This window comes from Mycobacterium timonense, assembly GCF_025821985.1.
GTDB classification, from domain to species: Bacteria; Actinomycetota; Actinomycetes; order Mycobacteriales; family Mycobacteriaceae; genus Mycobacterium; species Mycobacterium avium.
On the sequence record NZ_JACKSY010000113.1, the window covers coordinates 57,672 to 114,129 of the forward strand.

Annotated in this window: 57 protein-coding genes, 1 tRNA gene, 1 pseudogene and 1 other annotated feature (2 of these 60 only partly in view); of the genes and pseudogenes, 41 read left to right on the top strand and 18 right to left on the bottom strand. The window is 68.8% G+C overall.

Annotated elements, in window-relative coordinates; translation table 11 throughout:
• On the top strand, positions 1–762 hold the 3' portion of the coding sequence (locus H7I87_RS26795) for an aldo/keto reductase (RefSeq protein ID WP_011723931.1). It extends 87 nt beyond the left edge of the window; 762 of the gene's 849 nt are visible here — the last part of the coding sequence; the start codon falls outside the window, past its left edge; its stop codon occupies positions 760–762.
• A 60-nt stretch (positions 763–822) separates the two neighbouring features.
• Here H7I87_RS26795 and H7I87_RS26800 read toward each other — a convergent pair whose 3' ends face one another.
• From H7I87_RS26800 to H7I87_RS26830, 7 genes are all read right to left on the bottom strand, one after another.
• Positions 823–1,425 (bottom strand): DUF1707 SHOCT-like domain-containing protein, encoded by a 603-nt coding sequence (locus tag H7I87_RS26800; RefSeq protein WP_003877494.1) that lies wholly within the window; start codon positions 1,423–1,425, stop codon positions 823–825.
• Positions 1,426–1,558: 133 nt separating this feature from the next.
• On the bottom strand, positions 1,559–2,350 hold the full coding sequence (locus H7I87_RS26805; protein ID WP_011723933.1) for an enoyl-CoA hydratase family protein: 792 nt from the start codon (positions 2,348–2,350) through the stop codon (positions 1,559–1,561).
• A 4-nt stretch (positions 2,351–2,354) separates the two neighbouring features.
• Positions 2,355–3,521 (bottom strand): acyl-CoA dehydrogenase family protein, encoded by a 1,167-nt coding sequence (locus H7I87_RS26810; RefSeq protein WP_011723934.1) that lies wholly within the window; start codon positions 3,519–3,521, stop codon positions 2,355–2,357.
• Positions 3,518–5,509, bottom strand: coding sequence for an acetyl/propionyl/methylcrotonyl-CoA carboxylase subunit alpha (locus tag H7I87_RS26815; protein WP_011723935.1), 1,992 nt, complete (start codon positions 5,507–5,509; stop codon positions 3,518–3,520). The genes H7I87_RS26810 and H7I87_RS26815 overlap by 4 nt, the downstream gene beginning before the upstream one ends.
• A gap of 5 nt (positions 5,510–5,514) precedes the next feature.
• Complete coding sequence (locus H7I87_RS26820; protein WP_085988239.1) at positions 5,515–7,104, bottom strand: acyl-CoA carboxylase subunit beta; 1,590 nt, start codon at positions 7,102–7,104, stop codon at positions 5,515–5,517.
• Positions 7,105–7,106: 2 nt separating this feature from the next.
• The gene (locus H7I87_RS26825; protein WP_011723936.1) at positions 7,107–8,255 is read right to left on the bottom strand and encodes an acyl-CoA dehydrogenase family protein; all 1,149 of its coding nucleotides are present in this window, start codon (positions 8,253–8,255) and stop codon (positions 7,107–7,109) included.
• Positions 8,252–9,973, bottom strand: a complete 1,722-nt coding sequence (locus tag H7I87_RS26830) for an acyclic terpene utilization AtuA family protein (RefSeq protein ID WP_033726616.1) — start codon at positions 9,971–9,973, stop codon at positions 8,252–8,254. Before H7I87_RS26830 ends, H7I87_RS26825 begins: the two co-directional genes overlap by 4 nt.
• A 230-nt stretch (positions 9,974–10,203) precedes the next feature.
• On the opposite strand from H7I87_RS26830, the gene rpmF reads away from it, so the two are divergent.
• The 5 genes from rpmF to H7I87_RS26855 all read left to right on the top strand — a co-directional run bounded on the left by rpmF (position 10,204) and on the right by H7I87_RS26855 (position 14,813).
• Positions 10,204–10,377 carry a 50S ribosomal protein L32 gene (gene rpmF / locus H7I87_RS26835; RefSeq protein ID WP_003872812.1) on the top strand — a complete coding sequence of 58 codons (174 nt, stop codon included), beginning with the start codon at positions 10,204–10,206 and terminating at the stop codon, positions 10,375–10,377.
• 58 nt (positions 10,378–10,435) lie between these two features.
• On the top strand, positions 10,436–11,122 hold the full coding sequence (gene mprA, locus H7I87_RS26840; protein WP_003872811.1) for a two-component system response regulator MprA: 687 nt from the start codon (positions 10,436–10,438) through the stop codon (positions 11,120–11,122).
• A 16-nt stretch (positions 11,123–11,138) separates the two neighbouring features.
• A complete protein-coding gene (locus H7I87_RS26845) occupies positions 11,139–12,707 on the top strand; it encodes a HAMP domain-containing sensor histidine kinase (protein ID WP_023869628.1) in 1,569 nt (522 codons plus the stop codon).
• 82 nt (positions 12,708–12,789) lie between these two features.
• Positions 12,790–14,256 carry a S1C family serine protease gene (locus H7I87_RS26850; protein ID WP_033726617.1) on the top strand — a complete coding sequence of 489 codons (1,467 nt, stop codon included), beginning with the start codon at positions 12,790–12,792 and terminating at the stop codon, positions 14,254–14,256.
• 59 nt (positions 14,257–14,315) lie between these two features.
• Positions 14,316–14,813 (top strand): MogA/MoaB family molybdenum cofactor biosynthesis protein, encoded by a 498-nt coding sequence (locus H7I87_RS26855; RefSeq protein ID WP_008254072.1) that lies wholly within the window; start codon positions 14,316–14,318, stop codon positions 14,811–14,813.
• A 24-nt stretch (positions 14,814–14,837) separates the two neighbouring features.
• Here the strand turns inward: H7I87_RS26855 and mscL are convergent, their stop codons facing one another.
• From mscL to H7I87_RS26875, 4 genes are all read right to left on the bottom strand, one after another.
• Entirely contained in the window at positions 14,838–15,293 is a 456-nt protein-coding gene (gene mscL / locus H7I87_RS26860) for a large-conductance mechanosensitive channel protein MscL (protein WP_003872807.1), read from the bottom strand.
• Positions 15,294–15,360: 67 nt separating this feature from the next.
• Positions 15,361–16,041: an SAF domain-containing protein gene (locus H7I87_RS26865; RefSeq protein WP_033726618.1), complete on the bottom strand. Its 681-nt coding sequence runs from the start codon at positions 16,039–16,041 to the stop codon at positions 15,361–15,363.
• A gap of 64 nt (positions 16,042–16,105) precedes the next feature.
• Positions 16,106–16,432, bottom strand: a complete 327-nt coding sequence (locus H7I87_RS26870; RefSeq protein WP_003872805.1) for an FmdB family zinc ribbon protein — start codon at positions 16,430–16,432, stop codon at positions 16,106–16,108.
• Between the two features lie 107 nt (positions 16,433–16,539).
• Positions 16,540–17,130, bottom strand: coding sequence for a 5-formyltetrahydrofolate cyclo-ligase (locus H7I87_RS26875; protein ID WP_033726619.1), 591 nt, complete (start codon positions 17,128–17,130; stop codon positions 16,540–16,542).
• Between the two features lie 76 nt (positions 17,131–17,206).
• Here H7I87_RS26875 and H7I87_RS26880 point away from each other — a divergent pair, with 76 nt between their 5' ends.
• The 19 genes and pseudogenes from H7I87_RS26880 (at position 17,207) to H7I87_RS26965 (ending at position 29,633) form a co-directional block, all read left to right on the top strand.
• A complete protein-coding gene (locus H7I87_RS26880; RefSeq protein WP_003877502.1) occupies positions 17,207–18,115 on the top strand; it encodes a UTP--glucose-1-phosphate uridylyltransferase in 909 nt (302 codons plus the stop codon).
• 127 nt (positions 18,116–18,242) lie between these two features.
• Positions 18,243–19,529 carry a molybdotransferase-like divisome protein Glp gene (gene glp, locus H7I87_RS26885; protein ID WP_003872802.1) on the top strand — a complete coding sequence of 429 codons (1,287 nt, stop codon included), beginning with the start codon at positions 18,243–18,245 and terminating at the stop codon, positions 19,527–19,529.
• A 20-nt stretch (positions 19,530–19,549) separates the two neighbouring features.
• The gene (locus H7I87_RS26890) at positions 19,550–20,203 is read left to right on the top strand and encodes a GNAT family N-acetyltransferase (protein ID WP_009975246.1); all 654 of its coding nucleotides are present in this window, start codon (positions 19,550–19,552) and stop codon (positions 20,201–20,203) included.
• Between the two features lie 205 nt (positions 20,204–20,408).
• Positions 20,409–21,455 (top strand): divisome protein SepX/GlpR, encoded by a 1,047-nt coding sequence (gene sepX, locus H7I87_RS26895; protein WP_019731955.1) that lies wholly within the window; start codon positions 20,409–20,411, stop codon positions 21,453–21,455.
• A 52-nt stretch (positions 21,456–21,507) separates the two neighbouring features.
• Positions 21,508–21,580, top strand: a tRNA-Ala gene (locus tag H7I87_RS26900).
• A gap of 522 nt (positions 21,581–22,102) precedes the next feature.
• The gene (locus tag H7I87_RS26905; protein ID WP_023861832.1) at positions 22,103–22,450 is read left to right on the top strand and encodes an IS3 family transposase; all 348 of its coding nucleotides are present in this window, start codon (positions 22,103–22,105) and stop codon (positions 22,448–22,450) included.
• Positions 22,405–22,535, top strand: a sequence feature (AL1L pseudoknot). It overlaps the preceding gene by 46 nt.
• Before the next feature lie 69 nt (positions 22,536–22,604).
• Positions 22,605–22,697 (top strand): annotated as a pseudogene (locus H7I87_RS29075) (hypothetical protein); the annotation flags it as partial.
• Positions 22,658–23,371, top strand: coding sequence for an IS3 family transposase (locus H7I87_RS26915; protein ID WP_224112562.1), 714 nt, complete (start codon positions 22,658–22,660; stop codon positions 23,369–23,371). The pseudogene H7I87_RS29075 and the gene H7I87_RS26915, both read left to right, overlap by 40 nt.
• Before the next feature lie 281 nt (positions 23,372–23,652).
• A complete protein-coding gene (locus H7I87_RS26920; RefSeq protein WP_023861831.1) occupies positions 23,653–23,949 on the top strand; it encodes a hypothetical protein in 297 nt (98 codons plus the stop codon).
• Positions 23,949–25,157 carry a hypothetical protein gene (locus tag H7I87_RS26925; RefSeq protein WP_023861830.1) on the top strand — a complete coding sequence of 403 codons (1,209 nt, stop codon included), beginning with the start codon at positions 23,949–23,951 and terminating at the stop codon, positions 25,155–25,157. Before H7I87_RS26920 ends, H7I87_RS26925 begins: the two co-directional genes overlap by 1 nt.
• Positions 25,147–25,608: a hypothetical protein gene (locus H7I87_RS26930; protein WP_023861829.1), complete on the top strand. Its 462-nt coding sequence runs from the start codon at positions 25,147–25,149 to the stop codon at positions 25,606–25,608. Before H7I87_RS26925 ends, H7I87_RS26930 begins: the two co-directional genes overlap by 11 nt.
• On the top strand, positions 25,605–25,841 hold the full coding sequence (locus tag H7I87_RS26935; protein WP_129560164.1) for a hypothetical protein: 237 nt from the start codon (positions 25,605–25,607) through the stop codon (positions 25,839–25,841). Before H7I87_RS26930 ends, H7I87_RS26935 begins: the two co-directional genes overlap by 4 nt.
• Positions 25,842–26,222: 381 nt before the next feature.
• On the top strand, positions 26,223–26,450 hold the full coding sequence (locus H7I87_RS29375) for a hypothetical protein (protein WP_483310409.1): 228 nt from the start codon (positions 26,223–26,225) through the stop codon (positions 26,448–26,450).
• A gap of 77 nt (positions 26,451–26,527) precedes the next feature.
• The gene (locus H7I87_RS26940) at positions 26,528–27,175 is read left to right on the top strand and encodes a hypothetical protein (RefSeq protein ID WP_129560163.1); all 648 of its coding nucleotides are present in this window, start codon (positions 26,528–26,530) and stop codon (positions 27,173–27,175) included.
• A 236-nt stretch (positions 27,176–27,411) separates the two neighbouring features.
• Positions 27,412–27,771, top strand: a complete 360-nt coding sequence (locus H7I87_RS26945) for a hypothetical protein (protein WP_023861827.1) — start codon at positions 27,412–27,414, stop codon at positions 27,769–27,771.
• Entirely contained in the window at positions 27,752–27,898 is a 147-nt protein-coding gene (locus H7I87_RS26950; protein WP_003872798.1) for a hypothetical protein, read from the top strand. Before H7I87_RS26945 ends, H7I87_RS26950 begins: the two co-directional genes overlap by 20 nt.
• A 151-nt stretch (positions 27,899–28,049) precedes the next feature.
• Positions 28,050–28,382 carry a hypothetical protein gene (locus H7I87_RS26955; protein WP_023861826.1) on the top strand — a complete coding sequence of 111 codons (333 nt, stop codon included), beginning with the start codon at positions 28,050–28,052 and terminating at the stop codon, positions 28,380–28,382.
• 106 nt (positions 28,383–28,488) lie between these two features.
• Positions 28,489–29,142, top strand: coding sequence for a TetR/AcrR family transcriptional regulator (locus tag H7I87_RS26960; RefSeq protein WP_023861825.1), 654 nt, complete (start codon positions 28,489–28,491; stop codon positions 29,140–29,142).
• Positions 29,139–29,633 carry a hotdog fold domain-containing protein gene (locus H7I87_RS26965; protein WP_023861824.1) on the top strand — a complete coding sequence of 165 codons (495 nt, stop codon included), beginning with the start codon at positions 29,139–29,141 and terminating at the stop codon, positions 29,631–29,633. The genes H7I87_RS26960 and H7I87_RS26965 overlap by 4 nt, the downstream gene beginning before the upstream one ends.
• An 8-nt stretch (positions 29,634–29,641) precedes the next feature.
• On the opposite strand, the gene H7I87_RS26970 is transcribed toward H7I87_RS26965, so the two are convergent.
• Positions 29,642–30,247, bottom strand: a complete 606-nt coding sequence (locus tag H7I87_RS26970) for a TetR/AcrR family transcriptional regulator (protein ID WP_063971734.1) — start codon at positions 30,245–30,247, stop codon at positions 29,642–29,644.
• A gap of 92 nt (positions 30,248–30,339) precedes the next feature.
• Between H7I87_RS26970 and H7I87_RS26975 the strand changes: the two genes are divergently transcribed.
• From H7I87_RS26975 to H7I87_RS27010, 8 genes are all read left to right on the top strand, one after another.
• Entirely contained in the window at positions 30,340–31,509 is a 1,170-nt protein-coding gene (locus tag H7I87_RS26975) for an aromatic ring-hydroxylating oxygenase subunit alpha (RefSeq protein WP_063971724.1), read from the top strand.
• Between the two features lie 69 nt (positions 31,510–31,578).
• On the top strand, positions 31,579–32,709 hold the full coding sequence (locus tag H7I87_RS26980) for a M42 family metallopeptidase (protein WP_023864057.1): 1,131 nt from the start codon (positions 31,579–31,581) through the stop codon (positions 32,707–32,709).
• A 136-nt stretch (positions 32,710–32,845) separates the two neighbouring features.
• Positions 32,846–33,862: a GHMP family kinase ATP-binding protein gene (locus H7I87_RS26985; protein ID WP_023864056.1), complete on the top strand. Its 1,017-nt coding sequence runs from the start codon at positions 32,846–32,848 to the stop codon at positions 33,860–33,862.
• A complete protein-coding gene (locus tag H7I87_RS26990) occupies positions 33,850–34,467 on the top strand; it encodes a D-sedoheptulose-7-phosphate isomerase (protein ID WP_011723954.1) in 618 nt (205 codons plus the stop codon). The genes H7I87_RS26985 and H7I87_RS26990 overlap by 13 nt, the downstream gene beginning before the upstream one ends.
• An 8-nt stretch (positions 34,468–34,475) precedes the next feature.
• Complete coding sequence (locus H7I87_RS26995) at positions 34,476–35,042, top strand: D-glycero-alpha-D-manno-heptose-1,7-bisphosphate 7-phosphatase (protein WP_033718704.1); 567 nt, start codon at positions 34,476–34,478, stop codon at positions 35,040–35,042.
• A gap of 207 nt (positions 35,043–35,249) precedes the next feature.
• On the top strand, positions 35,250–36,200 hold the full coding sequence (gene pat / locus H7I87_RS27000; protein ID WP_139800076.1) for an acetyltransferase Pat: 951 nt from the start codon (positions 35,250–35,252) through the stop codon (positions 36,198–36,200).
• A 178-nt stretch (positions 36,201–36,378) separates the two neighbouring features.
• The gene (locus H7I87_RS27005; RefSeq protein WP_063971726.1) at positions 36,379–37,068 is read left to right on the top strand and encodes a DUF5642 family protein; all 690 of its coding nucleotides are present in this window, start codon (positions 36,379–36,381) and stop codon (positions 37,066–37,068) included.
• Positions 37,069–37,095: 27 nt separating this feature from the next.
• Positions 37,096–37,749, top strand: coding sequence for a DUF5642 family protein (locus tag H7I87_RS27010; protein ID WP_003872786.1), 654 nt, complete (start codon positions 37,096–37,098; stop codon positions 37,747–37,749).
• Here the strand turns inward: H7I87_RS27010 and H7I87_RS27015 are convergent, their stop codons facing one another.
• Positions 37,750–38,346, bottom strand: coding sequence for an alpha-ketoglutarate-dependent dioxygenase AlkB (locus H7I87_RS27015; RefSeq protein ID WP_196767234.1), 597 nt, complete (start codon positions 38,344–38,346; stop codon positions 37,750–37,752).
• A gap of 63 nt (positions 38,347–38,409) precedes the next feature.
• On the opposite strand from H7I87_RS27015, the gene arcA reads away from it, so the two are divergent.
• Positions 38,410–39,651 (top strand): arginine deiminase, encoded by a 1,242-nt coding sequence (arcA, locus tag H7I87_RS27020; RefSeq protein ID WP_263424812.1) that lies wholly within the window; start codon positions 38,410–38,412, stop codon positions 39,649–39,651.
• 81 nt (positions 39,652–39,732) lie between these two features.
• Here arcA and H7I87_RS27025 read toward each other — a convergent pair whose 3' ends face one another.
• Positions 39,733–41,262: a dolichyl-phosphate-mannose--protein mannosyltransferase gene (locus tag H7I87_RS27025; RefSeq protein WP_167380271.1), complete on the bottom strand. Its 1,530-nt coding sequence runs from the start codon at positions 41,260–41,262 to the stop codon at positions 39,733–39,735.
• 82 nt (positions 41,263–41,344) lie between these two features.
• Between H7I87_RS27025 and rsmI the strand changes: the two genes are divergently transcribed.
• Positions 41,345–42,181 (top strand): 16S rRNA (cytidine(1402)-2'-O)-methyltransferase, encoded by an 837-nt coding sequence (gene rsmI / locus H7I87_RS27030; RefSeq protein WP_033718699.1) that lies wholly within the window; start codon positions 41,345–41,347, stop codon positions 42,179–42,181.
• Here rsmI and H7I87_RS27035 read toward each other — a convergent pair.
• From H7I87_RS27035 to H7I87_RS27045, 3 genes are read right to left on the bottom strand one after another with little or no spacing between them, the layout of a single operon-like run.
• The gene (locus H7I87_RS27035; protein ID WP_063971729.1) at positions 42,178–43,428 is read right to left on the bottom strand and encodes an aminodeoxychorismate synthase component I; all 1,251 of its coding nucleotides are present in this window, start codon (positions 43,426–43,428) and stop codon (positions 42,178–42,180) included. The genes rsmI and H7I87_RS27035 overlap by 4 nt on opposite strands.
• Before the next feature lie 38 nt (positions 43,429–43,466).
• On the bottom strand, positions 43,467–44,390 hold the full coding sequence (locus H7I87_RS27040; protein WP_063971730.1) for an RNA polymerase sigma-70 factor: 924 nt from the start codon (positions 44,388–44,390) through the stop codon (positions 43,467–43,469).
• Entirely contained in the window at positions 44,390–45,562 is a 1,173-nt protein-coding gene (locus tag H7I87_RS27045) for an NAD(P)/FAD-dependent oxidoreductase (RefSeq protein WP_031354209.1), read from the bottom strand. Before H7I87_RS27045 ends, H7I87_RS27040 begins: the two co-directional genes overlap by 1 nt.
• Before the next feature lie 359 nt (positions 45,563–45,921).
• On the opposite strand from H7I87_RS27045, the gene H7I87_RS27050 reads away from it, so the two are divergent.
• A complete protein-coding gene (locus tag H7I87_RS27050; RefSeq protein WP_063971735.1) occupies positions 45,922–47,589 on the top strand; it encodes a hypothetical protein in 1,668 nt (555 codons plus the stop codon).
• A 127-nt stretch (positions 47,590–47,716) separates the two neighbouring features.
• The gene (locus tag H7I87_RS27055) at positions 47,717–49,570 is read left to right on the top strand and encodes a putative bifunctional diguanylate cyclase/phosphodiesterase (protein ID WP_063971731.1); all 1,854 of its coding nucleotides are present in this window, start codon (positions 47,717–47,719) and stop codon (positions 49,568–49,570) included.
• A gap of 13 nt (positions 49,571–49,583) precedes the next feature.
• Here the strand turns inward: H7I87_RS27055 and H7I87_RS27060 are convergent, their stop codons facing one another.
• On the bottom strand, positions 49,584–50,378 hold the full coding sequence (locus tag H7I87_RS27060) for an FkbM family methyltransferase (protein WP_019731976.1): 795 nt from the start codon (positions 50,376–50,378) through the stop codon (positions 49,584–49,586).
• A 209-nt stretch (positions 50,379–50,587) separates the two neighbouring features.
• Here H7I87_RS27060 and H7I87_RS27065 point away from each other — a divergent pair, with 209 nt between their 5' ends.
• The 4 genes from H7I87_RS27065 to H7I87_RS27080 all read left to right on the top strand — a co-directional run.
• On the top strand, positions 50,588–52,348 hold the full coding sequence (locus H7I87_RS27065) for a hypothetical protein (RefSeq protein ID WP_196767235.1): 1,761 nt from the start codon (positions 50,588–50,590) through the stop codon (positions 52,346–52,348).
• A gap of 183 nt (positions 52,349–52,531) precedes the next feature.
• Positions 52,532–53,995: a tyrosine-protein kinase domain-containing protein gene (locus H7I87_RS27070; RefSeq protein ID WP_063971733.1), complete on the top strand. Its 1,464-nt coding sequence runs from the start codon at positions 52,532–52,534 to the stop codon at positions 53,993–53,995.
• Positions 53,992–55,482 carry an O-antigen ligase family protein gene (locus tag H7I87_RS27075; RefSeq protein ID WP_011723963.1) on the top strand — a complete coding sequence of 497 codons (1,491 nt, stop codon included), beginning with the start codon at positions 53,992–53,994 and terminating at the stop codon, positions 55,480–55,482. Before H7I87_RS27070 ends, H7I87_RS27075 begins: the two co-directional genes overlap by 4 nt.
• A gap of 15 nt (positions 55,483–55,497) precedes the next feature.
• A protein-coding gene (locus H7I87_RS27080; RefSeq protein ID WP_011723964.1) for a glycosyltransferase family 4 protein crosses the window boundary here: on the top strand, positions 55,498–56,458 show its 5' portion. The gene runs 53 nt beyond the window's last position; the window shows 961 of its 1,014 coding nt (coding positions 1–961); its start codon is at positions 55,498–55,500; its stop codon lies off the right edge, out of view.

The following is a 56,458-nucleotide window of genomic DNA, read 5'->3' on the forward strand; positions in this document are numbered from 1 at the left end:
ACTGCCGCGGCGGTGCGGGCGGCTCTGGATATCGGATACCGCCACATCGACACCGCCGAAATGTACGGCAACGAACGGGAAGTCGCTCAGGGTATTCGCGACGCCGGGCTGGATCGATCCGAGGTTTTCGTCACCAGCAAGCTCAACAACGGATTTCACGAACCTGACGCCGCGCGCCGGGCATTCGACGCCACGCTGAAAGCCTTGGGCTCCGACTACGTCGACCTGTTTCTGATCCACTGGCCGCTGCCCACGCTGTACGGCGGCGACTTCGTTTCCACCTGGCGGGTTTTGGAGGAGTTCGCCCGCGACGGCCGCGCCCGCAGCATCGGTGTGTCGAATTTCCAAGTCCCACACCTGGAGCGGCTCGCCACCGAAACCGACACCGTGCCCGCCGTCAACCAGGTCGAGGTGCATCCCTACTTCACCAACGAGAAGGTCCGCGGCTACGCCCGCGAGCACGGCATCGCGATCGAGGCGTGGTCGCCCATCGCGCAGGGCGACGTGCTCGGCGACGCGGTCATCAACCGCATCGCCGACGGTCTCGGCCGCACCGCCGCGCCGGTGGTGCTGCGCTGGCACATCCAGCGCGGCGACATCGTCTTTCCCAAGACGGTCAACCCGGATCGGATGAAATCGAACTTCGAACTGTTCGACTTCGAGCTGGACGAGCGCGCGATGGAGGCGATCTCGGCGCTGGACCGCGGGGAATCCGGGCGACGCGGCCCCAATCCGGACACCTTCGACTACATACCACGCTGACGGCGCAGCATCAAAAAAGCTGCGCGACAGTCCTTTTCGATGCTGCCAAAAGATGCGCCCCTAGGGCCGTGGCCGGCGCGCCTTGCGCCTGATGCCCACCCCGCCCCACAGCGAGAAGCCACGGATGTGCACCGTCGGCGCGCCCGGAGTGCCCTGGCCGGGGACGTCGCGGTCGAAGTTTCCCATCACGCCGCGGCCGTGCACCTCGACGTTGACCTCCGGCGGCAGCAAAATGCTTTGCACGCCCATGATGGACATCGCGTGGATGTCGACCTCGGTCGAGGTGAAGTCGGCGTAGCGCAGATCGACCACACCGCTGCCCCACAGGGTGAAGGTGGTCAGCTTCTTCGGGACGTTCCACCGGCCGCGCCGCTCGAAGCCGCTCAACAAGGCCAGCAGCAGCGTCGAGGGCGCCGGATTCGGTTTGCCGCCGCGGCGCGGGCTGATCGGCGCGCCCGGCAGATCGGCCCGCAGCTGATCGAGTTCCTCGTACGTTTTGGCCGCATAAGCCCTGGTCAGGCGGTCCTCATAGTCGTTGAGCTGCAGCCGGCCCTGCTCGGCCGCATATGCCAGCAACTGTGCAATCTGTATGCGATCAGTATCGGCGGCGCGCGACGGCTCGTCGCGCGTATCCTCCGCATCCCGTTGCGTTGAGTTGCTCATCACCCACGAGCCTACGACGTCCAGCTTTTGCTGCAAGAGGATTGGCTAAACTGCAACCTTGCACCGGCCCACGACGCCGCGCGGCCCGTCCGGCCGCATCCCCTGTTTGACATCTGGCTAACTTATCGGCTGGCTAACTCGTCCAGTTGGGTGACCGCTTCTCCAGGAACGCCAGCATGCCTTCGCGGGCTTCGTCGGACACGAACAGCCGGGCGGATTCCTCAGCCAGCCGCTCGGCGTCCCGGTCGAAGCGCTCCAGCACCGCGGCGGTGGTCAGTGCCTTGGACGCCGCGAGGCCCTGCGGCGAACCGCGGCCCACGTCGGTGACGAGTTGGTCGATCGCGGCGTCTAGGTCCTCGGCGGCCATGGTGATCAACCCGATCTCCTCGGCCCGCCGGGCGTCGAACTTCTCGCCGGTCAGGTAGTAGCGCGCCGCCGCGCGCGCCGACAGCTTCGGCAGCAGCGTCAGCGAGATGATGGCCGGGGCGACGCCGATCCGCGCCTCGGTCAGCGCGAAGCTGCTGCGCGGGCCGGCGACCGCGATGTCGCAGGCGCCCACCAAGCCGAACCCGCCGGCCCGGACGTGGCCGTCGATCGCGGCGATCACCGGCAGTCGGGATTCGACGATGGCGCGCATCAGGGCGGCCATCTCCCGGGCCCGCTCGACGGCCATGTCGTAGGCCGACGAGGGCGACCCGCCGGACCCGGCCTCGCTGAGATCCGCACCCGCGCAGAAGGTGCCGCCGGTATGGGCCAGCACCACCACGCGCACCGCCGGATCCGACGAGGCGTCGCGCAGCCCCTGATGCAACTGGCTGACCAGCGCGGTGGACAGCGCGTTGCGGTTGTGCGGTGAGTTCAGCGTCAGCCGCGCCACCGGACCGCCGGTGGCGGCGGGGCCGGCGTAGTCGACCAGGGCGTCCATCGTCTCAGTAGCTGCGGGGCAGGCCCAGCGAGGTCTGGGCGACGAAGTTGAGCACCATCTCGCGGCTGACCGGGGCGATGCGGCCCAGCCGGGCCGAGGCCAGCATGGCGGCCACACCGTACTCCTTGGTGAGGCCGTTGCCGCCCATCGACTGCACCGCCTGGTCGACCGAGCGGGTAGCCGCCTCGGCCGCAGCATATTTGGCCATGTTGGCGGCCTCGGCCGCGCCCATGTCGTTGCCGGCGTCATACAGGGTGGCCGCCTTCTGCATCATCAGCTTGGCGAGTTCGACCTCGATGTGGCACTGCGCCAACGGATGTGACAGGCCCTGGTGCGCGCCGACCGGGGTGCCCCACACCTGGCGGGTCTTGACGTATTCGGCGGCCCGGGCCAGCGCGAACCGGCCCATCCCGACGGAGCTGGCCGCGCCCATGATGCGTTCGGGGTTGAGCCCGGCGAAAAGCTGTGCGATCGCGGCGTCTTCGGCGCCGACGAGCGCATCCGACGGCAGCCGCACGTCGTCGAGGAAGACCTGGAACTGGCGTTCCGGGCTGATCAATTCCATCTCGATCGGCGTGGCGCTGAAACCGGGCGCATCGGTGGGCACCACGAACAGCGCGGGCCGCAGCTTGCCGGTCTTTGCCTCCTCGGTGCGGGCCACCACCAGCACCGCCTGCGCCTGGTCGATGCCGGAAATGAAAACCTTCTGGCCCTTGAGGATCCAGTCGCTGCCGTCGCGGCGGGCGGTGGTGGTGATCTTGTGCGAGTTGGACCCGGCGTCGGGTTCGGTGATGGCGAACGCCATTGTCAGCGTGCCGTCGGCGATCCCGGGAAGCCAGCGCTTCTTCTGCTCCTCGGTGCCGAACTTGCTGATGATGGTGCCGTTGATGGCCGGCGACACCACCATCAACAGCAGCGCGCTGCCCGCGGCCGCCATCTCCTCCATCACCAGCGACAGCTCGTACATGCCGGCGCCCCCGCCGCCGTACTCCTCGGGCAGGTTCACCCCGAGAAAGCCGAGTTTGCCTGCCTCGGACCACAATTCGTTGGTGTGCTCGTGGGCTCGGGCTTTCCGCAGGTAGTACTCGCTGCCGTAGTTGGATGCCCACTCGGCTACCGCCTTGCGCAACGCCTGACGCTCTTCGTTTTCGATGAAGCTGCTGTCGGTCACTGTGCATCTCCTTCTGATTGCGGCGCTTCCACTCTTGCCAGCACAGCGCCGACTTCGACTTGCTGACCGGTTTTGACATTGAGCTCGGCGAGCACCCCGTCGACTGGGGCGGCGATGGTGTGCTCCATCTTCATGGCTTCCAGCCAGATCAGGGACTGACCGGCGGTGACGGTGTCCCCGATCGCGGCACCGAGCCGGATGACGTTGCCGGGCATGGGCGCCACCAGCGAGCCCTTTTCGACGCTCGAACCGGGCTCGGGGAAGCGCGGCAGCACGGTCAGGTGCACCGGCCCGCGCACCGAATCGACATACACGTCGGCGTCGGCGCCGTGGTAGCGGCGCACCGAGAAGTTGTGCTCGACACCATCGGTGCGCAGCACCACGTCGTCGGCCGTGGCCGACACCAGCTGCACCGACGGGTCATCGGGCAGAACCAAACCGGTTCTGGTGAAACGATATTGGACCCGATGCTCGTGGCCCTCGTCGTCGCGGTAGTCCTTGACCTGAAAGCCCGACGGCAGGTTCCGCCAGCCGCTGGGGATGGCGCCCAGCACCGGGGCGTGAGCGCGGTTTCGCGCGGCGTCGGCGAGAGCGGCCGCGACCGCCGACAGGCGCACCGCCGCCGCGTCGCCCAGCGGCGCCGCCAGCTCGGCCAGGCCGTGGGTGTCGAAAAACGCTGTGTCGGTGGCGCCGTCGAGGAACGCCGGATGCCGCAGCACGTTCACCAGCAGATCGCGGTTGGTGCGCACGCCGTGCACCCGGGTGCGGGTGAGCGCGTCGGCCAGCACCAGCGCCGCCTGACGGCGGGTCGGCGCGTAGGAGATGACCTTGGCCAGCATCGGGTCGTAGTGGATCGACACCGCGAATCCGTCGGTGATACCCGCGTCCAGCCGGATGCCGATCCGCCGCCCCAGTGAGCCGAACTCGGCCCGGACCGAGGGCACCGCGAACGCGTGCACCACGCCGGCCTGCGGCTGCCAACCGCGGGCCGGGTCCTCGGCGTACAGCCGGGCCTCGATCGAATAACCCTGGGCGGCAGGGGGTTCCGCATCCAGGCGGGCGCCGTCGGCGACCGCGAGCTGCAGCTCGACCAGGTCCAGCCCGGTGGTCTCCTCGGTGACCGGGTGTTCGACCTGCAGCCGGGTGTTCATCTCCAGGAAGTAGAACTCTCCGTCGTCATCGGCGAGGAACTCGACCGTCCCGGCCCCGGTGTAGCCGATGACGCCGGCGGCCAGCCGGGCCGCCTCGAACAGCTTGGCGCGCATCCCCGGTGTGCGCTCCACCAGCGGTGAGGGGGCCTCCTCGATGATCTTCTGGTGACGGCGCTGAATCGAACATTCGCGTTCGCCGACCGCCCACACCGTGCCGTGGGCATCGGCCAGCACCTGAACCTCGACGTGGTGACCGGTGGGCAGATAGCGTTCGCAGAACACCGTCGGATCACCGAACGCCGACTGCGCCTCACGGCGCGCGGCCTCCACTTCGCCACGCAGGGCGGACAATTCGTGCACCACCCGCATGCCGCGGCCGCCACCGCCCGCGGACGCCTTGACCAGCACCGGCAGTTGGGCCTCGGTGACGGTGTCGGGGTCGAGCTCGTCGAGCACCGGCACTCCGGCGGCGGCCATCAGCTTTTTCGACTCGATCTTGGAGCCCATCGCGCGCACCGCATCCACCGGCGGACCGACCCAAGTCAGTCCGGCGTCGGCGACAGCGGTCGCGAAATCGGCGTTCTCGGAGAGGAATCCATATCCGGGATGTAGCGCGTCGGCGCCGGCCGCGCGGGCGGCGCCGATGATGGCCTCGATGTTGAGGTAGTCGGTGGTGTTCGGCAACCGCACCCGGGCGTCGGCTTCGGCGACATGCGGCGCGCCGGCATCGGGGTCGGTGTAGACGGCGACGGTGCTCACCCCCAGCCGTCGGCAGGTAGCGAACACCCGCCGGGCGATCTCGCCGCGGTTGGCAACCAGTACTCGCGTGATTCCCATCGGGCTCACATCCGAAAGACGCCGAAGTTCGACGTCCCCTCGATCGGGCCATTGGCTATGGCGGACAAACACATTCCCAATACCGTGCGGGTGTCTCGTGGATCGATCACCCCGTCGTCGTAGAGCATTCCGGACAGCACCAGCGGCAGCGACTCCGCTTCGATCTGGCCTTCCACCGCCGCCCGCATCGCCGCGTCGGCCTGCTCGTCGAACTGCTGGCCGCGGGCCTCGGCCGCCGCGCGGGCCACGATGGACAGCACGCCGGCCAGCTGGGCGCCGCCCATCACCGCGGACTTCGACGTCGGCCAGGCGAACAGGAAACGCGGGTCGTAGGCGCGGCCGCACATGCCGTAGTGGCCCGCGCCGTAGGAGGCGCCGATCAACAGCGAGATGTGCGGCACCGTCGAGTTGGACACGGCGTTGATCATCATCGACCCGTGCTTGATCATCCCGCCCTCTTCGTAGTCCTTGCCTACCATGTAGCCGGTGGTGTTGTGCAGGAACAGCAATGGCGTGTTGGAGCGGTTGGCCAGCTGGATGAACTGGGTGGCCTTTTGCGACTCCTCGCTGAACAGCACACCGCGCGCGTTGGCCAGGATGCCGATCGGATAGCCGTGCAGCCGGGCCCAGCCGGTCACCAGCGACGAGCCGTACAGCGGCTTGAATTCGTCGAACTCGGAGCCGTCGACGATGCGGGCGATCACTTCCCGCGGATCGAACGGGATGCGCAGATCGGCGGGCACGATGCCGATGAGCTCTTCGGTGTCGAACAGCGGCTCGGTGACCGGTTTGGGTGTGGGGCCCTGCTTGACCCAGTTCAACCGGGCCACGATGCGCCGGCCGATGCGGATCGCGTCGAGTTCGTCTACGGCGAAGTAGTCGGCCAAACCCGAGACCCGGGCATGCATTTCGGCCCCACCCAGTGATTCGTCGTCGGATTCCTCACCGGTGGCCATCTTCACCAGCGGCGGACCGGCCAGGAACACCTTGGAACGTTCCTTGATCATCACCACGTGATCCGACATGCCCGGGACGTAGGCGCCGCCCGCCGTGGAGTTTCCGAAAACCAAAGCGATGGTGGGGATTCCGGCAGCCGACAGCCGGGTCAGGTCGCGGAACATCCGTCCGCCGGGGATGAAGATCTCCTTCTGGGTGGGCAGGTCCGCCCCGCCGGACTCCACCAGGGAGATCACCGGAAGCCGGTTCTCGAAGGCGATTTGGTTGGCCCGCAGGATCTTCTTCAGGGTCCACGGGTTGCTGGTGCCGCCTTTGACCGTGGGGTCATTCGCCACGATCATGCATTCGACGCCCTCGACCACGCCGATACCGGTGACGGTGCTGGCGCCGACCTTGAAGGAGCTGCCCCAGGCCGCCAGGGGGCTCAGCTCCAGGAACGGCGAGTCCTGGTCGACCAGCAGTTCGATGCGTTCCCGCGCCGTCAGCTTGCCCCGGGCGTGGTGGCGTTCAACGTATTTCGGTCCGCCGCCGGCCAGCGCGTTGGCGAGTTCGGTGTCGATCTCCTCGAGTTTCGCCATCGCCGCCGACGCCGCGTCGGTGAAGGCGGTGGCCTCGCGGTCGAGGGTGGACTGCAGCACGGTCATGATTGGAATCCCAGCAGTTTGGCGGACAACGCGGTCAGGATTTCGGTGGTGCCGCCGCCGATGCCCAGGATCCTCATGTCCCGGTATTGGCGTTCGACCTCGGATTCGGCCATGTAGCCCATGCCGCCGAACAGCTGCACGGCCTGGTTGGCAACCCATTCGCCGGCCTCCACGGCCGTGTTCTTGGCGAAGCACACCTGCGGGATCAGATTCGTCTCACCGGCCAGCTGGCGTTCCACCACGTTGCGCGAATACACCCGGGCGACGTCGATGCGGCGGGCCATCTCGGCCAGCGTGTTCTGGACCGACTGGCGCGAAATCAGCGGCCGGCCGAACGTCTCGCGGTCGCGACACCACTGCACCGTCAAGTCCAGGCACCGCTGCGCACTCGAATACGCTTGTGCGGCAAGGCCGATCCGCTCGGAGACGAAGGCCTGGGCTATTTGGGCGAACCCGGTGTTCTCGGCGCCGACCAGGTTGGACACCGGTACCCGGACGTCGGTGTAGGACAGCTCGGCGGTGTCCGAGGAGCGCCAGCCCATCTTGTCCAGCTTGCGCGTCACCTCGAACCCGGGAGTGCCCTTCTCGACCACCAGCAACGAAACCCCTGCCGCCCCAGGGCCGCCGGTGCGCACCGCGGTCACCACATAGTCGGCACGCACCCCGGAGGTGATGTAGGTCTTGGCGCCGTTGACGATGTAGTGATCACCGTCGCGTACCGCGGAGGTCCGCAGGTGACCGACGTCCGAACCGCCGCCCGGCTCGGTGATGGCCAGCGAACCGATCTTCTCGCCGGCCAGCGTGGGCCGGACGAACTCCTCGATGAGCCGCTGATCCCCGGAGGCGATCATGTGCGGCACCGCGATGCCGCAGGTGAACAACGACGCGAACACCCCGCCCGGCGCTCCGGCCTGATGCATCTCCTCGCAAATGATGACCGCGTCGGCGCCGTCGCCGCCCCCGCCGCCGACCGATTCGGGAAAGCCGGCGCCCAACAGCCCGGCCGCCCCGGCGCTGCGGTGCAATTCGCGGGGCAGCTCGCCGCTGCGCTCCCACTCGTCGACGTGCGGCAGGATCTCGCGTTCGGCGAACGAGCGCACCGTCTTTCGCAGTTGTTCGCGCTCGGGGGTGGTCCACAGATTCACAGCAGGCTCTCCGGGATGTCGAGGTAGCGGCCGCGCAGCCATTCGCCCAGCCCCTTGGCTTGCGGGTCGAACCGGGCTTGATAGGCGACACCCTGTCCGAGGATGCCGTCGATGACGAAGTTGACCGCGCGCAGGTTGGGCAGCAGGTGGCGGGTGATGGCGAACTCGGCGGCCTCGGGCAGCAGCTCGGTGAGCCGCTCGACGGTCAACGTGTGGGCCAGCCAGCGCCACTGCTCGTCGGTGCGGACCCAGACCCCGACGTTGGCCGAGCCGCCCTTGTCTCCGCTGCGGGCCCCGGCGATAGTACCCAGCGGCGCGCGGCGCACCGGGCCGTCCGGCAGTGGTTCGGGCAGCGCCGGGTCATCGACCGGCGCCAACTCCAAAGTATCGGTGGCGCAAGGAATGTCGACCCGGGTGCCGTCGGCGTGCACCGCGATGTGCGGCACCTTATCGGCGTCGACATAGCCGGCGGTGAACACGCCGTACACCTGGCCGTCGCCCGGCGGGGCGGTGACGTGAAATCCCGGATAGCTGGCGAGTGCCAATTCGACTGCGGCCGAGGAGAATTGGCGCCCGACGTTGGCCGGGTCGGGATCGCGGACGACGCAGTGCAGCAGGGCGCTGGCGGCCTCTTCGGTGTCGGCGTCGAGATGGTCGGTGCGGGCCAGCGACCACTGCAGCTCCGCGGGTTTGACCGTCAACGCGGACTGCAGCTGCCGACGCACCAGCTCGGCCTTGGCCTCGATGTCCAGGCCGGTCAGCACGAAGGTCATCGAGTTGCGGAATCCGCCGATGCTGTTCAGCGACACCTTGTAGGTGGGCGGCGGCGGCTCACCGCGCACGCCGCTGATGCGCACCCGGTCGGGGCCGTCGGAGGACAGCTCGACGGTGTCCATCCGCGCGGTGACGTCGGGGTTGGCGTAGCGCGCGCCGGTGATCTCGTACAGCAGTTGCGCGGTGACGGTGTCGACGCTGACCAGCCCGCCGGTGCCCGGATGCTTGGTGATCACCGAGGAGCCGTCGGCGTGCACCTCGGCCAGCGGGAAACCCGCGTGGGTCAGGTCGGGCACCTCGGTGAAGAAGGAATAGTTGCCGCCGGTGGCCTGCACCCCGCACTCGATGACGTGGCCGGCCACCACCGCCCCGGCGAGCCGGTCGTAGTCGCCGCGTTCCCAGCCGAAGTGCGCCGTGGCCGCCCCGACGATCACCGAGGCGTCGGTGACCCGGCCGGTGACGACGACGTCGGCGCCGTCGCCCAGGCAGTCGACGATGCCCCAGGCGCCCAGGTAGGCGTTGGCGGTCAGCGGGCTGCCCAGCCCCAGCTCGGCGGCGCGCGCCAGCAGGTCGTCGCCCTCGACGTGGGCGACCCGGACGTCGAGGCCGAGCCGGGCGGCGAGGTCGCGGATCGCGTCGGCCAGGCCGGCCGGGTTGAGTCCGCCGGCGTTGGCCACGATGCGGACCCCGCGGTCGCGGGCCTCGCCCAGGCAGTCCTCGAGTTGGGTCAGGAAGGTCTTGGCGTAGCCGCGCTCGGGGTGCTTCATCCGATCGCGGCCCAGGATCAGCATGGTCAGTTCGGCCAGGTAGTCGCCGGTGAGGTAGTCCACCTCGCCGCCGGTCAGCATCTCGCGCATGGCCGACAGCCGGTCGCCGTAGAACCCGGAGCAGTTCGCGATGCGGACCGCTCCCGGATCGCCGGGAGGACCGGAAGGAGAGGCCATGCGTGTCCTCCATTCGTGGGCGTACCGGTGACCGCGAACCAACCAACCAACCGGTAGGTTATCGGGTACCGCCGGTGTCACGTCAAGGACGGTCGATCGTCGGCGGGCGTCGTTTTGGTGACCAGCAGGCCAACGACTATCCTGATGTCCAATCGTCGCACGTTCGGCCCGACCGGCCACGCCGCGCGACATGCCCGTTCAAGCCCCCGACCGAGGAGTTAGGCCCGACCATGGCCGTACCCAAGCGCAGAATGTCGCGCGCGAACACCCGTAGCCGGCGCGCGCAGTGGAAGGCGGAGAAGACCGAGCTCGTCGGTGTGACGGTGGCAGGTCAGCGGCACAAGGTGCCGCGCCGGCTGCTCAAGGCGGCCCGTCTCGGCCTGATCGATCTCGACCGCCGCTGACCTTGATGGCGGCGCGCCTCTCAGGTCAGTCTCAGGCGGTGGGACGAAACTAGGGGCCGTGCGAATACTGGTCGTCGACGACGATCGCGCGGTGCGCGAGTCGTTACGCAGGTCGTTGTCCTTCAACGGCTACTCCGTCGAGTTGGCACATGACGGGGTCGAGGCTCTCGACATGATCGCGAGCGATCGCCCCGACGCGCTCGTCCTGGATGTGATGATGCCGCGACTGGATGGCCTCGAGGTGTGCCGTCAGCTGCGCAGCACCGGTGACGACCTGCCCATCCTGGTGCTGACGGCCCGCGATTCGGTCTCCGAGCGGGTGGCCGGGCTGGACGCCGGCGCCGACGACTACCTGCCCAAGCCGTTCGCCCTGGAAGAACTGCTGGCCCGGATGCGGGCGCTGCTGCGCCGCACCAAGCCCGAGGACGACGCCGAATCCGTGGCGATGACGTTCTCCGATCTGACGCTGGACCCGGTGACCCGGGAGGTCACCCGCGGGCAGCGCCGGATCAGCCTGACGCGCACCGAGTTCGCACTGCTGGAAATGCTGATCGCCAACCCGCGCCGGGTGCTCACCCGCAGCCGCATCCTCGAAGAGGTCTGGGGCTTCGACTTCCCCACCTCGGGCAATGCGCTGGAGGTGTACGTCGGCTACCTGCGCCGCAAAACCGAAGCCGACGGCGAGCCGCGGCTGATCCACACGGTGCGCGGGGTGGGTTACGTGCTTCGGGAGACGCCGCCGTGACGAGCCGCCCGCCGCGATGATCCGGTTGCACCGGCCCCAGCGCCCCCCGCTGCGCGCGCCCCTGCGCGCCACCCCCTCGCTGTCGCTGCGATGGCGGGTGATGCTGCTGGCCATGTCGATGGTGGCCATGGTCGTGGTGCTGATGGCGTTCGCCGTCTACGCCGTGATTTCGGCCGCCCTCTACAGCGACATCGACAACCAACTGCAGAGCCGGGCGCAACTGCTGATCGCCAGCGGCTCGTTGGCCGCCGACCCCGGCAAGGCGATCGAGGGCACCGCCTATTCGGACGTCAACGCGATGCTGGTGAACCCCGGCCACGCCATCTACACCGCCCAGCAGCCGGGTCAGACGCTGCCGGTGGGGTCGCCGGAAAAGGCGGTCATCCACGGCGAACTGTTCATGTCGCGGCGCACCGCGGGCGATCAGCGCATCCTGGCCGTGCATCTGCAGAACGGCACGTCGTTGTTGATCTCCAAGAGCCTCAAGCCGACCGAGGCGGTGATGAACAAACTGCGGTGGGTGCTGCTGATCGTCGGAGGTGTCGGCGTGGCCGTCGCGGCGGTGGCGGGCGGCATGGTCACCCGGGCCGGGTTGCGCCCGGTGGCCCGCCTGACCGAAGCGGCCGAGCGGGTGGCACGCACCGACGACCTGCGACCCATCCCGGTGTTCGGCAGCGACGAATTGGCCAGGCTCACCGAGTCGTTCAACCTGATGCTGCGGGCGCTGGCCGAGTCCCGGGAGCGACAGGCCCGGCTGGTCACCGACGCCGGACACGAATTGCGCACCCCGCTGACGTCGCTGCGCACCAACGTCGAGCTGCTGATGGCCTCGATGGAGCCGGGCGCCCCGCGGCTGCCCGAGCAGGAGATGGTCGAGCTGCGCGCCGATGTGCTCGCCCAGATCGAGGAATTGTCAACGCTGGTAGGCGATTTGGTGGACCTCACCCGTGACGACGCCGGGCAGGTGGTGCACGAGCCGGTCGACATGTCCGATGTGATCGATCGGAGCCTGGAGCGAGTCAGGCGGCGGCGCAACGACATTCACTTCGACGTCGATGTGACGCCATGGCAGATGTACGGCGACGCAGCCGGGTTGTCGCGTGCGGTGCTCAACCTGTTGGACAACGCGGCCAAGTGGAGCCCGCCCGGCGGGCACGTCGGCGTCACGATGCGCCAGCTCGACCCGTCGCACGCCGAGCTGGTGGTCTCCGACCACGGGCCCGGCATTCCGCCGCAGGAGCGCCGGCTGGTGTTCGAGCGGTTCTACCGCTCGACGTCGGCGCGGGCCATGCCCGGCTCCGGGCTGGGGCTGGCCATCGTCAAGAAGGTCGTGCTCAACCACGGCGGCATGCTGCGCGTCGAGGACACGGTGCCGGGCGGCCAGCCGCCGGGCACCTCCTTCTATGTGCTGCTGCCGGGGCGGCCGCTGCCGCCGGCCGGCCACTCGACGCCCGCCGGCGAGTCGGAAACCGACCAGGCGGAGGCCGCCACCGACCCCGCCGTACCGGTGGCCGGGGACACGGCGAACTCTCGGGAATCGGCGAACGTTATCTCAGTGGACTCTCAGTCCGCGCGGGCAAGGTAGGTCTGCGGCTACTGTTAAACCCAGCCGAGCCGAGCCCACCGCGAGCCGAAACGCCGAGATAGAGGAAGAGCGACTTAGCGACATGACGAATGACCCGAGGTATTCGCCACCGCCGCAGCAGCAGCCGGGATACCCGCCCGCGCCGAATCAGACTGCGCCCGTCCCGAGCCACGCGGGCTCCTCAGGCTATGCCCAGGGGCAGCAGCCCTACCAGCAGCAATTCGACTGGCGCTATCGGTCGCAGCCCTCGCAAGCCACCCAGTTCCGCTCGCCCTACGAGCCCTTCGGCAACGCCGGGCCGGGACGCGTCCCCGGCGGCACCGGCACCGGTCCGCTGCCCGGCATGCACCCCGGGATGCCCGGCCCGCCGGAACCTCAAAAGCGTTCTCGCGCAGGGCTTTTGACCGTGGGAGCGGTCGCCATCGCGGTGGTGTCGGCCGGCATCGGCGGTGCCGCGGCAACGGCCGTCGAAATGGGCACCCACGCAACGGGCAGCGGCGGCGGGCGCATCGCCGGGGCGGCGCCGAGCGTCCCGGCGGCGAACATGCCGCCGGGCAGTGTCGAGCAGGTGGCGGCCAAGGTGGTGCCCAGCGTGGTGATGCTGGAGACCGATCTAGGCCGTCAGTCCGAGGAGGGCTCCGGCATCATCCTGTCGACCGACGGGCTGATCCTGACCAACAACCACGTCGTCGCGGCCGCGGCGGGACCGCCCAAGGGTCCCGCGGCGCCCCCGGTGGTCCCGCTGCCGCCCGGCGGCCCGGGCGGTGGTCCCGGCGCCGGCACCCCGAAGACGACGGTCACCTTCTCCGACGGCCGCACCGCGCCGTTCACGGTGGTCGGTGCCGACCCCACCAGCGATATCGCCGTCATCCGGGTGCAGGGCATGTCCGGGCTCACCCCCATCTCGCTGGGGTCGTCGTCGGACCTGCGGGTCGGTCAGCCGGTGGTGGCGATCGGGTCGCCGCTGGGTCTCTCCGGCACGGTGACCACCGGGATCGTCAGCGCCCTGAACCGGCCGGTGTCCACCACCGGTGAGTCCGGCAACCAGAACACCGTGCTGGACGCCATCCAGACCGACGCCGCGATCAACCCCGGCAACTCCGGGGGAGCGTTGGTCAACATGAACGGCCAACTGGTGGGCGTGAACTCGGCCATCGCCACGCTGGGCGCCGACTCGCCGGACGCGCAGAGCGGCTCGATCGGGCTGGGCTTCGCGATCCCGGTCGACCAGGCCAAGCGGATCGCCGACGAGCTGATCGCCACCGGCAAGGCGTCACATGCCTCGCTGGGCGTGCAGGTGACCAACGACAAGGGCACCCCGGGCGCCAAGGTCGTCGACGTGGTGTCGGGCGGTGCGGCCGCCAGCGCCGGCCTGCCCAAGAACGTGGTCGTCACCAAGGTCGACGACCGCCCGATCAACAGCGCCGACGCGTTGGTCGCCGCCGTGCGGTCCAAAGCGCCGGGCGACAAGATCACGTTGACGTTCTCCGATCCCGCCGGCGGCGGCAGCCGGACTTTGCCGGTCACCCTGGGAAAGGCGGACCAGTAGTGAGAGTGGACGAACCCTCGGCGGCGGGATTGTCGGAGCTCGGATATACGGTTGCACCCATGGAAACGGGCGCGGAGTTGGTAGTTGGCCGGGCACTGGTCGTGGTGGTCGACGATCGCACCGCCCACGGGGACGAGGACCACAGCGGGCCGCTGGTGACCGAGCTGCTCACCGAGGCGGGATTCGTCGTCGACGGTGTGGTCGCCGTCGCCGCCGACGAGGTCGAGATCCGCAACGCGCTCAACACCGCGGTGATCGGCGGGGTGGACCTGGTCGTCTCCGTCGGCGGGACGGGCGTCACCCCGCGTGACGTCACCCCGGAGGCCACCCGGGAGATCCTCGATCGCGAAATCCTCGGCATCGCCGAGGCCATCCGCGGCTCGGGGCTGTCCGCCGGCATCATCGACGCCGGTTTGTCACGCGGACTGGCCGGGGTGTCCGGCAGCACGCTGGTGGTCAACCTGGCCGGCTCCCGCTATGCGGTGCGCGACGGTATGGCGACGCTGAATCCGTTGGCGGCCCAGATCATCGGGCAGTTGTCGAGCCTGGAGATCTAGACCCGGGCTGCCCGGCGCCGGTCGTTACGACTCGGCCTCCGCGCGCGGCCCGTACTCCGGTGGGGGCGTGGTGCTCACGCTGCCGTGCTTGCCCGACGAGTCGCCGTTGGTCTGCGCGAGCAGATCGCGGATCTCGGTGAGCAGAACCACCTGGGCGTCGTCGGCCGGCTCGACCTCACCCCGCTTGCGCAGCGTCGTGTAGGGCAACACGACCAGGAAGTACACCACCGCGGCGATGATCACGAAGTTGATCGCGGCGGACAGCACGTTGTTCAGGTCGATGGTCTGCCCGCCGCCGATGCTGATCCGCAGGATGCCGATGTCGGACTTCTGGTTGACGCCGATGCGGTTGATCAACGGCTTGATGATGCTGTCGGTGAATGTCGTGACCAATGCGGTGAACGCGGTACCGATGACCACCGCTGTGGACAGGTCGATGATGTTGCCCCGCGAGAGAAACTCCTTGAACCCTTTGAGCATTGGCGATGGCCTTTCTGGGACTGGACAGAGTTTGCTGTCGGCCAGGTGATCCCCCGCGGACAGGCGCTCAGTGCAGGGTGAGTGTCACCGTCTGGCCGAGCGCCGCGCCTGCCACCGTGTTCGCCACCCCAGCCGGTAGCGCAACCAACACTACGCGGTCGGCACCGGCGGCCTGAATCTTTTCCCGGGCCGACACCAGCACCACGACGGCGTCGGTGGCCAGCACCTTGGGCGCGGCGTGGGTCGTCTCCGCCGAGGTGTTGGCCGGCGCGGCCAGCACGTCGACCACGTCCCCGGGCCGCACCAGGTCGATCAGCGCGCCGTCCGCCGGGTGCAGCGGCACGATGCGCGCGCCCGCTGCCGCTTTGGACCCGACGGCCGCCTCGGCCAGTCGACTGCCCAGCAGTCGCACGTCGGTGAGCACCTCGCCGCGTCGCGCCGGGCCGGCCAGTGTGGAACCCAGCACCGCGCCGATCTCGGCGGGTGATCCCTCGGGAACCGTTGCGGCCAAACGCTTTTCGAGACGGACATCGGCGGCGGTCAACGCGGCGCCCGGGCGCAGGTCGTGCTCGGCCACCACTACCGGCGCATAGTCACCGGCGGGATCGGACCGCAGCGCGGCGATCGCGGCCAACACCACCAGGGCGCCGGCCGCGATCCGGCGGGCCAGCACGGTGCGCGTCCAGTCCGGCCGCAGCCACACCGACAGCCGGCTCAATACGCTTGGGTTCAGCGAGGATTCGCCCACGCCGCAACGGTAGGCGCGGCGCGGCGCCCGGGTCGGCGCTCGGCGGCGCCGCTGTGGATAACCGTCAGCCGGCCGCGGCGGCGGCCGGCGCGGGGCTGCTGGCGGCCTTCTCGCCCGAGCCGGACTTGGCGCTCGAGCCGGAGCTGTCGCTCGTCGACGAGCTCGAGTCGCTCGAGGAGGAGCCGTTGGTCGACCCCGCGGGCTTCTTGCCGGACTCCCTGCTATCGGTGCGGTAGAAGCCGCTGCCCTTGAACACCACGCCGACGGAGTTGAAGCGCTTGCGCAGCCGCCCGGAGCAGTGCTTGCACGTGGTCAGCGCGTCGTCGGTGAAGGCCTGCACGATGTCGAAGCGATCGTCGCACTCGGTGCACTGATAGCTGTAAGTCGGCACGTAAACCTCCGGATGGTCGCAAACCTTGTTAGCACTCTAGCGTGTCAAGTGCTAGAACCGCCAGGTGACGCGGTCTCATTCCCGAGACGACCGAGACGACCGAGACGTCAGCGGGCGCCGAGGGTGACCAACCCGCGGTGCGGCGTCAGCGCGTGGGTCATCGGGACGTCGTGCGGCTCGGCCGGTAGCTCGTCGAGCAGTTCCGCGTCGCGCACCAGCGCGACCAGCCGCGCCCGCGGATCGCGGTCGCCCAGCGAGCGGTCGTAGAACCCCCGGCCCCGGCCCAGGCGCACCCCGCGGCGGTCCACGGCCAGCGCCGGCACCAGCACCAGGGCCGCGTCGGCCAGCGCCGATGCGGGCAGCCACGGCTGCGCCGGCTCGAGCAGCCCCCACCGCCCGGTGGTCAGGGTGCCGGGCCGGTATTCGCCCCAGCACAGCGGCAGCGGGGTGTCGTCGGCGGCGGTGCGGGCAACCGGCAGCAGCACCCGCCCGGCCCGCCGCAGCAACATGTCCAGCATCTCGACGGAGCCCGGCTCGGCGCCCACCGGCACGTAGGCGCACACGGTGCTGCCGCTGGTCACCATGAACTCCAGCTGTTCGCGCAGCATTCGCGCCTCAGCGGCGCGAACGTCGTCGGCAACGCGGCGCCGGGCGGCGAGCAGCCGTTCGCGCAGGGCGGCCTTGCCGGTGGTGGCCATGGGTAAACCATGACAGCCCGGTCTTCGCCTGCGCCACATCCACTCGGCAAAGTCGATGCGGGTTATCGTGTGAACGATGTCATGCCCAAACGTGGTGGTGCCACGCACGGCGATTGTGCCCGCCGCCGGCCTCGGTACCCGATTCCTGCCCGCGACCAAGACGGTCCCCAAAGAGCTGCTGCCCGTGGTCGATACCCCCGGGATCGAGCTCGTCGCCGCCGAGGCGGCCGAGGCCGGCGCCGAACGCCTGGTGATCGTCACCTCGGAGGGCAAGGACGGTGTCGTCGCGCACTTCGTCGAGGACCTGGTGCTCGAGAGCACGCTGGAGGAGCGCGGCAAAACCGCGATGCTGGACAAGGTTCGGCGGGCGCCGCGGCTGATCAAAGTCGAGTCGGTGGTGCAGAGCGAGCCGCTGGGACTGGGCCACGCGATCGGGTGTGTGGAACCGCGGCTGGCCGACGACGAGGACGCGGTCGCGGTGCTGCTGCCCGACGACCTGGTGCTGCCGACCGGTGTGCTGGGGACCATGTCGAAGGTGCGGGCGCACTACGGCGGCACGGTGTTGTGCGCCATCGAGGTGACGCCCGAGGAGATCAGTGCCTACGGCGTCTTCGACGTCGAGCCGGTGCCCGACGACGATCCGGACGTGCTGCGGGTCAAGGGCATGGTCGAGAAGCCGAAGGCCGAGGACGCGCCGTCGATGTTCGCCGCGGCGGGCCGCTACGTGCTCGACCGCGCCATCTTCGACGCGTTGCGCCGCATCGACCGCGGCGCCGGCGGCGAGGTCCAGCTGACCGACGGGATCGCGCTGCTGATCTCCGAGGGCCACCCGGTGCACGTGGTCGTGCACCGCGGATCTCGACACGACTTGGGAAATCCTGGCGGCTACCTCAAGGCTGCGGTTGACTTTGCATTGGACCGTGACGACTACGGCCCGGACTTGCGGCAGTGGTTGGTGGCGCGGTTAGGCCTGTCCGAGCAGTAACCGGGCCGGCAGGCGACGGCGGGTCGGCGCAACGCCAAGCGGTCCCGGGCGGGGATGCCCCGCCCGCGCAGTGGGCGGGTCGTGCGCCACGCAGCGCCCGCCGGATTTGAGGGCAGAGAGGCGCGCTGTGCGTTCGGTGGAAGAGCAGCAGGCCCGGATCACGGCTGCCGCGGTGGCGCCGCGGCCGATACGTGTGGCGATCGCCGAGGCGCAGGGCCTGATGTGCGCCGAGGAAGTGGTCACCGAACGCCCGATGCCCGGTTTCGATCAGGCCGCGATCGACGGCTACGCGGTGCGCAGCGTCGACGTGCTCGGCGTCGGCGAGGTGGGCGCCGAGGGCCTGCCCGCGCCGCTCGACGACTCGGTCGACGACGCGCGCGACGGGCTGGTGCTGCCGGTGATGGGAACCGTCGAGGCAGGGTCGCGCACCCCCAGTCGGTTGCAGCCGCGGCAGGCCGTCCGGGTGCAAACCGGCGCCCCGCTGCCCACGCTGGCCGACGCGGTGCTGCCGCTGGGGTGGACCGACGGCGGGACGCAGCGGGTGCGGATCTACCGGGGCGCGCCCTCGGGCGCCTACGTGCGCCGAGCCGGCGACGACGTCCAGCCCGGCGACGTCGCGGTGCGCGCCGGAGCGGTGATCGGGGCGGCCCAGGTCGGGCTGCTGGCCGCGGTCGGCCGCGAGCGGGTGCTGGTGCATCCGCGGCCGCGGGTGACGATCATGGCGCTGGGCGGAGAACTGGTCGACATCTCGCGCACCCCGGGAAACGGGCAGGTCTACGACGTCAACTCCTATGCGCTGGCAGCGGCGGCCCGCGACGCCGGGGCGGAGGTCAACCGGATCGGGATCGTCGGCGGCGGCCCCAGGGAACTGCGCGACATCGTCGAGGGCCAGATCAACCGCGCCGAGGTGATCGTGATCGCCGGCGCGGTCGGTGGCGCCGCGGCCGAAGCGGTGCGCCAGGTGCTGTCCGAGCTCGGGGAGATCGAGGTGGTCCGGGTCGCCATGCACCCGGGCTCCATCCAGGGTTTTGGGCAGCTGGGCCGCGAGGGCGTTCCGACCTTCCTGTTGCCCGCCAATCCGGTGAGCGCGCTGGTGGTGTTCGAGGTGATGGTCCGCCCGCTGATCCGGTTGTCGCTGGGCAAGCGCCAGCCGATGCGCCGCATCGTGCAGGCCCGCACGCTGTCGCCCATCACGTCGGTGGCCGGGCGCAAGGGCTATCTGCGCGGCCAGCTGATGCGCGATCAGGACAGCGGCGAGTATCTGGTGCAGGCGCTGGGCGGCGCCCCGGGCGCGTCGTCGCACCTGCTGGCCACCCTCGCCGAAGCCAACTGCCTGGTGGTGGTGCCCAGCGGGGCCGAGCAGATCCGCACCGGCGAGATCGTCGACGTCGCCTTCTTGGCTCAGCGCGGCTGAGCGGAACGACTGCACACATCGTGAACCTGTTGCGCAACAATTCCCGTCATCCCGGTTGGCCGATGAGTGTCGGCCCGCTGCGGGTGCCGGCCGGGGTGGTCCGGTTGCGGGCGGTCCGGCTGCGCGACGGCGCGCAGTGGAGCCGGATCCGGCTGGCCGATCGGGCGCATCTGGAACCGTGGGAGCCCAGCGCTGAGGGCGATTGGACGACCCGGCACGCGGTGGCCGCCTGGCCGGCGCTGTGCTCGGGCCTGCGCGCCGAGGCGCGCCAGGGCCGGATGCTGCCCTACGTCATCGAGCTCGACGGGCGCTTCTGCGGCCAGCTGACCATCGGCAACGTCACTCACGGGGCGTTGCGGTCGGCGTGGATCGGCTACTGGGTACCGCGCTCGGCCACCGGCGGCGGGGTGGCCACCGCAGCCCTGGCGCTGGGTCTCGACCACTGCTTCGGCCCGGTCATGTTGCATCGGGTGGAGGCCACCGTGCGTCCGGAGAACGCCGCGAGCCGGGCCGTGCTGGCGAAAGTCGGGTTCCGCCAGGAGGGCCTATTGCAGCGCTACCTCGAGGTCGACAAGGCCTGGCGGGACCATCTGTTGATGGCGATCACGGTCGAGGAGGTCAGCGGATCGGTGGCGTCGACGCTGGTCCGCGCCGGTAACGCGAGCTGGGTGTGACGGCCGGGGCCTAGTAGGGCGGCGTTACGGCGACGCGCCGGTGGCGGCCGAAACGTTGCCCATCTGGGACTAGCGCGACACGAGTGACTAGTGGTGCTTGTGAGAGGCAAATTACAGGTGTGTAATTGTCCTGGTCATCACGACCCGGCCGCGTTGGCCACCGATGGGCTTCGCGGGGGATGGGAACCGAAGAGAGCAGGTCATCATGCCAAGCATCCCGCAGTCGTTGTTGTGGATATCGCTCGTGGTGCTGTGGCTGTTCGTCTTGGTGCCGATGCTGGTCAGCAAACGCGACGCGGTGCGCCGCACCAGCGATGTGGCGCTGGCGACCCGAGTCCTCAACGGCGGGGCCAACTCTCGGCTGGTCAAGCGCGGCGGGCCGGCCGCCGGGCACCGCAGCGATCCCCACTGGACGCGACCGGAAGACTCCGACGCCGACCTCGACGAGGAGCACGACGTCGCCGCGGACGAGCCCGGTGACCAGGACGACGACGCCGACACCGACGAGCTGAGCCGCCGGCGGCCGGTGGTCATGAGGATGGCCACCGCCGAACCCGCCGAGCCCGACTATCTGGACGTCGACGTGGTCGAGGATTCCGCCGCACTTCCGGTGGGCGCCAGCGGTTCCGCGGCCGAGAACAACGACGAGCAGCCGGCCGAGGACGACGACGTCGACACCGAGGCGGTTGCCAAGGGCGGCGACGAGCAGGACAGCTATGAGTACGTCGACGACTCGTCCGGCCTGGAGGAGCCTGCCGCCGAGGGCGACGAGGCCGACGAGGAGGCGCCGGCGCCGATGCCGCGCAACGCCTCGCGGCGGCGCCGGTTCGACACCAAGACCGCCGCCGCGGTCAGCGCCCGTAAATACGCCTTCCGCAAGCGGGTGCTGATGGCGATGGCGGTCGTGTTGGTCGGCTCGGCCACCGCGGCGTTCAAGATCTCGCCGACGGCGTGGTGGGTCTGCGGCGCCGCGACCACCGTGACCCTGCTCTACCTGGGCTATCTGCGCCGCCAGACGCGCATCGAGGAGAAGGTGCGCCGGCGCCGCATGCAGCGGATGGCGCGGGCGCGGCTCGGCGTCGAGAACGCCTATGACCGCGACTACGACGTGGTGCCGTCGCGGCTGCGGCGCCCGGGCGCGGTGGTGCTCGAGATCGACGACGAGGACCCGATCTTCGAGCACCTGGAGTACGCGATGCCGATGCGGACGTTCGGTTGGCCCAGGGACTTGCCGCGCGCCGTCGGCGAATAGTGCTCGCGGTTTCGGCAGTTGCTGCCGCGGCTGGTAGCCTGCTTAGCGATCAGGGGCTATGGCGCAGTTGGTAGCGCGACTCGTTCGCATCGAGTAGGTCAGGGGTTCGAATCCCCTTAGCTCCACAAAGTTTGAGCAGGTCAGAACGTATCGGTTCCGCCAGCGCACTTGCGTCGTCCGAGAGGCCGGAAGGCCGTGTCCAGTCGGTCTGCTACGTCATCCAAGTCTTCGTCGAACATATCGGTGTAGGTGTCGAGGGTCATAGAAGCTTTCGCGTTTTCCAGCATCCGCCATACGGCCTTTCCGTTCCGCCCGCACACTAACGGCGAGACTGGCTGCCGTGTGCCGGAGGTCGTGGGGAGTGATGGTTGGGAAGGTGCTGTCTTGGGCCTGGCATTTCACAACAACGGGACGGAACACTCGGGCACGCCAATTGGAGTTCCTCAAAACCCCGCCCCGCAGGTCGGTGAACACAAGCTCATCCCGTCCTTTGCCGATCATCAACGCGGCAAGCTCCGTGGCAAGCGCAGCAGGGAATGGGGCGGAGCGCCGCTCCCAAGACTTCGGCGTACTCCACTGCAATCCGCCCGATTGAATCGCCCCTGGAAATCCCGGAGGCTCCTGACCTTGGAAACGAGGATGCAGGTATGCCCACGGAACCGTCGTCAGGGAAGAAGCCGACCAGTCGCAGGTATAGCCCGGAGGAGAAGGCCGCCGCGGTGCGGATGGTCCGTGCGTTGCGCGCTGAGCTAGGCACCGAGCAGGGCACTGTCTCGCGGGTGGCCCGTCAGCTCGGCTATGGGGTGGAGTCGGTGCGCTCGTGGGTGGGCCAGGCCGACATCGATGACGGCTATTCACCGGGGGTCTCCACCGCGGAGTCGCAGCGCATCAAGGATCTCGAACAGGAGAACCGAGAACTTAAGCGCGCCAACGAAATACTGAAACGAGCGGCCAGTTTCTTCGGGGCGGAGCTCGATCGCCAACACAAGAAATAGTCGCTTTCATCGACGCCCACCGCGACGAGTTCGGGGTCGAGCCCATCATCACCGTCCTGCGCACGCAGGGGTGTCGGTGGCTCCGAGCACCTACTACGACACCAAGACCCGGCCCCTGTCGGCGAGGGCCCAACGCGATGCGGTCTTGGGGCCGGTGCTGCGGCAGCTCTGGGAGGACAATTACTGTGTCTACGGGGCCCGCAAGTTGTGGAAAGCCGCACGTCGGGCCGGCCACGACGTCGGCCGCGACCAAGTGGCCCGGCTGATGGGCACCGCGGGCATCCAAGGGGTGCGTCGCGGCAAACGAGTGCGCACCGCCAAACCCGACCTGACAGCGGCGCGACATCCCGATCTGGTCAAGCGGAAGTTCACCGCGACCGCGCCAACCAGTTGTGGGTGACCGATCTGACGTTCGTGCCGACCTGGGCCGGGGTGGCCTACGTGTGCTTTATCGTCGACGCCTACTCCCGCATGATCGTCGGGTGGCGGGTGGCTTCGCATATGCGGACAACGATGGTCCTTGACGCGTTGGAAATGGCCCGATGGTCTCGCGGAAACACATTGCCCGACTTGACATGTCACTCCGACGCCGGATCGCAGTTCAATTCTATCCGCTACAGTTACGGTGAGCGGCTCGCCGAGATCGGCGCGGCGCCCTCGATTGGCACCATCGGGGACAGCTTCGACAACGCACTGGCCGAAACCGTTAACGGCTATTACAAGGCTGAGCTGATCTACGGACCAGCCCGCACCGGGCCCTGGAAGACCGTCGAGGACGTCGAGCTGGCCACCCTGGGCTGGGTCTACTGGCACAACACCAGTCGCCTCCACAGCTACCTCGCAGACGTTCCTCCGACCGAGTTCGAAGCCACGTTCTACGATGCACAACGGACCGGCCAACCCCTGGCCGAAATCCAATAGTTCGAGTCTCCATCAGAACCAGGGCGATTCAGTGATCACACCGCCCAACATATTTCCGAAACGTGGGTCGCTCGAAGCCGCGCAAGAGCGGTCGCCGAGCTACTGGGAGGTCAGGGATTTCGCCCCGCCCCTCCCTTCGCCCACCGCAGGGGAGAATCCCCGGCAGCATCGGCATCCGTCGTGGAGGTGGCGCTTGTGGCAACGACCTCACTGTGTCGACACCGCGTACGCGGGAAACGGTGAAATACCGCCCGGGTATCTCTCTGCATAGAATCGTTCAGGTGGGATCGGATGGACTACAGGTCGTCCCGGGCCAGCTAGCCGCGATGGCGGATCGATGGCAGCGCCTGGGTGCCGAACTCACTACGACCACGCCGCCGTCGCCCGGACAGCCATTCCAGGCCACGACCGCTGCGGTCAGCAGCATCAATGCGATGGTCAGCGCTGATGGGGCAGCGTTCGCGAGTCGGAGTCAGGACACCGCCGGTGGAGTGACTAATGCCGCGGCCGGCTACGACAGTCAGGAAGCAATCTCGGCCCACGAAATGGCCGGCGTGACCAAAGTGACCATGGTCTGATGACCGCGACCCTTTCGCAGATTCGGGCGTGGAGTACCGCGCACTTGACCGACGCGGCAAGCTATTGGACGCAAACCGCCGATCGCTGGGAGGACGCGTTTCTGACGATGCGCAACGAATCCCACTCGATTGCGTGGAAGGGCGCCGGGGGTGATGCGTTGCGGCAGCGCACCGCAGCCGACCTCTCCACCGTCACCGGGAAGGCCGACCTCCTCCGCCAGGCGGCTGCGATAGCACGCAGCGGCGCGAGTGACATCAGTGCAGCCCAGCGAAGCGTGCTGAATGCCGTCGCAGACGCGCAAAACGCGGGATTCGATGTGGGAGAAGACCTCTCGGTCAGCTATACAGACCACGGCGGCACAGCGGCACAGCAGGCCGCCCGCCAAGCGCAGGCAGAACAGATGGCTAGTGAAATCTGGTCGCGCGCGAAGCAACTCGACGGAACCGAAACCAAGGTTGCGGGCCAGCTCACCACCGCCACCGCTGGCCTTGGGAATACCACCTTTGCGCACAACGGGAAGGGCAGTGGTATCCAGCTCGTCGATAACACCCAAGGTGGCGACAACTCGAACGGTGGGATTCCGCAACTGCCCCGTCATGATCCACCGGCCGGCAGGTGGGACGGACCGCCGCCGCCCGGCTGGCATCCCGGCACCGGCTATTGGGCGCTGGATCCAGATCATCCATCGGACAACCCTAACGGGTTGCCAGACCCCTCGCTGTATCAATCGGACCCACCATGCGTGCGGCCCGATCTGCTAACCGGCCCGTCGACCGGCGTGACTTCAATCGGTGGCGGATCTGACAATCCGCAGAAGGCGCGAGCGTGGGGAATAGATCTACAGGGCACATCAAAGGTGCGGATTAGTGGGACTGAATTCAACGGCATCACTAAGGCGGTTCAGATCAACGGCCGCTGGTATCAGGCGCAATGGCAGGAATACCAGTACCAACTCAACACCATTCCTGTCTGGCAAGGTGTTGGAGGACCGTTCGGCGATTGGACAATGCCAGACATGAGCCAGGCGCACACTTGGAAGCCGGTCACCCTGGGACAACTCATGCAAACTTCTACGGTCTATCCAGAAGCGACCATCCACCTACCCGACCTCAACGGCGGCAGCATCGACATCCAGAATGGCTGGTGGGCAGGCGGCCTACCGTCGACCGGCATCCCCAGCCCACCAGTGATTACCCGTGGCAACTAGGCGCACCGTCATCATCGCGGCAGCCACTGCCGCGCTGGTCTTGGCCATAGCCGGGGTTTCGGTGTGGCTGTATCTGAGGCCAAGTCCGAACTCGGATTGCGCGGTCGTCAACGACATGCTCAAGTACTCAAGATCCGAGAGCGCACGAATGCGCGATCTCATCCCGACCAGCATCGACGACCCGCAGAAACTAGTGGATGCGTACCAAACTCGCGAAACCCGCCTGCGACAGTACGCCGACCAGGTCCACGATCCTGGTTTGCGCGAAAAGGCTTACGCTTTAGTCAATCTCGATGACAAGATGCTCGCCGTGTGGCGCCAGACGATTCCAGGACAGTCACAGAACGGATCGGATGACAGCTCAAGTCAGAACTTCCAGCGCGCTTATATCGACTACGCCGCACAGAGCCAAAAAGTCGGCCAAGCCCTACAAGCGGCATGCCCAGCATGATGACCGCGATTCTCGGATTGGTCGCGATGGTGGGCTTGATGGCTCTATTCACCATCTTCTTTTACTGGTATTGCCGCTGGATCCGGGACCGCCGAATTGACCTGTACACAGACCCAGAATGGACTTCCATCACCGGGCCGGCGTCACCGCGTCGCTTGATTGATCCCAACACCATCATGGGAGAACGCCCAGAATACGACGACGACCACAGCCACTACCGACCGGAAGATTGAAACTCGGCTTAGGGGCAACGATCGGTGTGGAGCGTGCCCTCGGTCTACGACAAACGCCCGTACAACCGGTGCGGCGCGCATACCATTCGATCACATGAAACGTTTGGCGCTCTTAGCTCTTGCTGCATGCACTAGCGCCGCATGTAGCATCACGGTACCTAATGGGACAGGCCCATCGATCAGAACCGTGACAGTGACGCCCCCTGCCACCTCGCCTACGAGGACGTACGCACAGCCGTCCACTCCGAGCGTGACTGGCCCAAAAACGGAGATCGATAGCGACGGAACTTACGTAGTCGGAGTGGACATCCTGCGGACGTACCGGACGCTGGCGGCACTCGCTGCTATTGGGCGCGGCTACGTAGCCTTGATACCAGCGACATCATTAACAACAACACCGGCCCGCAAGCCGTCGACATTCTCCCTACAGATCGGGCGTTCCTCACCCAGCATCCGCCCGAGAGCGTCGTTGGCCCGCACGGCGAGCAATTGCCGGGTGTCCCATCCGGAGAGAGCGCAATCGGACCCGCCGAATCCGGTAAGGGCTGGCAGTTTTCATTGCCACCTGGACACGGGTGGATTGACCCACGTGTGAAAGCCAAACGGTAAATCCCTTTACCGGGCGAACGATACCTCCGTCGGATGACTATGCGCACATACCGTTGCCGGAGTAATGAGAGGTGGTCATGAATTTTTACCCGGTTAGCGAGCTTTATGAGTTCACGCCGGACGTGGAATCGAAGTCGTCCTCGCACCGCAACCCACTGACCATTACCGGCGCGCTAAACGATGCCGAGTTCATCGACATGCGCCTGTCGCCGCAACGGTCTCGCGTCGGCATCCTCTGTGACATTCAATGGTGTTGTGGTTTCGAAGGCTCGAATACTGCACTCGTTGTCGTAACCGGTGTCGGCAACGTTGTTTGGTCGAACGACGACGCAGCGCGCCAGCGGCCCTGGCATGCGCGGTACGCCAATTGGGAGCCCATAGGGTCCGCGGGCGCAGGACCGCCGTTTCCGCAGTGGAATAGCAGCGACGAGGACATGCGGGCCCTTGACGCGTCAGACAGCTCGCGGCAGGGAAAAGGACTCAACTCGTCGGCGAGTTCGGCAGGTCTGAACCCCAGTGGGTTAGCAGAATATATTCTGAAATTTGGTCGTTTGTTGGTATCTGGCCTGGGCGCCAGTATTTATATTGGGCATATTGAGGGGATCGACGGCGCGCCGCCTGATATGGGTGAGTTATCCGACGCTGAGATAATCGCCGGATTTCCTCAGTGGTCGTCGATAATGGAAGTGCGCGAGTATTACTCTTACGTGCCGAGTGCTGAATAGGGAATGGCGAGTAGCGCAAAATTCGAGGCTACTATGGTCCACCGCCCGAGAATTCGTAGTCGGCGATGTCCCGACCGGGCGCCAAACCATGTGCGGCGCAATCAAAGTCGTCGGGCGCAGTACCAGCAAGCCGAGCTAGCTAGAACTCGCCACGATCACCCACGACGTCCCTTACCCGCGGGCCGCGCAGTGGGCCGTGGACCGATGGTGACCGGGGGTAGTCCTGGAATCCTGACTTGCACGCCGCCCAGGGAATGGCGATGTTCGGCGGTCATGCCGTCGGCTTGGAGTTGGTCGCCGTGACCGTAGACGACGTCGGCCATGCCATACAGGGCTTCGCTGCCGCGGTGGTAGGAGTAGGAGTGGTCGTGCGGGTTGATGCCATCGGACCCGGGCACTTCGGCGCGGAAGCGGACAGATCCGAATCCGTCGACGGCGGGGTCACCGCCGCCCAGGCCGAGTTGGGCGGGAAAATGCTCTCCGCCCTGGTGGTCTCTAAACTGGCGACTGTCGATGATTCCGAAATCGTGCAGATGATTGCCGAACATGCAGCACTAAGCGGGCCGGAGGATGGCGATGGCGACCCGGGACGATAACCCCCAAAAGGTGGAGCAGCGGAGCCTCGCGGTGCGCAAGGCTGCCGCCAAGGCGGCCGTCGCGGCCAGCGAAAAGACGGGGCGTCCGGTGGATCCACGGGTAAAGAAGCTCGCCGAAAATCGCTGACCCACGTGATTTGGGCGGCCAGGTCCCGCTTTGCCGGTAGGCAGTAGCGGTTGTTGCGGGTAAGAGGTTCGAATCCCCTTAGCTCCAACGCGTTTGGGCCCAGTCAGGTGTCAGTCGCGGGGCCCGCTCGCCGCGATGAGACCATAGCCGGATGACCACCCACACCTGCACGGGTTGCGGACTCGAAACCCGCTACTCGTATGGGCGCACCTGCCTGGGATGCGGCCAACAGACCCGCCGCCCATACGGCAGCTGGCCGGACCGTCATCCACGGGCCGCGGTAGCCTTCGCGGCGCCGGCGAGGATCGTCTACCTGGGCGAGCGGAATCCGACGGCCGCGATGGCGTTGGGGGTGCCGGGCACGCTCATCGCGTTGGCCGCGGTCGCGGCGTACCCGTTCGTGTTCGTGCCCGCGCTGATTCTGCTGAGCGTGGCCTTGTTGGCGTCAGCCCGCTACCTGGAAACCCACAGCTCGTCGAAGTAAATCGCACGAGCCGACCAGCCTTCCCGACAACCAGGCCCGGCCGGACCGCGACACCAATATTTCAGAGCATGTGCTCTGTTATCCTGTCGAAGTGCCCCGCCCCCGAGTGCTGGATTTCGACCACCTGATGGATGTGGCCGAGCAACTCGCCGCGGAATCCGGGCCGCCGGCGGTCACCATTCGTGCCCTCTCGGAGGCGACGGCCATCTCCAACGGCGCGATCTACCATGCGTTCGGGTCTCGCGGCGGACTGCTTGGTCACGTGTGGCTACGCGCTGGAAAGCGTTACCTGAGCTTCCAGCGAGCCGCCGTGGCAAAGGCGCTGTCGCGCGGCGTTTCTGGCGAGGCAGCGGTCGATGCGGTGGTCGCCGCTGCGGAGTGTCCCGCGACGTTCTCGCACGAGCACCCGGCCTCCGCTCGGTTCCTGCTCCGTGTGCGCCGCGACGAACTCCTCGGCGCCGCCGACGTCCCGGCCGAGCTGGCCGACGAGTTGCGCCGACTCGACGACGACCTCGCGCACCTATTTATCGAACTGGCCGAAAAAGTCTGGGGCAGAAGGGATCGCCAGGCGGTGGGGGCCATTCGCACCTGTGTTGTCGAGCTGCCCACCGCCCTGCTGATCGATGCCCACGCCCTGCGCGACGCGGCGGCGCTGCAACGACTCGCCGCGGCGGTACGCGCGGTGCTGGCCCTCACCCCACCCACCACTTCCACCAAACCGAAACCGCGCCCGACCCTAACGAAAGGGGCACACCCATGACATCCAAGACCGGCTCAGCGCCGATTAGAACCAACCTCAAGATCTGGAACATGCTGCAGCGCTTGCCGTTTGGCAATCGAATGTTCAGTCGGGCGGTATGCTTCAAGGCGCCCTACTTCAGCACGGTCCATCCGGTCATCGTCGAATTACGGCCGGGACTCTGCCGCGCCAAGGCCCCCAACCGGCGGGGTGTGCACAACCACCTCGGCTCGTTTCATGCCATCGCATCGTGCAACATGGCCGAACTCGTCGCCGGCGTGATGACGGAGGTGACCGTGCCGCCCACCCACCGCTGGATCCCCGCCGGCATGACCGTCGAATACAAGGCCCAAGCCCGCACCGCGGTGACCGCGACCGCACGCCTGGACGCCATCCCCGAGTTCACCGACGAGCCATTCGAATTGGTCGTGCCCGTCGACGTGTCGGACGCCGAGGGCAATGTCTTCGTCACCGCCCGCATCACCATGCACGTGTCACCGCGACCGCGCTGACGAAAAGCTCACCGACTGATTGCGTGCGCGCGCACTGAGGGCGCGACCCAGTCCCGCAGGAACCGTCGCAGCTCCGCGCCGGTGCGCGGCGGGCGCCCCGGATCGACGATCAGTGACTGCAGTGTGCGCAGCATGACCTCGACCAGTTCGTCGAGCCCGGCGTCGGCGAATCCTGCTGCGCCCCAATCGACTTCAAATCGCTGCAAGATCGACCTGCCGAACGAGATGGCGATGTCGGAGGTGACCCCGGCGGTGAAAGCGCTGGCCTTGCCGGGCTGGAACACCAGGCTCAGGTACCTGTCGTGCGCGAGCTGCTCGAAGGTGTAGGCGATGCCCTCCACCACCGCCTCGGTGGGATCGGTGATCGAACCCAGGTGGGCCGCAAGGCGATCCAGAAACCCCTCCACCGCGGACAGCGCCGTCGCACCCAGCAGCGCCTCGTGGGTGGGGAAGTACCGGTAGATCGTCTGCCGCGTCACGCCCAGCGTCGACGCCACCTGCGAGACGCTCACCGTGCCGCGTGCGTCGATGGCGCGTCGCGTCGCGGTCAGGATGCGCGCAACCGCCTCCTCGTCGTCGGCCGGGATGTCACCCGACCAGCCGTGCCGGCGCATGGCGTGATCGTCGCACACACCGGGCCGGGGCCTTGACAATACAAACGGTGGTGATTGTATGGTCCGGGAGGTCGACGGCGAAGGAGAAGCGAGTGGCCCCCATCAACAGCCCGGTGAGCGGCACCGACGAGGCGTTGACGCGGCGGGGGCTGCGTCACGCCCTGGACAAGACGACCGACCTGGCCGAGCGGGAACTGCGGGTGCCGCTGCACTACTACCGCGACCCCAAGATCACCGAGATCGAGGAGGCGCAGATCCTGCGTCGGGTCCCGCTGGCCATCGTCCCGTCGGCGCAGCTACCGAACACCAACGACTACATGGTGCGCTCGGTGCTGGGCGATTCCCTGCTGGTGACCCGCGACCGTTCCGGGGCCAGTCACGTCCTGCTCAACTACTGCCGGCACCGGGGCGCGATGCCGGCCTGCGGCTCGGGCAACACCGCCCGGTTCGTGTGCCCGTACCACGCCTGGACGTACAAGAACACCGGCGAACTGTTCTCGGTGCCCGGCAAGGCCGGCTTCGACTCGATGAACACCAAGGACTACGGCCTGGTGGAGCTGCCCTCCGAGGAGCGGCACGGCTTCATCTGGGCGGTGCTGACCGCCGACGCGACCATCGACCTCGACGCGCACCTGGGCGACTTCGGAGCCGAACTGGCGCTGTGGAATTACTCCTCCTACGGCTATCACACCCAGCGCGAATTCACCTCCGAGGTGTCCTGGAAGGGCGCCCTGGAGGCATTCGCCGAGGGCTACCACTTCCCGTACGTCCACGGGCAGAGCCTGATCGGGCAGAACACCCTGGCCAACACCATGGTCTACGACGAGTTCGGCAAGCATCACCGGATCGGCTTCCCGTTCACCTGGATCACCAACGCCGCCACCGACCCTGCGGCGTCGCTGGAACCGCTGGCCAACATGGGCGTGATCTATTGGGTGTATCCGAACCTCATCCTGGCCAACAGCCCGGTCGGGGTGGAGATCATCGACATGCTGCCCGCCGGTGCGCCGACCCGCTGCACGGTGCGGCACAGCTGGATGGCCCGCGTCCCCGCCGCCGACGACGAGATGCGCGCGGCCTACGACGCGGTCTTCGAAGGCGTGCACGCCGCGGTGCGCGACGAGGACTTCGCCATGCTGCCCCAGTGCGGCGAGGGCGTCCGGCACGGCCAGCACGACCACATGATCATCGGGCGCAACGAAATCGCCGTCCAGCACATGATCAGGGTGTTCGCCCACGAGCTGGGGGTGGCACTCGACTGAGTCGAGGCGGTTGGAGTGGCCGCAGGCCGGCGCGGGTACAGATGCTCTGAACCTGATCGAGAGGATCCGATGGCGCACCGCGACCGCGACTCGACCGACGAGCTGCTGCAAGAACTGCTGTGGACCTACGGGCCGTGCGGGCAGGAGGACGCGGTGCGCGCCGTCATCGCCCGCGAATTGGAACCCGTCGTCGACGACCTGTGGACCGACGACGCCGGCAACCTGATCGGCTACATCGCCGACGCATCGCGCGGCGATGCCGGGGCGCCCGACCACCGGCACCGGACCGCGGCGATCCCCGGCACCGCCACCCGGGTCATGGCCCACATGGACGAGCTGTCCATGATCGTCAAACGAGTAGAACCTGATGGCACACTGCATTTGACGCAGCTGGGCACCATGTACCCGGGCAACTTCGGGCTGGGTCCGGTCGCCGTGCTCGGCGACAACGAAACCCTCACCGCGGTACTGACTCTCGGCTCCGAACACACCACCAAGGAAAGCTCACGAATCTGGGAGACCAAGCCCGATCAGGGCGACCGATCGCTGGACTGGCATCACGTCTACGTCTTCACCGGCCGCAGCACCGACGAATTGGCCGCCGCGGGAGTGCACGCCGGCACCCGGGTGTGCGTGGACCGCAGCAAGAGATCGGTGGTCGAGATCGGCGACTACGTCGGCGCCTACTTCCTCGATGACCGCGCCGCAGTGACCGCGCTGCTCAACGCCGCCCGGATGCTGCGCGAACGCGGACAACGCCCCGCCGACGACGTGTACCTGGTGTTCACCACCAACGAAGAGATCGGCGGGGTGGGCGGCGCCTATGCCAGCGCCACCCTGCCCGGCGACCTGACCCTCGCGCTGGAAGTCGGCCCCACCGAACGCGAATACACCACCAGCGTCGCCGGCGGCCCGATCGTCGGTTACAGCGACGCGCTGTGCGTCTACGACAAAAGCGTCGCCGACCGGCTGCTGAAAATCGCCACCGACCGCGGACTGTCGCCGCAGCCGGCGGCGCTGGGCGCCTTCGAATCCGACGCGTCGCACGCCAAGGCGAGCGGGCTCACCGCCCGCGCCGGCCTGCTGTGCCTGCCCACGCTGAGCACCCACGGCTACGAGGTGGTCGCGCGCAGCGCGATCGACGACATGGCCGCCATCGTGGTCGATTTCGTGCTGCAGCCGGGCCGGCCGAACGGCTGACGCGGAGTCGGCCAAAACACCTCAACCCCGCTGGTCACCCTGTTAGTCTGGCGACGCTTCCGGACGCAGAACGATGGGGTTGGCATGTGGCACACGTGGGCTCGCGGCTGAGCGAATCACTCGAAAGACAATCCCCATGACACGCCCACGAATTCGGGCACGAGCGCCGCTGCGGATCTCGTTCGCCGGGGGCGGCACCGACGTCCCGCCGTTCCCGATGACCGAGGGCGGCTGCGTGCTGTCGGCGACCATCGACCGCTACGCGCAGGGATCGCTGGCGCCGCGCACCGACCGCCGGGTCTCCATCGAGTCGGTGGACTTCAAGACCACGCACGAGATGACGCTCGACAGCGAGATCCTCTACGACGGCAGCCTGGACCTGATCAAGGCCGCGGTGCGCAGGTTCGGCCGCGACGGCACGGACGGCTACGACCTGGTGCTGCGATCCAGCGCGCCGCCCGGCTCGGGGCTGGGCTCGTCGTCGACCATGATGGTCGCGCTCACCGGCCTGCTCGCCGAGCACTACCGGGTGCCGATGGGCGAATACGAGACCGCCCAGTTGGCGTGCGCGATCGAACGCGAGGACCTCGGCATCGCCGGCGGCATGCAGGACATGTACGCCGCGACGTTCGGCGGGTTCAACTTCATCGAGTTCACCGACCGGGTGATCGTCAATCCGCTGCGGATCCGTGACGAGACCGCCTTCGAACTCGAGCTCAGCCTGCTGCTGTGCTACACCGGCATCACCCGCGACTCCGCGCGCGTGATCGAGGACCAAACCCGGCGCGCCACAACGGGTTCGGACGACACGCTGGCCGGGCTGCGGGCACAGAAGGAGTTGGCGGTCGCGATGAAGGCGGCCCTGCTGACCGGCAAGCTGAACGACTTCGGTGCGCTGCTGGGCGAAGCGTGGACCGAGAAGAAACGAATGTCGCCCTACATCACCAATGAGCGCATCGACGACCTCTACGAGCTGGCCCTGAAAAACGGTGCGCTGGGCGGCAAGCTGACCGGCGCCGGCGGCGGGGGATACATCCTGCTGTTCTGTGACTTCGCCAAAAAGCACCGGCTCATCGAGGCGCTGGAAGGAGCCGGGGCCGCCGTCACCGAATTCGCCTTCGAGAGCAAGGGATTGACGACATGGCAGGCATGACGGGGCCCGATGTGGTGCCGCCGAGCGTGGAGTTGGTGCAGCGGCGGCTGGCCGAGACCATCGCGGTCAAGCAGCAGATGCAGAACGGCGTCGTCGCCGCCCAGGCCGTCGAGGTGGCGCGCGCGATGATCGACTGCCTGCGGGCCGGCGGAAAGGTGATCCTGTTCGGCAACGGCGGATCCGCGCAGGACGCCGGACATCTGGCCGCAGAACTCATGGGCCGCTTCGCTTTCGACCGCCCGGGCCTGGCGGCCATCAGCCTTCCCGACGCCACCGCGGCGATCACCGCGATCGGTAACGACTACTCGTACGACGAGGTGTTCGCCCGCCAGGTGCTGGCCGCCGGGCGGGCCGGGGACGTGGTGGTCGGACTGACCACATCGGGCAACTCCGCCAACGTCGTTCGCGCGCTCGAGGCCGCCCGCCAGGCCGGGATGACGACCGTCACCCTCACCGGTGCGGGCGGCGGCAAGGTGGCCGACGTCGCGCAGATCTGCATCCGAATCCCCAGCGACGACACCGGCCGGATCCAGGAAGCGAGCCTGCACCTGGGGCATTCGATTTGCGAAATGGTCGAAGCGGCACTGTTTCCCCGGCCGTCCTGACCGCGACGATGCCCGCACCCGAGCTGCGCGACGTCCGCACGGTCTTCCTGGACCGCGACGGCACCGTCAACGTCAAGGCCGCCGAGGGCGAGTACATCAAGTCGCCGGCCGAGCTGGTGCTGTTGCCCGGTGCGGCCCGGGCGCTGGCCGCGCTGAACGCCGCGGGCCTGCGGACCGTGTTGGTCACCAATCAGCGCTGGCTCTCCGAGCCGAAGGCGGCGCCGGCCGATTTCGCCGCCGTACACGACCGGCTGGTACGACTGCTCGCCGACCGGGGCGCGCGCATCGATGCCGCTTACCACTGCCCCCACCCCGCGAACAGCTGCGACTGCCGCAAACCCGGCCCCGGCATGCTGTTGCGCGCGGCGGCCGAGCACGACGTGGATTTGGCCGCTTCCGTCATGATCGGCGACAGCGACGTCGACATGGTGGCGGGCCGCGCGGCCGGAACGAAGACCATTCTGATCCGCCCCGGCGCCCGGCAGGCCGTCGCAGAGGCCGATTTCGTGGTCGACGACCTGGCCGCGGCCGTCGAACTCATCCTGAATGCCGGAAAAACCCCGCCTGCCGGGTGATCGGCGCTGCCTGCTTGCCGCGGTCGTGACCTGCTCATAACCTTGGCAACATCCGAGCGCGTCGGGGAGCGTGGGCCTGGCGCAACCGACAAACGGCGGGCAGGTCATGGCATCACCGCGACAGGCAGACCGGTGCCGTGCTGCCGCGGGTGGCGGTCCCTGACGGTGGCCGGACTGACCGGCGCCCGGGCCGACGAGCTGGCGACGATGGACATCTTCGCGGGATGTCCCGCCGAAGATCTCGCCCCGTTGGCGCGCCGGCTGCGGCCGTTGCGCGCCCCGGCCGGCCAGGTGCTGATGCGCCAGGGGGAGCAGGCCGTCGAGTTCCTGCTGATCTCCTCGGGCAGCGCCGAGGTCAAACACCTCGGCGACGACGGCGTGGTGATCACCGAGCACACGTCCCCCGGCATGATCGTCGGCGAAATCGCCCTGCTGCGCGACATTCCGCGCACCGCCACGGTGACCACCGCCCAACCGCTGACCGGCTGGACCGGCGACACCGAGGCCTTCGCCAGCATGGTGCACATCCCCGGCGTCATGCCGCGGCTGCTGCGCACCGTGCGGCAGCGCCTGGCGGCGTTCATCACGCCGATCCCGATCCAGGTCCGCGACGGCACGCACCTGCTGCTGCGCCCGGTGCTGCCCGGCGACAGCGAGCGCACCGTGCACGGCCACATCCACTTCTCCAGCGACACGTTGTACCGGCGGTTCATGAGCCCGCGGCTGCCCACCCCGGCGTTGATGCACTACCTGTCGGAGGTCGACTACGTCGATCACTTCGTGTGGGTGGTCACCGACGGCGCCGACCCGGTGGCCGATGCCCGCTTCGTGCGCGACGAGAACGATCCGACCGTCGCCGAGATCGCCTTCACCGTCGCCGACGCCTACCAGGGCCGCGGCATCGGCACCTTCTTGATCAGCGCCCTGTCGATCGCCGCCGAGGTCGACGGCATCGAAAGGTTCTCCGCGCGAATGCTTTCCGACAACGTGCCGATGCGCGCGATCATGGACCGCTACGGCGCGGTGTGGCAGCGCGAGGACATCGGCGTCATCACCACCGTCATCGATGTGCCGCACCGGCGCGACCTGCCGTTCCGCAAGCACGAGGCCGACGAGATCCGGCGGGTCGCGCGACAGGTGATCGAGACCGTCGGCTGAGCCGCCGGCGTGGTGCGCGAGCACGCCCTGTCTGCCGACCATGAGGTGACGTTCGAATCCGCTAGCGCCTGCGGTAGCGCGTTCGAAAGTGACGTCGTGGTTGTACTCGGCTGACGGCAGGCCCAGACTTTGGCGTGGCAGGGCTGGATATGGCGGCGTCCTGTGCTATCAACTCCTGATGCGGCCGTTCGGGATTGGCCCGGCGGTGACCACCGTGCTCACGCTGATGGTCGCCGGGTGCGCTCACCCGCCCCCGCCCAAACCGTCGGCCGCACCGGCACAATCGCCGCCGAGCACCACGGCCGCCGTCAACCCCGCCAACATCAAGCGGGTGGTCCGCGACCTGCCACCGGGCTACGAGGTGACGACGGGAATTCCCGTCGCCGCCGCACCGAAGGTGATCTGGGGCCTGGCCGCCGACGCGCGGGCCAAGCCGCCCCGATGCGCCGTCCTGGCCGACCCCGGCAACGGACGCGACCAGTCGGCGCAGGGCGTGTCGGGCTCGGGCAGCGGCGGGATCGTAGACGCGGTGGTGGTGGCTTTGCCGGAGCCCGTGGACTTTCCGCGGGATCTGCTCGGCGCGTGCCAGCAGTGGTCCGAGACCGCCGGGCACACCACCGCCCGCGTCCGCCTCACCGACGGCCCGCACATCGACGGCGTCGAAACCCTGGGCATGGTCGCCGACATCACCTCATCGGTCGAATCGGGCACCGAAATCGATTCGCGCAGCTACACATTCATCGCCTATCTGGGCGACTACTACGCCTTCACCACCCTGACCACCGATCCCGGCGCGGCGGTTCCGGTGCTGCCACCGCAGTTCGCCGCGGATCTGCTCGCCAAAACGGTGTCCACGTTGCGCAGCTGAGCCGCCCGCTTGGGTAGATTGGCCACGATGTCCAAGCTGTTGCGCGCGGTGGCCGCTGTCTGCGTCCTGGCCGGCTGCTCATCGGCCACTCACCCGGCGAAGGTGGACATCGCCAAGGTCGCCGACGTGAAACCCAGCTTCGGACCCGACTACAAGGTCAGCGACACCGGTGAACGCGGCATCGACCCCAAGCTGCTGGCCGGCCGCAAGCTGCCCGACGGCCTGACCTTCGACCCCGCCCAGTGCGCGAAAGTGGCCAGCGGGCCGGATCTGCCGGCCGATCTGCAGGGCAACATGGCCGCGGTGACCGCCGAGGGCCGCGGCAACCGCTTCGTGGTGATCGCGCTCGAGACCTCAAAAGCCTTGCCGTTCAACGACCCCGGGAAGGACTGCGCCAAGGTCACCTTCTCCGGTGCGCAACTGCGCGGCGGTGTCCAAGTGGTCGATGCGCCGCAGATCGACAGCGCGCGCACGCTGGGCGTGCACCGGGTGCTGCAGGCGCTGACACCCGGCGGCCCGCGCACCGGCGAACTGTACGACTACTCCGCGCAATTCGGCGACTACCAGGTGATCGTCATCGCCAACCCGCTGGTGATCCCGAACCAGCCCGTTGCTCCCGTCGACACCCAACGCGCGCGCGACCTGCTCGTCAAAGCGGTGGCATCGGTGCGTGCTCAATAGTCAGCGCACGCCGCGCGGGCGGAATTGGATGCTCACCCACGGCCCGACCGGCGCCGTCGTCTTGGGCACGGCATGCTCCCAGGTGCGCTGGCACGAGCCGCCCATCACCAGCAGGTCCCCGTGCGCCTGCGGCAGCCGCAGCGACGGGCCGCCTCCGCGGCGCCGCAGCGCGAACGCGCGGGTGGCGCCCAGGCTGACGATCGCCACCATGGTGTCCTCGGAACTGCTGCGGCCGATGGTGTCGCCATGCCAGGCCACGCTGTCCGAGCCGTCCCGATAACAGCACAACCCCACCGTGGTGAACGGCTCGCCGAGTTCGCCGGCGTAGATGTCGTTGAGCCGGCGGCGCAGCCGGGACAGCATCGGATGCGGCGGCTCGTCGACCGTGAGGTCGTGAAAGCTCACCAGCCGCGGCACGTTGACCACCCGGTCGTACATCTGCCGGCGTTCCTCCCGCCACGGCACCGTCGACAGCAGGGCATCGAGCAGATCATCGGCGTCGGTGAGCCAGCCGGCGCGGATTTCGATGAAGGCGCCGTCGCCGAGCTGCCGGCGCTCGGTGTGCTGGAACAGGGAGCCTTGAACCGCGATCTCCACGCGACCCAGTTTATCGCACATCCGTTCGATCCCGAGGCCGCGGCGGCGGGCGTGTGACGGCCCATGCCGCCCCTGCGCGCCGCTACGGTTGAACCTGTGGGCGTGGTCGAGCTGGGCACCAATTCCGAGGTGGGCGCGCTGCGGGTGGTCATCCTGCACCGCCCGGGCGGCGAGCTGCTGCGGCTCAACCCGCGCAATGTCGACCAGCTGCTCTTCGACGGCCTGCCGTGGGTGGCCCGCGCACAAGAAGAGCACGACCAGTTCGCCGAGCTGTTGCGCTCGCGCGGCGTCGAGGTGTTGTTGCTGTCGGATCTACTCACCGAGGCGCTGACGCACAGCGGGGCCGCGCGAATGCAGGGGGTCGCCGCAGCGGTCGATGCACGACGGCTGGGAGTTCCTCTGGCGCAAGAGCTTTCGGCCTACCTTCGCGGGCTGGAGCCGGCCCGGCTGGCCCAGGTGTTGATGGCGGGGATGACGTTCAACGAGTTGCCTGCCGATACGCGCACCGACGTGTCGCTGGTGCTGCGCATGCACCACGGCGGCGACTTCGTCATCGACCCGCTGCCCAATTTGGTGTTCACCCGCGACTCGTCGATCTGGATCGGCCCCCGGGTGGTGATTCCGACGCTGGCGCTGCGGGCCCGGGTCCGCGAGGCCTCGTTGACCGATCTCATCTATGCCCATCACCCGCGGTTCACCGGGGTGCGGCGGGCCTACGAATCGCGCACCGCCCCAGTTGAGGGCGGCGACGTGCTGCTGCTGGCGCCCGGCGTGGTCGCGGTCGGGGTGGGGGAGCGGACCACGCCGGCCGGTGCGGAAGCGTTGGCCCGCAGCCTGTTCGACGACGATCTGGCGCACACCGTGCTGGCCGTGCCGATCGCTCAGCGGCGCGCGCAGATGCACCTGGACACGGTGTGCACGATGGTCGACACCGACACCGTGGTGATGTACGCCAACGTCGTCGACGCGCTCTCGGCGTTCACCATCCAGCGCACCCCGTCCGGCGTTGAGATCAGCGAGGCCCCCTTCTTGGAGGCCGCGGCCACGGCGATGGGAATCGACAAACTGCGGGTGATCGATACCGGGCTGGATCCCGTCATCGCCGAACGCGAGCAGTGGGACGACGGCAACAACACGTTGGCGCTGTCACCCGGCGTCGTGGTCGCCTATGAGCGCAACGCGCAAACCAACATGCGCCTGCAGGAGGCCGGCATCGAGGTGTTGACGATCGCGGGATCGGAGTTGGGCACCGGTCGCGGCGGCCCCCGCTGCATGTCGTGCCCGGTCGCGCGCGACCCGCTGTGACGGCACCGCGAAAGTGCAACTGGCAACGCGTTTCCCGAGTGACGCCGTCGGTAGTTGCACTCTCGCGGCAAGGCGCAGAAGCTAACGCCAGCTGGGCAGCCAGATCTCCATGTTCCAGGTCTGCTGCGAGATCGGCAGACCGGTGAGCACCGGGAACAGCCAGGCGAAGTTGGTCACCACCAACGCCACGTAGCAGCAGACCGCGATCAGCCCCAGGGTGCGCCGCTCGGAGTTCGCCCGCAGCACGCCCGTAGCGGTGGGCGCGTAAAGGATGTCGCCGCAGATCAGCGCGATGGCCATGGCCAGGAACGGCGCCATCGTCGCCGCGTAGAAGAAATACATCTGCCGGTCGATGTCGGCGAACCAAGGCAGCCAGCCCGCGCAATACGCGACCAGCACCGCGGCGTAGCGCCAGTCGCGGCGAACCAGCACGCGCCAGAGCGCGAACACCAGCACCGGCACGGCCAGCCACCACATCGCTGGGGTGCCCACCAGCATCTCGGCCTTGACGCACGATTGCGCGCCGCAGCCCGGGACGTTCTGCTCGTCGATGGCATACAGCACCGGCCGCAACGACATCGGCCAGCTCCACGGTTTGGATTCCCATGGGTGGTAATTGCCGGCGGAGTTCGTCAAGCCGGCGTGGAACTGAAAAGCCTTGGCGGTGTAGTGCCATAGCGATCGGATGGCGTCGGGCAGCGGCAGCACCGAACGCGGGCCGATGGTCTGGCCCACCTCGTGCCGATCGATGGCCGTCTCGGAGGCGAACCAGGGCGCATAGCCGGCCAGATACACCGCGGCGGGGATGAACCCCAGCGCGTACCCGGTGGGCAGCAGATCCCGCCGGACCACCCCCAGCCAGGGCCGGGTCACCTGGTACTGACGCCGGGCGGCGACGTCGAAAGCCAGCGACATCGCCGCGAAGAACAGCACGAAGTACAGGCCCGACCACTTTGTCCCGCAAGCCAATCCGAGCAGCACGCCGGCGCCGAACCGCCACCACCGCACGCCCAGCCGCGGACCCCACACCGTGTCGGCGCTGCGGCCCTGCAGCAGTGCGGTGTGCAGGCGTTGTCGCACCTGGTCGCGGTCGACGATCAGCGCCCCGAACGCCGCGACCACGAAGAAGGTGAGGATGCCGTCCAGCAGCGCGGTCCGCGACGCCACGAAGCTGACGCCGTCGCAGATGACAAGCACCCCCGCGATGGCACCGACCAGTGTGGAGCGGCTGATTCGCCGCACGATCCGCACCACCAGCGCCACCATGACCACGCCGAGCAGCGCGCCGGTGAACCGCCAGCCGACGCCGTTGTAGCCGAAGAGCGCCTCGCCGATCGCGATCAGTTGCTTGCCGACCGGCGGGTGGACCACCAGGCCGAACCCCGGGTTGTCCTCCACCCCGTGGTTGTGCAGCACCTGCCAGGCCTGCGGGGCGTAGTGCTTTTCGTCGAAAACCGGTGTGCCGCCGTCGGTGGGCGAGCCCAGGTTCACGAACCGGGTCACCGCCGCCACCAGCGTCACCACGCCGGTCACCACCCAGCCGCGCACGTCGTCGGTGGGCCCGAAATCGGCCGCCGGAACCAACGGGCCCGGGCTGACGACGGGCACCACGCGTTCGGTCTCGGCGCCGTCGGTGTGCACGGGGGATTCGCGGGGCGGGGCGGACATCGGTGTCGATCGTAGGCTGTCGGTCATGACCACCGGCCGCCTGTTGCTGGGGGCGACGCCGTTGGGGCAGCCCTCGGACGCCTCGCCCCGGCTGCTGGATGCCCTGGCCCGCGCCGACGTGGTGGCCGCCGAGGACACCCGGCGGGTGCGCACCCTGGCCAAAGCGCTCGATGTCGCCATCACCGGCCGGGTGATCAGCATGTTCGACCGGGTCGAGGCCGCCAGGGTGGACTCGCTGCTCGAGGCGATCCGGTCGGGGGCGACGGTGCTGGTGGTCAGCGACGCCGGGATGCCGGTGATCAGCGACCCCGGCTTCCGGCTGGTGACGGCCTGTGTGCAGGCGGGGCTGCCGGTGGGATGCCTGCCCGGGCCCTCGGCGGTGATGACGGCGCTGGCCGTGTCCGGACTGCCGGCGGAGAAGTTCTGCTTCGAGGGCTTCGCGCCGCGCAAGAAGGCGGCGCGGCGCGGCTGGCTGGACTCGCTGGCCGACGAGCGGCGCACCTGCGTGTTCTTCGAATCACCGCGCCGGCTGCCGGCCTGCCTGCAGGACGCGGTGGAGCGGCTCGGCGGTGAGCGGCGGGCCGCGATCTGCCGGGAGCTGACCAAGGTGCACGAGGAGGTGGTGCGCGGCACGCTGGACGAGCTGGCGGCCTGGGCGGGCGACGGTGTGCTCGGCGAGATCACCGTGGTGCTGGCCGGCGCCACCCCGCGCGCCGACCTGCCGTCGCTGGTCGCCGAGGTCGAGCAGCGGGTGGCGGATGGCGCCCGGATCAAGGACGCCTGCGGCGAGGTGGCCGCCGCCCAACCCGGGGTGCGGTCCCGTGAGCTCTACGACGCGGTGCTCAAGGCCCGCCGCGACTAGCCCGCCGAGCTCGCCGCCGCGATGGACGGCAGCCCGACGATGGGCGAGGCCTTGTGCAGGCATTCGGCCCACTCGGCGTCGGGATCGGAGTCCGCGGTGATTCCGCCGCCCACGCCCAGCACCGCGCCGCCCGCGGCGTCGAATTCGACGGTGCGGATCGCGACGTTCAGTTCACATCCGGCCACGGGTGAAGCCAAACCGATTGTGCCGCAATATATTCCGCGAGTAGCGGGTTCCCATTTCGAAAGTAGTTGGCGGGCACGGTGTTTGGGTGTCCCGGTGACCGAGGCGGGCGGGAACGCGGCGTCCAGCAGGGCCGACGTCGGCAGCTCGGTGGGGACCTGCGCCGACACCGTCGACACCAGGTGCCACACCCCTGGCGCCCGGCGCACCACCAGCAGCTCCGGCACGCTCACCGTGCCCACCGTCGCCACCCGGCCCAGGTCGTTGCGCACCAGGTCGACGATCATGATGTTCTCGGCAACCTCCTTGGCCGAGGCGCGCAGCGCCGACGGCCAGGCGTCCAGCGGCAGGGTGCCCTTGATCGGGCTGGACGTGACGACCGTGCCGCGGCGGCGCAGGAAGAGCTCCGGGGACAGCGACGCCACCGCCCCCCACTCGCCCTCGACATAGGCGGCCCGCGCCGGGCCGGTGCGGGCGACGCCGTCGACGAAGAAGTCCAGCGGGGCGCCGCCGACCGTCCCGCGGAATTGCGTGCACACGCACGCCTGGTACACCTCGCCGGCGCGGATGGCTTCCAGGCAGGCCAGCACCCCGTCGCGGTGCGCGGCCCGGTCGGCGACGTCCCAGTCGATCCGGCACGGCCGCGGCGGGCCGGCGGGCGCGGCCAGCGCGCCGGCGAGCCACCGCGGCATCGGCGCGCCGGTGAGGCTCTCGTACCACCACTGCCCGTCGCGGTCGCGGCGCAGGACGCAGTCCGTCCAGCCGCCGGCGGCCTCGGGAATCCGGTTCGGCTTGGCGTCGGCGCTGCCGTCCGGATAGGACAGGTAACCGATCCACCCGCCGCCCACATGCGGCGGCTGCGGTGTCCGCGCCGTGCCGACCGCGAACACGTCGCCGGGGGGCACCGGGCGCACCGGCAGGCTCGGCGCGATCACCGCCAGGGCGTCGAACCAGTCGCCGGTCAACGCCGCCGGCGGCGGCAGACCGAGCCGGCGGGTGACATCACCCACGGCCCGCAGCACCTGGGGTGCGGGGCCGAGGTCGCCAAGCCGGTCGATGCGCACCGCCCTAGCTTGACAGAGCGGCGCGGGTTCGGGGCGAGTCAGCCGCGGCTGACGTCGCGGGCGGTGGCCAGCGCCGCCAGCTTGTGCGGGTTGCGCATCACGTAGAAATTGGTGATCTTGTCCGCCGCGATCTCCACCGTGATGACGCCTTCGAGCCGGTCGCCGAGGTAGAGCAACACCGCCGGGGCGCCGTTGCAGGTCACCGTGTCCACCCGCAGGGTGGCGTACTCCGCGGCCTTGCGGAACAGCCCGGTGATGGCGCGGGCCACCTTCTCGGCGCCGACCACCGGCCTGCGGGCGGCGCTGACCACGCCGCCGCTGTCGGCGGTCCAGGTGGCGTCCGGGGCCAGCATCGCCATCAGCGCCTCCACGTCGCCGCTGGCCGCCGTGGCCAGGAACTGCGCGGTGAGCTCGGCGTTGCGCTTGGGGTCGATCGCCTGCCCGGCGCCCGGGTGGCGCTTGCGCCGGGCCCGCACGTGTTCGCGGGCCCGGTGCGCGACCTGACGCACGGTGGGCGCCGGCTTGCCCACCGCCTCGGCGATCTCGTCGTAGTCGAATCCGAACACCTCACGCAGCACGAACACGGCCCGCTCGTCGGGACTCAACGTTTCCAGCAACACCAGCATCGCCATCGAAATCGACTCGGCGAGAACGACCTCGGTGGACGGATCCTGCTCGTCGAGCAGCAGCGGCTCGGGCAGCCAGGGCCCGACGTACTCCTCGCGCCGGCGCGCGCCGGCCCGCAGCGCGTTGAGCGCCTGGCGGGTGACCAGCTGAGCCAGGTAGGACTTGGTGTCGCGCACCGTGGCCAGGTCGACGGTCGACCAGCGCAGGTAGCTGTCCTGCAACACGTCGTCGGCCTCGGTCGCCGAGCCCAGCATTTCGTAGGCGATGGTGAACAGCAGCGGCCGCAGCAGGGTGAATCGGTCGGCGTGTTCGCTGCCGGTCGGTGCCTGCGTCATCACACCCCGACCCGCTCGTCGGTCGGCACCCGCTGGCCGCCCTTGAGCCAGCGGTACGAGCCGGGCTTGGCGGCCTCGCGCCGGATCGCCCACAGCGTGCCCCGGCAGATCGCCTCCTTGAGCTTCGCGGCGGTCCGCCCGCCCAGGTACGCGTTGATCGGGGTGTCGTCGGTGCGCGCCAGCTGGAAGGTGGCGGCCGCTCGGCCCAGGCTGATGCACTGCCCGACGAACGCCTGGTTCAGCGGCGCCGGCTCGGTCCCGGCGATGCGGCCCAACACGGTGTTGGCGGCCTGGGCGCCCAGCGGACCGGCGGCCTGGCAGCTCATCCGCAACGGCCGCCCGGACGGCGCGGCGGCGTCGCCGGCGGCGACGATGCGGTCGTCGTCGATGCTGGTGAGCGTCTCGTCGGTGAGCAGCCGGCCCAGCGGGTCGGTGCGCAGCCCGCTGCGGGCGGCCAGGTCCGGGACGCTGAATCCGGCCGTCCACACGGTGGCCGCGCTGGGCAGCACCACGCCGTCGCTGAGCACCACCTCATTCCAGCGCACCTCGGTCACGGTGACGGACTCCAGCACGCCGACCCCGAGGCGGCGCAGCCGCTTGGCCACCGAGCGCCGGCCCCGCGGGCTCAGCGACGGGCCCAGCACCGGGCCGCAGATCAGGGTCACCGGGCGTCCGAGCTCGGCCAGCTCGGAGGCGGTCTCGATGCCGGTCAGCCCGCCCCCGACCACGGTGATCGGTGCCGGCAGCGGCAGATCGGCCAGCGCGTAGTGCAGCCGCTGCGCGCTTTCCAGGTCGGCCACCGAATGCGCGAACTCCGCGCAGCCCGGCACCTCGGCCACCGCGCCGGTGCTGCCGACGGCGTAGATCAGGTAGTCGTAGTCCAGCCCGGCGCCGGAGGTCAGCACGGCCCGGCGGGCGGTGGCGTCGATGTGGTCGACCGTGTCGACGATCAGCTCGATGCCCTCCCCGAGCAGCGTGGCGTAATCGGCGGTCGCCGTGCCGGTGTCCGCCACCAGCTGGTGCAACCGGATGCGCTCCACGAAGACCGGCCGCGGGTTCACCAGCGTGATGTCGATGTCCGGGCGCTGACGCAGATGGTTGGCGGCCAGCGTGCCGGCGTATCCGCCGCCGACAACGACGACATGTGGTTTGCTGCGGGTCACCTCGGTCATGGCTGTCTCCTGTTCGTGAGGACGTGTGCCCTTGAGACACCGCAGCCCGCTTCCGCGTGACAGGTTCGCCCGCAATTGTGACCGGCCTCACTGCCGCGGGCCCGGCCGGCCCCGCTGAGCTGCGGCGACACCGCGGCCGAACGTGCGTGATACGCTGCGCTACGCCAATTCGTGGCCCGCCCCGAGCGGAAGACACGCACCAGAGAAACCCCGAAATCCGGGGCCACTTGCCCGCGCATCGGTGTGTATTGGGAGAAGCAAACCGTGACGACGACCATTTCTTCGAGTGGACCCGGCGCGCCGACCGGTCGCGGCGGGTGGTCGGCGGTTGTCCCCGGGTGCGATCTGACGCGTTGACGATGGTGTCCTCATCGGGGAAACGAGCGCTGGCCGCTGTCATCGGCATCGCGGCGGTGCTGAGCGGATGCGGCGGCAAGCCCGATCCGGGGCCGCTGTCGGCCATGGTCAGCCCGGCCATCCCGCCCACCGCGCAGGAGATCCCCAACCCGCTGCGCGGCCAGTACGAGCAGATGCTGAATCCGCTTTTCCCGCAAGGTAATTCGGCGCAGCAACGGTACTCTCCGTGGCCCGCCTCCTACGACGCCAGCCTGCGGGTCTCCTGGCGGCAGCTGCAGCCCGTCGACCCGCGCACGCTGCCGCCCGACGCGCCCGACGACCGCAAGTTCGACTTCTCCGCGATCGACGACGCGCTGGCCAAGCTGGGCGCCCGCAACATGCGCCTGACCCTGGGCGTGTACACCTACCGGTCCTGTTGCAACGACACCTATCCGGACAACACCGCCATTGCGATTCCGGACTGGCTGCGCCCGTCGTCGACGAGTTATCCGCCGCCGAACCAGGCCCCCGGCGTCACCCAGGTGGTGCCGAACTTCAACGACCCCGACTACCTCAACGGCGTCACCGCGCTGCTGGCCGCGCTGGGCCGCCGGTACGACGGCGACGAGCGGTTGAGCGTGTTCGAGTTCTCCGGCTACGGCGACTTCGGTGAGAACCAGCTCGGCTATCCGCGCGACTCGCTGGGCGCACCGGGCCCCGCCCCGGACGACAGCGTGGCAAAGCTGGGTTATTACAGCCAATTCCGCGACCAGAGCATCACCAAGGCCTCCATCGCGCAGCTGGTCGCGGCCAACACCAACGCCTTCCCGCACACCCAGTTGGTGGTGGCGCCGCAGAATCCGGAGATCGTGCGCCAACTGCTCGCCGACGACGTCACCAAGAAACTGTCCGCGCCGGTCGGGATCCGCGCGGATTGCCTCGGGGTGCAGTCGCCGTTGCCGGAATGGGCCGAGGCCAACGACTCTCACTACGTCCGGTCCAACGACGCCGTCGTCGCGGCCATCAAGCAGCGGCTCGGTTCGGGACTGGTGATCAGTCAGTGGTGCCGGCCGCCCAAGGGCGCCGACTCCCGGTCGTACTACGAGAAGGGACTGCACGACGTCATCCGCTACCACGTCTCGATGACGTCGAGCGCCGACTTCCCGGACCGGGATGCGACGTCGGCGATGGACCCCGAGCTGTATCTGCTGTGGGGGCAGGCCAATACGTCGGCCGGTTACCGGTACTCGGTGGAGGCCAAGCCCGGATCGCAGTCGATCCAGGGCAAGGTGGCCAGCATCTCGGTGGTGTGGACCAACTACGGCGCGGCGGCGGCCACCGAGCACTGGGTGGCCGGCTACAAGCTGGTGGACTTCTCCGGGGCGATCGTTCGCAGCCTGTCCGCGACGGTCAACCTCAAGACGCTGGTGCACGACGAATCCAGCACGTCACGCGAGGAACCGGTCCCGGAATCGGCCACCGAATCGGTGCACGTCGACGTGACCGGCCTGGCGCCCGGCCACTACACACTGCGGGCCACGGTGGACTGGCAGCAACACAAGCCGGACGCCTCGCACGTCGTCAACTACGCGCCCATGGCACTGGCCCGCGACGGCCGCGACGGTGCCGGCCTGTATCCGATTGCCACACTTGACATCCCGAGCGACGCGAGCTCGGCAAGCGGTCACTGACCGTCGCGGCTTTTTCCGCAGAATCCCGATCGCCGGGCCGGTGCGTGATACCGTTTCCGCACGTATTTCGGCCCCGTGACGTGGGGTCGGCACCCAGACGGAATGTGCGCCCGTATCGGAGGACTCCGTGCCACGCAGCCTGGACCTGGTGGTCACCTCCGTCGCCACCGCGCTGATGGAGGCCACGGCGTCCACGGCACGCTCGGTCAGCGAAACGGTGCTCGCGCAGCTCGTCGAGCAGTTCGATGTGGACGCCAGCTTCCTGCACCACCACGATGCCGCGGGCCCGGTGCCGGTGGCCGAGTGGCCGCGGCGAACCGATGCCGCGGGCCCGATGGCCGCGCTGCGATCCGAGGACGTCGAATCGGTGCTGGCCCAATGCGAGCGGCAGCGCCGGCCGGTGGTGAGCAGCCCGGACCGGGCCGACGGTTGGCTGCCCCGCTGGCTGCAGCGCGACAAGGCAGCCGGCGCGCCCTCGGTGGCCGCGGCACCGCTGGTGTCCGGCGACGCCACCACCGGTGTGCTCGGTTTCGTCAAGTTCGGCGCCCGCAGGTGGAAGCCGGAGGAGATCAACACCCTCGAGGCGGTCGCCGCGCTGTTCGCGCAGCTGCAGGCCCGCATCGCCGCCGAGGAACGGCTTCGCTACCTCGCCGAGCACGACGACCTGACCGGTGTGTACAACCGGCGGGCACTGGTCGCGCATCTGACCGAACGGCTGGCGGCCGGAAACCCCGGGCCGGTGGCGGTGTTCTATCTCGACCTGGACCGGCTGAAGCCGATCAACGACTACCTCGGCCACACCGCGGGAGACTGGTTCATCCGGGTGTTCGCGCAGCGCATCGAGGAATGCGCGGGTGAGCAGAGCATGATCGCCCGGCTGGGCGGCGACGAGTTCGTGGTCATCCCGCACCAGCCGATGGCGTCCGAGGCCGCCGAGGCGTTCGCCCGCCGGCTGTCGACGCTGCTGTGCGACCGGCTGACCATCGGTGGGCACGTGATCAGCCGGACCGTCAGCATCGGGCTGGCGGTGGGCACACCCGGGGCGGACAACTGCACCGACCTGCTGCGGCGGGCCGACGAGGCGGTGCTGACCGCCAAGCGCGCCGGCGGCAACCAGACCGCGGTGTCCACCGATGACATGTCGCTGAAGCGGGCCTTCCGCAACGACATCGAGCTGCACCTGCAGGGCGACATCGAAAGCGAGGGCCTGCTGCTGCACTACCTGCCCGAGGTCGACCTGTGGACCGGCGCCGTCGTGGGGGCCGAGGCGCTGGTGCGCTGGCGGCACCCGATCTGGGGGCTGCTGCTGCCGGACTCGTTCATCGGGGTCGCCGAATCGACCAACCTGGGCGCCGAGCTGGGCGGGTGGGTGATGCGCAGCGCCTGCGCCGATTTCAGCCGGTGGCGGGCCAACGGCGTGGGCCACGGCGCGATGTTGCGCATCAACGTCTCGCCCATCCAGCTGATCAGCCGGGGCTTCGTGGAAACCGTCGCCGACACGATCGGCGAGTTCGGCATCGACGCGGGCTCGGTGTGCCTGGAGATCACCGAGCGCGCGGTGGTGCACGACACCGAGACCACCCGAAAGACGTTGTCGGAGCTCAAGGAAGTCGGTGTGCAGATCGCCATCGACGACTTCGGCACCGGCTACGCCGTGCTGTCCCACCTGAAGTCGCTTCCCGTCGACATGCTCAAGATCGACGCCGGGTTCGTCCGGGAGGTGGGCACCGACGCCGGGGACCTGGCGATCGTGCGGGCCATCATCGGGCTGGCCGAGGCGTTCGGCCTGGAAGTGGTCGCCGAAGGCGTCGAAACACCTGCTGCCGCACTGACTTTGATGCAGCACGGCTGTCACCGGGCGCAGGGTTTTCTGCTGTCGCGCCCGATCCCCGGCGAGGCGATGGAAGCGCTGCTGTCCGCGCGCTGGATGCCGATGCCGTTTCTCGCCGACCGCGAGGCGTCGTCGATGGGCTCGATCTAGCCCCTCGACCCGCTCAGCGTTCGTCCGGCAGGAAGACGAAGTTGTTCACGTACGGGCCCCGGCCGGTCCAGCCGTCCTGCCGGCTGCCGGCGTTGGCCGGGTCCTGGTGCACCGCCGGGTCGAACTCCGCGATCGGCCGCCGCGCGCCGTCCAGCTCGAAGTAGCCCGAGTAACCGAGACCGGTCAGCAGTCGGGTGATCCCGGCGACGGCGCCGCGGTGGTGGCGCTCCTCGGCTTCCACCACGATCGCCGGCCGGTTGCGCGCGAGCGTCTCTGCGGCGCCGCGCAATACCGCCAGCTCGTGGCCCTCGACGTCGATCTTGACCAGGCCGACGTCGTCGAGATTCAGATCGTCGAGCCGCTTGACCGGCACGTCGATGACGCGGATCTGGTCCCCGGTCAAATCGCCCAGGCTGTTGTCGGTGTCGATGGTGCTGCGGCCCGGCTCCGACTCGACCACCCGCATGGCGATCGTTCCCGGTTCATCCGACAGCGCCACGGCCTCGACCCGGACCGCGGCCCCGACCGCGTCGAACATCGCCGCCAGATCGCGGGCCTGGGCCGGGCGGGGCTCGAACGCGATCACCGAGCGTGACGACGCCGCCATCGCGATCGTGAACTCGCCGAGGTCGGCGCCGATGTCCAGCGAAACCCGATGCGGGTCGCACAACGACGCCACCAGCTGCACGTCCGGGCGGGACCGGCCGAGCCGGTCGAGAATGCGGAATTTGCGCCGCCAGAACCGGCGCGGCGCGAGCCTCTTCGCCGCGGGCGCGAGCCACCGTTTGGCCGAGCGTGCCAGCGCCATCTGCGGTGATCTCCTGTCCGATTCCCGGGGAGCACCAGCTTAAATGACGCCCGGCGGTGGCGGGGCGCCGACGACGAGCTTTCGGGGAGCCGGGCGGAATCGGGCATGCGCCGCGGACGCGGGCGCTACCCTGTTGTCACCCTTGGTATCCCACGCATGAATACCCGCGACGGCCGCGGGCCGCGAGCCGCCAGAGAGGTTGCAGCCCCATGATGGAGACGGCGTTTCGGCGAGCAATGCCCGCCGATGCCGTTCCGCAACCACGGCGAACCGTCGCCGCCGGGCGCGGATCAGCCCGCGCCACGGCGGCGGCGAGAACGAGGAAGATCGTTCTGGTCGTCGGGGTGTGCCTGGCGCTGCTGCTCGACGGGTGCGGTCAGCGCGGCGATCTCGGTCCGCTTTCGCTGATCGCCAGCCCGGCCATCCCGTTGTCGGTGCAGGACGTTCCGAATCCGCTGCGCGGCCAGTACGAAGATCTGTTGCAACCGCTTTTCCCGCAAGGCAATCCGGCGCAGCGTCGCTACCCGGCCTGGCCGGCGTCGCAGGACGCCAGTTTGCGTGTTCCGTGGCGACAGCTGCAGCCCACCGATCCGAGCAGCCTGCCGCCCGACGCTGCCGACGACCGCAAATTCGATTTCAGCGTGATCGACGACGCGCTGGCGAAGCTGGCCAGCCGCAACATGCGGTTGACCCTGCGGGTGGTCGCCTACAACTCCTGTTGCGACACCGTCTATCCGAACAACACCAACATCGCGATGCCCGACTGGATGCGCCCGGCGGCCACCAATTACACCGGTCCGCAACGATATTGGTGGTCACCCGGGGTGACGCAGGTCGTGCCGAACTGGAACGACCAGAACTACCTCAACGCCTTCGGGCAGCTGTTGGCCGCGTTGGGGCGCCGGTACGACGGCGACGAGCGGCTCAGCGTGTTCGAGTTCTCCGGCTACGGCGATTTCAGCGAGAACCACATCTCGTATCTGCGTGACTCGTTGGGCGCGCCGGGCCCGGCGCCCGACGAAAGTGTGGCGAAACTGGGGTATTTCAGCCAATTCCGGGACCAGAACATCACCGCCGGTTCCATTCGCCAGCTGGTCGAGGCGACCGTAAAGGCTTTTCCCCACACGCAATTGGTGACGACGGCGCTCAACCCGGAGATCGTGCGCCAGTTGATCGCCGACGACGTCACCAAGCGGCTGTCCGCCCCGGTCGGCATCCGCGCCGACTGCCTGGGCGTGCAGGACCCGCTGCCGGCCTGGGCGGAAAGGGACGGCTCGCACTACGTGCAGACCAAAGACCCGCTGGTCGGCGCGCTGCGCGACCGGATGGCCGCGGCACCGGTGATCACCGAATGGTGCCAGCTGCCGGCCGGGACCGATCCGCGGTCCTACTACGAAAAGGGCCTGCGCGACGTCATGAAGTACCACGTGTCGATGACGTCGAGCTTCAACTTCCCGGCGGTGGATGCGAGCACCCCGATGGACCCGGCGCTGTACCTGCTGTGGGCGCAGGCCAACGTCGTGGCCGGCTACCGGTATTCGGCCGAGGCGCGGCAGGGATCGCAATCGTTGGCCGACGGCAAGGCGACATTGGACGTCACGTGGACCAATTACGGTTCCGCGGCCGCCACCGAGAACTGGGTCCCCGGCTACCGGCTGGTCGACTTCTCGGGGGCGGTGGTGCGCACGCTGCCCGCGCGGGTGACGCTGAAAACGCTGGTGCCGGGACCGGACGGCGCGGGCAAGGAACCCGCCCCGGTGTCGTCTGTCGAGACCGTTCACATCGACCTGGCGGGCGTGTCGCCGGGGCACTACACGTTGTGCGCGGCGGTCGGTTGGCAACAGCACAAGCCGGGCGCCGAGCACGTGGTGAACTACCCGCCCATGCGGCTGGCGCGCGACGGACGCGACGGCAACGGATGCTATCCGCTCGCCACGCTGAACCTGGCGCGCGAAGCCTCGACCGCCTGATCCCGGCGGCGCACCACCTGGCCGAACACGCCGCCGGAGCCGTGGTGAACCCGCGCAGCGGGACTTCCGATTCCGCCAAACCCCGCCTGACGATGCTGCATAATCTGCAGGAGCAGCGCGGCCGCTACCGGAAAGCCGAAGACTTCGCTTCGCGCTGAAGGCTTTTAGAAAGGTTACTAGCCGATGGATTTCCGTACCTTCGTCCGGATTCTCGGCGCGCACTGGAAACTCGCCCTGACCGCCCTGCTGGCGTGTACCGTCGGCGCCGCGTTCGTCACGGCACTGCAGACCAAGCACTACCAGTCGTCGGCCACGGTCCTCATCTCGTTCTCCGGCGCCACCGACCTCAACGAGGTGTACAGCGGCACGGAAACGGCACAGGAACGGCTGTCGTCCTACGCCCAGATCGCCGGCGGGCACATCGTGGCCGAGCGGGCCATCCGTCAGCTCCAGCTTCCGATGAGCGCCGACGATCTGCTGAGCCAGACCCAAGTGAAATACACCCCGAAGTCGGTGATGTTCACCATCAGCGTCAAGGACACCGACCCGGCGCGCGCCGCCGCGCTGGCGGGCGCCATGGCGAATCAGTTCAGCGCGCTGCTGCCGACGATCGCCCCGAACACCGGCCCGAACACGGTGGGTGCGCAGGCGACCGCGGGGCCACGACCGGAGGTGGCCGAAACGACACCACCGCCGGGCCAGCCGCCGGAAGCGCCGGCGGCGGTGGGGCCGACGGGCAAGCCGTGGCCGCTCGCGCGGGCCACCATGGTGGAGCCGCCCCGGGTGCCGAACGTCCCGGTTTCGCCGGTGCCGCTGAGGAACATGGTGATCGGGTTCATCGCCGGTCTGCTGCTGGCCATCGCGGTGGCGTTGACCCGCGAGGCCGGCGATCGCACCGTGCGCACCCGCGCGAAGCTGGAAGAGCTTTCGGGCCTGCCCACTTTGGCCGAGCTGCCGGGACGGCGGGGCGGGACACCGCGGTTCGGCACCGACACCGCATTCGACGACGCGGTGCGCGGCATGCGCACCCGGCTGCTCAGGGCGATGGGCCCCGACGCCCGCCAGGTGCTGGTGACCGGGCCGTTCGGCGGCGAAGGCACGACGACCACCGCGATGAACCTGGCGCTCGCGCTGGCCGAGTTGGGCGAGGACGCACTGCTCGTCGAGGGCGACAGCCGCCGGCACGTGATCGCCGGATTGCTGCGCGTCGAATCGGGGGAGGGACTCGCCAGCGCGCTGGCCAACCCCGCCGCCGCGGCCGAAGTCGTGAAGCCGACGCCGATTTCGCGGCTGTTCATCCTGGCGTCGCGGTCGGCTCGCCGCGAAAGTCTGCCTCCCAGTGCGTATTTGCCGGAAGTGGTCGACCGGGTGGTGCAGGAATTGTCCTCGCGCTTCGACCGGATCGTGATCGACGGGCCGCCGGTGCTGGCCACCGCCGACACCGGCCTGCTGTCCGGCGCCGTCCCGGCCACGGTGCTGGTGGTCCGGGCCAAGCGCACCACCGCCGACGAACTGCGGGACGCGTTGACCGCGCTGCGCGCGGCCGGGGCACACGTGGTCGGCACCGTGCTGACCGATGCCCGCCAGTCGCTGCACATCCGGGCCGCCGACCGCGCCTACCGGTCGAAGGTCAGCAGGCCGGCGTGATTCCGATTCCGTACCTGCGGGCTCGGCACCGCCTGGCAGTGGACGGCGTCCTGCTGGCGATGTTCGTGTTCGGGTGCTTCGTGTTCGGGGTGCTGTCGGTGCGCCGGACCACCGAGGGGGTGCTGCTGACCGCCGCGTTGTTCTGCGTGGTGGTGTATTGGGTGAAACCCGAAGGGATGGTTGGGGTTACGCTGTTCGGGGCGTTCGCGGCCCTGCCCGAAGGGTTGCACGTCGGCAAAGTCTTTGGCCCGCTGACCATTTACGCCTACCACCTGGCCGCCTTCCTGGCGATCTGCTATCTGATCCCGGCCGCCAAACCGCGGTCCTCCGATTTCCTGCTGCCCGGGATCCTGGCCGTCACCGCGGTGTGTTCCACCGTCACCGGGTTCCTGGTCGGAAACTCCGCGCTGGTGGTGACCCGCGAGTCGACCACCATGCTGGAAATGGCCCTCGGTTTCGTGCTCGCGTTGTTCGTCGTCTACAGCGGTCACGTCACCTGGTCGATCCGGGTGATGATCGCGATTCTGTGGTTTTCGGCGGGCATGGCGATCGTGAGTTCGTTGTACTCCATCCGGTTGGCGGGCCGGGCGGAGAGCCTGGAGGGCACCACGGGCGCCGGCCAGGCGATGCGCATCATTCTGTCCACCCAGACGCCGGCCACCGCGGTGCTGAGCGCACTCGTCGCTGCGCCCATCGTCGGCCGGGTGCGGCCCAGGCTGTATCTGGCGTTAGGCCCACCGGCACTGAGCATTTCGCTGCTGTCCTTCTCCCGTAACACGCTGATCTCCATGGGAGTGGCGGCCGCGGTCGCCCTGCTGGGCAGCCTGAGCTGGGCGGCGGTGCGGCGGACGATCGTGGCCGCGACGGTCGGCGCGACCCTGGTCGCGGTGACGGTGCCCGGGTCGCTGTTTTTGCTGCAGCGGTCGAAGACCGGGGCGTGGCTCGCCGACCAGTACGTCGCATTCAACCAGCGGGTGCTGGGCGGGGTGACGTCCAGCGCGCTCGCGGTGGACGATTCGGCGCTGGAACGACTGCGCGAGATCAACCTTCTCAAGGAAACCATCGCCAGCGCACCGCTTTTCGGCCACGGCCTGGGCTACGTGTACCAGCCGCCGACCGGGGACGACGAATTCCACCGATACCTCTATCCGGCGTATTCGCACAACTTCTACCTGTGGTGGTTGGCCAAGGCCGGGGCGGTGGGCATGGCCGCGTTCGTGTTGTTCGCGCTCACGCCGGTGATCCTGGCGCTGCGGTGTACGTCCGGGCCGGCCAAGATCGCGGCGGCGGTGGCCGCGGGCCTGCTGGCGATCTCCGCGGTGTGGCCGTTGCCGGAGATGCCGATGGACGCCCTGGGATTGGGCATGGCGCTGGGGGCGGCGATGGGCTACGCCGGCCTGCGCCGACGGGAGAGGCAGCTCGACGACCGCTGCGCGCCGCCCGGTCCCATCTCCAATTCCCCTGTCGGCGTGGGCACTTCCAGCTAGTCGGGGTCGGCCACGATGATCGCGGTGACACACGTAGGGCCCGACAGGTACAGCATCGGCGGCACCCAGTCCGTCATCCGGGTCATCCACGACAACAACATCGGCGCCGACCGGATTCGCGTGCTGTCGACGTGGAACGGCCCCAACCAGGTCAAGAACCTGTGGCTCACCGCGCGGGCGGGGACCACACTGGCCCGGTCAGCGGCCGGCTCCATCGTGCACTTCCACGTCTCCAACGGCGGCGCCTGGCTGCGCGAAGGACCGTTGATCAGATTGGCCGGCGCCAAGGGGTTTCGGGTGATCGTCACCCTGCACGGCTCCGACTTTCCCGAGTTCGCCCGGAGCCGCCCCCGCTTCGTGGCCGCCACGTTGCGGCATGCGGACAAGGTGATCCTGCTGTCGGAGCAGGCGCGCGCCGCCCTGCTGGAGGTGGCGCCCACGGTGCGCACCGCCGTGGTGCCCAACCCGATCGTGGTCGACGAGGAGGCGCCCGGGGCCGGCTCGACGCCGCCCGTGGTGCTGTTCGCCGGCACCGTGGGGCGCCGCAAAGGGGTGGACCGGCTGGTCGCTGCCTGGAAGCTGCTTCTCGCCGAGGGCATCGAAGGCCGTTGCCGGATAATCGGTCCCATCGACGACTACATCCCGCCGGCCACCGAGCGGCTGACCGTCGAGGGCCCGATACCTCCCGACCGGGTCCGTGCGCTGCTCCGCTCGGTCCGGGTGGTGGCGCTGCCGTCGTTCGCCGAGGGAATGCCGATGATCCTGACCGAGGCGCTGGCCGGCGCGCGGCCGTTCGTGGCGACTCCGGTCGGCGGGACCGCGCAGATCGCCCCCGACCCGGGCATGCTGGTCCCGGTCGACGACGTGCCCGCGCTGGCCGACGCGATCGGCCGGTACCTGCGCGACCCGGAGCTGGCGCAGCGGGACGGGTTACGCGGTCAACAACACATCGCGGCCACCCGCAGCCCGCGCGTCA

Bases quoted from the DNA above. Each gene is read 5' to 3' on its own strand.
- H7I87_RS26950 (WP_003872798.1), top strand. From the start codon at position 27,752: ATGGCGACCCGGGACGATAACCCCCAAAAGGTGGAGCAGCGGAGCCTC.
- H7I87_RS26845 (WP_023869628.1), top strand. From the start codon at position 11,139: ATGATCCGGTTGCACCGGCCCCAGCGCCCCCCGCTGCGCGCGCCCCTG.
- sepX (WP_019731955.1), top strand. From the start codon at position 20,409: ATGCCAAGCATCCCGCAGTCGTTGTTGTGGATATCGCTCGTGGTGCTG.
- H7I87_RS27005 (WP_063971726.1), top strand. From the start codon at position 36,379: ATGCGGCCGTTCGGGATTGGCCCGGCGGTGACCACCGTGCTCACGCTG.
- H7I87_RS26965 (WP_023861824.1), top strand. From the start codon at position 29,139: ATGACATCCAAGACCGGCTCAGCGCCGATTAGAACCAACCTCAAGATC.
- H7I87_RS26875 (WP_033726619.1), bottom strand. From the start codon at position 17,130: ATGGCCACCACCGGCAAGGCCGCCCTGCGCGAACGGCTGCTCGCCGCC.
- H7I87_RS26935 (WP_129560164.1), top strand. From the start codon at position 25,605: ATGATGACCGCGATTCTCGGATTGGTCGCGATGGTGGGCTTGATGGCT.
- H7I87_RS26805 (WP_011723933.1), bottom strand. From the start codon at position 2,350: ATGGACGCCCTGGTCGACTACGCCGGCCCCGCCGCCACCGGCGGTCCG.
- H7I87_RS26955 (WP_023861826.1), top strand. From the start codon at position 28,050: ATGACCACCCACACCTGCACGGGTTGCGGACTCGAAACCCGCTACTCG.
- H7I87_RS26925 (WP_023861830.1), top strand. From the start codon at position 23,949: ATGACCGCGACCCTTTCGCAGATTCGGGCGTGGAGTACCGCGCACTTG.
- H7I87_RS27050 (WP_063971735.1), top strand. From the start codon at position 45,922: ATGGTGTCCTCATCGGGGAAACGAGCGCTGGCCGCTGTCATCGGCATC.
- H7I87_RS26815 (WP_011723935.1), bottom strand. From the start codon at position 5,509: ATGGGAATCACGCGAGTACTGGTTGCCAACCGCGGCGAGATCGCCCGG.
- H7I87_RS26855 (WP_008254072.1), top strand. From the start codon at position 14,316: ATGGAAACGGGCGCGGAGTTGGTAGTTGGCCGGGCACTGGTCGTGGTG.
- H7I87_RS26970 (WP_063971734.1), bottom strand. From the start codon at position 30,247: ATGCGCCGGCACGGCTGGTCGGGTGACATCCCGGCCGACGACGAGGAG.
- H7I87_RS26880 (WP_003877502.1), top strand. From the start codon at position 17,207: ATGTCATGCCCAAACGTGGTGGTGCCACGCACGGCGATTGTGCCCGCC.
- H7I87_RS27060 (WP_019731976.1), bottom strand. From the start codon at position 50,378: ATGGCGCTGGCACGCTCGGCCAAACGGTGGCTCGCGCCCGCGGCGAAG.
- H7I87_RS27040 (WP_063971730.1), bottom strand. From the start codon at position 44,390: ATGACGCAGGCACCGACCGGCAGCGAACACGCCGACCGATTCACCCTG.
- H7I87_RS27010 (WP_003872786.1), top strand. From the start codon at position 37,096: ATGTCCAAGCTGTTGCGCGCGGTGGCCGCTGTCTGCGTCCTGGCCGGC.
- H7I87_RS26985 (WP_023864056.1), top strand. From the start codon at position 32,846: ATGACACGCCCACGAATTCGGGCACGAGCGCCGCTGCGGATCTCGTTC.
- H7I87_RS27065 (WP_196767235.1), top strand. From the start codon at position 50,588: ATGATGGAGACGGCGTTTCGGCGAGCAATGCCCGCCGATGCCGTTCCG.
- H7I87_RS26940 (WP_129560163.1), top strand. From the start codon at position 26,528: ATGAATTTTTACCCGGTTAGCGAGCTTTATGAGTTCACGCCGGACGTG.
- H7I87_RS26980 (WP_023864057.1), top strand. From the start codon at position 31,579: ATGGCGCACCGCGACCGCGACTCGACCGACGAGCTGCTGCAAGAACTG.
- rsmI (WP_033718699.1), top strand. From the start codon at position 41,345: ATGACCACCGGCCGCCTGTTGCTGGGGGCGACGCCGTTGGGGCAGCCC.
- mscL (WP_003872807.1), bottom strand. From the start codon at position 15,293: ATGCTCAAAGGGTTCAAGGAGTTTCTCTCGCGGGGCAACATCATCGAC.
- H7I87_RS26800 (WP_003877494.1), bottom strand. From the start codon at position 1,425: ATGAGCAACTCAACGCAACGGGATGCGGAGGATACGCGCGACGAGCCG.
- H7I87_RS26850 (WP_033726617.1), top strand. From the start codon at position 12,790: ATGACGAATGACCCGAGGTATTCGCCACCGCCGCAGCAGCAGCCGGGA.
- H7I87_RS27070 (WP_063971733.1), top strand. From the start codon at position 52,532: ATGGATTTCCGTACCTTCGTCCGGATTCTCGGCGCGCACTGGAAACTC.
- pat (WP_139800076.1), top strand. From the start codon at position 35,250: ATGGACATCTTCGCGGGATGTCCCGCCGAAGATCTCGCCCCGTTGGCG.
- H7I87_RS26990 (WP_011723954.1), top strand. From the start codon at position 33,850: ATGGCAGGCATGACGGGGCCCGATGTGGTGCCGCCGAGCGTGGAGTTG.
- arcA (WP_263424812.1), top strand. From the start codon at position 38,410: ATGCCGCCCCTGCGCGCCGCTACGGTTGAACCTGTGGGCGTGGTCGAG.
- H7I87_RS26905 (WP_023861832.1), top strand. From the start codon at position 22,103: ATGCCCACGGAACCGTCGTCAGGGAAGAAGCCGACCAGTCGCAGGTAT.
- H7I87_RS27045 (WP_031354209.1), bottom strand. From the start codon at position 45,562: ATGACCGAGGTGACCCGCAGCAAACCACATGTCGTCGTTGTCGGCGGC.
- H7I87_RS26830 (WP_033726616.1), bottom strand. From the start codon at position 9,973: ATGGCCTCTCCTTCCGGTCCTCCCGGCGATCCGGGAGCGGTCCGCATC.
- H7I87_RS26995 (WP_033718704.1), top strand. From the start codon at position 34,476: ATGCCCGCACCCGAGCTGCGCGACGTCCGCACGGTCTTCCTGGACCGC.
- rpmF (WP_003872812.1), top strand. From the start codon at position 10,204: ATGGCCGTACCCAAGCGCAGAATGTCGCGCGCGAACACCCGTAGCCGG.